The organism is Microbacterium neimengense, from assembly GCF_054782995.1.
Genome location: NZ_BAAGRK010000015.1, coordinates 167401 through 223950 on the forward strand (window position 1 = coordinate 167401; position 56550 = coordinate 223950).

Consider the following 56550-nt stretch of genomic DNA (forward strand, 5'->3'; position numbering starts at 1 on the left):
CGATCGTCACGATGTTCACGGTCAAGCGCGAATTGGCCACCCCGGTCGCGAGTCTCGGCACACCGACGGGCGACGGCAGCCTCGCTCTCACCTGGCAGGCCGTTGACGGGGCGACCGAGTACCTGGTCGTCGCGTCGAAGGCTCAGGTGACCGGACCGCGGAGCTACACGCTGCTCGGGTCGACATCCGACACGACGTGGACCAGCGAATCGGTCGTGAAAGAGAGCGGCCTACAGAACGAGCCTTGGCCCGAGCGTCAGAACGACGCGCTGAAGGCCTACGAGGGCTCGAGCGCGGACGAAGAGGGCGCCGGATATCTGCCCGGACCGAACTACGGCACGTCGGGGTGGGATTTCGGTGTCATCGCCACGGACGGGCAGCGCTTCTCGCCGTACCAGAGCTTCGACACGATCGGTCAGGGCGTCGGCGCGCTGCCCTACCAGATCGCGACCGCCACGCTGCGGGGCGAGATCGGCACGTCGGTGGCGAGCATCTCGGCTCTGCCCAAGACGGTTCCCTTCACGTCGCTCGACGGCGCGACGCGCGCCGCGATCACGTACGTGGACGCCTCCCAGGCACGCCCCTACCGCGAGTGGTACATGGTGCCGATGTTCGCGCGGGGCACACAGTTGGGTACGTGGACCTACGTACCGCAGGCGGCCGTGACGGATCTGCAGGCGGAGGCGGACGCCTTCAACGCGGCTGCGCTGGCGGCTGCTCCGCCGACCGGCGCGGCGGGCTTCCAACTGGTCTCGGCACCGGTCGATCCCAACATCGAGACGGTAGACACCTACCCCGATGTGGCGTATCCGGTGTTCGGCAGCACGGAGTTGACGCGCTTCATCGCCGCGCACCTGATCGCCGGGTCGAAGGCAGTGGACATCTCCGCGTTGAGCTCCGCGCCGGGAGCCCCTCAGGGCGACGACGCGTTGGATGAGGCTCTGAACCAGAATCCGTATGCGCTCGGTGTGAAGGGGGCGGCTGTCTACGACAACAAGACGCTGTATGTCACTTACGACGAGGACCACTCCGCGATCGAGGCGCAACAGGCCGAGATCAAGACGGCGGTGGATGCGGCCGTCGCCGCGGTCACGACGCCGGAGATGTCCGCTCAAGACAAGGCGGTCGCGCTCAACGACTGGCTGACCGCTCACGCCGAGTACGACTATGCGGCGCTCGAGGCGAAGAACGCGACGGGGGTCGAGGCCATCCCCGACGGCTACGAGGATGCGTGGACGGCGGCGGGCGTGCTGCTCAAGCAGACCGGTGTGTGCGCGAGCTACGCCGACGCGTATCACCTGCTCATGCAGGCGGCGGATGTGGACTCCGTGGTCGTCACCGGAACGGTGTACTCCGGCGGGCGTCACGCATGGAACAAGGTGAACATCGATGGCGCGTGGCTGGCCGTCGACTCCACGTGGAACGACTCGCCGGACGCGAACCGTTTCCTCCTCATCCCCGACTCGGGCTTCCAGGGCAGCGCGGCGCGCTCCGAGGATGAGAGCTGGATGGTGGATTCGCTCATCAGCTCGTACGCGACCACGCCGCAGTGATCAGATCCTAGAAAGGTGGCGGATCGGACCCGTCGTCCTCGGGGCCATCGGAGGACTCGGTGAACTGCACGGGTGGCGGCGGGTCATCGATGTAGGTGGCGCCGAGCGGGGATGTCCACGCGATGACGCCGCCGGGCAGCTGTCGTACCCGCCACGCCGTGAACTGCTTCACGGAGTGGTGTCGCTGGCACAGACACTGCAGGTTGTCGAGGTGGGTCGGCCCCCCGCGCGCCCAGTCGTGCACGTGGTCGATCTCACACCTGATGGCGGGCACGCGGCATCCGGGGAATCGGCAGTGCCGATCGCGAGCGTGGACGGTACGACGCAGCGCCGGAGGGACGTTGCGTCTGTCGACGGCGACGACCTGGCCGGAGGCCGGTTCCGTGAGGATGCGGTCCCAGCCCGTGCACGAGCCGCCGGCGAGCACCCGGGCGGTCTGGGCATCGAGCGGGCCGCTGCCGACGAGCTCGCTCACTTCGGCGTCGCCGCCGGTGAGGGCGTGGACGGGGACCACGACCTGCACGTGGGCGCGTATGGCCCCGAGGGTGCCGGGCCCGTCATCGTCGCGTGTCGGATCGGCGCCAGGCTGCGTCGTGAGCAGCATGTCAGCGAGGAGGTCGGCGCGGATCTGGTCGCTCGTGCGCGTGTCGCCCGAGAGCAGGAGATCGCCGGCATCCGGTTCGTCTCCGGCTCGGCGGGCGGCGTTCGCCCGCTCGGCAGCCTGCTGGCGGAGCTCGATGAGGGCACGCTCCTGTCGCGTCAGGCGGTCGTAGATGGCATCGGCGATGATCGCCGGCTGGACGGAGACGATCTCGCTCATCCCGTGGGGGAGCGGGGTCGTGAACACGCGTCGGCCCTCGCGCGCGGTGGCGTGGCGCGCGGTGAGCGTGGTCGGATGCTGCCGCTCGGCGAGGATCTCGACCCGCGCGCGAGCGCGACCGACGCTCTCGGTCTCGCAAATAGCGAGAGCGCCGCGCTCGAAGGCCGCGCGCCGATCTTGAGGGAGGTTGGCGCCCGCGTCGACGATCACCCGCGCATGGCTCAGCTGGATGCGGCCTGCACCGAGCGCCGCATGCGTCTGCGGGTAGTCGTCGACGATCCGCGCCGCGGCGCTCATCTGACGCTGCACGGTCCTGTCGGCGAGGTGGGTCGCCGCCCCGATCTCGGCAGCGACCGCGCGCTGGGCCATGTCGTGCACGCGGACGTTCGCGCGCGAGTGCGAGGCGAGCCGCCGCGCGAGGTGCTCGGCGTCTGCAAGCGCCTTCATTCGGCGAGCCTGCGCCGCGGCGATGTCGGCGTCGGCCTTGCGCACCGTCTCGACGGCCTCGGCCAACGCCGCGGCATCCGCGTCGCTGAAGCCGATGATTCCGTCGTCTCGCATGTGCCCACATTTCGTCGAGGCGCGCTCTCGCGCGACCTGTTTCGCCGGGGCACTCGGCTGATGATTCAGATCGGATTCAGGGTGCTTCCGACCTGACATCAGTCTGGCACTGACCTCGGACATCGCCGGAGGCGTTTCGTCTGCTCGCTGCGCGCGTCGCTCAACGAACGGGCGTGGGCGATCGGTCGTTGAGCGAGCCGGAGGCGAGTCGAAACGTGCGTTTCATGCGGGGGATGACGGTGCGCGCCATCATGATGACGTTGCGTCGCGGTCGCCGCTGCGAGCAGGCGGGAGCGGATCTCGAGTTGGTGCGCGCTCGCGACGGCATCCAGCGGCAGATCGACGCCGGTCGCGCCGGTCACCGGATGTCGCGAGGGACGCCAGGGAACGGGTCGCTTCGTTTCGTCTCCTCGCTGCGCTCGTCGCTCAACGAACGAGGGTGGGCGGTCGGTCGTTGAGCGAGCCGGGGGCGAGTCGAAACGTGCATGTCGTGTGCCGGGGGATGACGGTCCCCACCGCCCCTCCACCCGCGGCTGCGCCGCGCGCGGAGCCTCTGGCGGCGTGGGCCCAATCGAAGACGCAGGCTTCGCCTGCTTTCGATTCCCGGCAGTGCCCAGAAAACGAACGAGGCGACCCGGATAAACCGGGCCGCCTCGTTCGTTTGGAGGGGATGACGGGAATCGAACCCGCGTAATCAGTTTGGAAGACTGAGGCTCTACCATTGAGCTACATCCCCGGAGCGGCAACGGCCGCAACCTCAGCAAGCATAGCTGAGTTCTCAACGTCGATTCGACGCGCGGGCAGCGTCGGCTAGACTTCTCGGGGCCGAATCCGGTGCACGTTCGCGTGCCCGCCCGCCCGGGGCGTAGCTCAGCTTGGTAGAGCGCCCGCTTTGGGAGCGGGAGGCCGCAGGTTCAAATCCTGTCGCCCCGACACGGCCCCCAAGACCCCAGACCTTCAGCCACCGTGCGTTGGCGCGGAACAGAGGAGAACAACAGGCATGGTCACTAGCACCGTCGAGAAGCTCACCCCCACCCGGGTGAAGCTCGAGATCTCGGTCTCGCCCGAGGAGCTCAAGCCCTCGATCGCTCACGCGTACGAGCACATCGCTCAGGACGTCCAGATCCCCGGCTTCCGCAAGGGCAAGGTCCCGGCTCCGATCATCGACCAGCGCATCGGACGTGGCGCCGTGCTCGAGCACGCCGTCAACGAGGGCCTCGACGGGTTCTACCGCGAAGCGGTCGCCGAGCAGGGCCTGCGGGTCGTGGGCCGTCCGGAGGCCGACATCGTCGCCCTCCCCGAGGTCAGCGACTTCTCCGGCGACCTGAAGGTCACCGTCGAGGTGGACGTGCGTCCCGACTTCGACCTCCCGGCCTACGAGGGCCTCGAGATCACCGTCGACGCCGTCGCTACGGACGAGGCGGCTATCGACGCCGAGCTCGACAACCTCCGTGCGCGCTTCGGCACGCTCGTCACCGTCGAGCGTCCCGCCGCGACGGGCGACTTCGTCGAGCTCGACCTCGTCGCGACCATCGACGGCAACGAGATCGACCGCGCCGAGGGCGTCTCGTACGAGGTCGGCTCCGGCGAGCTGCTCGAGGGCATCGACGAGGCGATCGAGTCGCTCACCGCCGGTGAGGACACCACGTTCCGCTCGAAGCTGGTCGGCGGCGACCACGCCGGCGAAGAGGCCGAGGTCTCGGTCAGGGTCAAGGCCGTCAAGGAGCGCGAGCTGCCCGACGCCGACGACGACTTCGCCCAGATGGCGAGCGAGTTCGACACGATCGACGAGCTGCGTGCAAGCCTCTCCGAGCGGGTCGCCCAGCAGTCGAACTTCACGCAGGGCGCCGCCGCGCGCGACAAGCTCGTCGAGGTCCTGCTCGAGAAGGTCGACATCCCCGTGCCGCCGAAGCTGGTCGAGGACGAGGTCCACGCCCACCTCGAGGGCGAGGGTCGCCTCGAGGACGACGAGCACCGCGCCGAGGTCACCGAGGCGAGCGAGAAGCAGTTCCGCACGCAGGTGCTGCTCGACAAGATCGCCGAAGAGGCCAACGTGCAGGTCTCGCAGGACGAACTGACCCAGTACCTGATCCAGTCGGCCGCTCAGTACGGCATGGCTCCGCAGGACTTCGTGAACGCGCTGCAGCAGGGCAACCAGCTGCCGGCGCTGATCGGTGAGGTGGCCCGCAACAAGGCCCTCGCGATCGCGCTCGGCCGCGTGAGCGTCGTCGACACCGACGGCAAGCCCGTCGACCTCACCGGCTTCATCGCCGTCGAGGACGAGCCGGCTGCTGAGGCCGACGTCGTCGAGGAGGCCGAAGAGATCGCCGACGCCGCCGCGGACGCCGAGGACGAGGCCGCCGCCGAGGAGGCCAAGCCCGCCAAGAAAGCTGCGGCCAAGAAGCCCGCCGCGAAGAAGGCCACGGCCAAGAAGGCCGACGCCGAGTAAGACACGCCAGTACGAAGGGCGGATGCGGAAGCATCCGCCCTTCGTCGTCCCGGAGGAGAAGAATCATGACCGACTGGCAGACACGCGTCGACGCTGTATGGCACGACGAGTCGCTCAGCGACGAGGCCCGCATCGACGAGATCGAGCGTCTGGCGAGCGAGTGCGAGGCCGGGGACGCCGTCGCCCTGTTCGAGCGGGCCGGAGCCTATGACTCCGCGGGCCGCGAGCAGGAGGCCGAGCCCCTGTACCGGGCGGCGCTCGAGGCGGGACTCGACCCTGAGCGACGCACCCGGGCCGTCATCCAGCTCGCGAGCACCATCCGCAACCTCGGCAAGTTCGACGAGAGCCTGTCGCTGCTCGAGGCGGAGTACCGCACGGTACGCCCGGGCGGGATGAAGGATGCGGCAGCGGCCTTCTACGCGCTCGCGCTGGCGTCCTCCCATCGGGAGCGCGAGGGCCTCGCCATCGTGCTCGATGCGCTGGCCCCGCACCTCCCGCGCTACCGGAGATCGGTGCGCGGATACGCCGCCGAACTCGTTCATGCGCCGGAGCGTATGCCGACGGCGAACACGGGCGAGGGGTCCGAAGCGCGCCGGTAGATTCGTTCTCACGATCACCGAACAGGAGTGAACATGGCCGACCCCCTTGTCGCGACAAGCGTCTTCGACAGGCTGCTGAAGGACCGCATCATCTGGCTCGGATCCGAGGTGCGGGATGAGAACGCCAACGAGATCTGCGCGAAGATCCTGCTGCTCGCCGCCGAGGACTCGCAGAAGGACATCTACCTCTACATCAACTCGCCCGGTGGCTCGATCACGGCCGGTATGGCCATCTACGACACCATGCAGTTCGTGCCCAACGACATCGTCACCGTCGGCATCGGCATGGCGGCCTCGATGGGTCAGCTTCTGCTGACCGCGGGAACCAAGGGCAAGCGCTACATCACGCCGAACGCCCGCGTGCTGCTCCACCAGCCGCACGGCGGATTCGGCGGTACCGCCAGCGACATCCAGACCCAGGCTCAGCTCATCGTGTCGATGAAGAACCGCCTGGCGGAGATCACTGCGGCGCAGACGGGCAAGTCCGTCGAGCAGATCAACGAAGACGGCGACCGTGACCGCTGGTTCACGGCCGACGAAGCGCTCGAGTACGGTTTCGTCGACCACATCCGCGAGTCCGCGACCGACGTCGTCGGCGGCGGCGGCACGGCGAACTGACGAGCGACGGCGAGAAGAGAGAACCCGAATGAACATTCCCACTTTCGGCGCCGCGGCCCACACGCCGCAGGGACTGCAGATGCCGTCGAGCCGCTACGTGCTGCCTCAGTTCGAGGAGCGCACGGCATACGGCTACAAGCGCCAGGACCCGTACAACAAGCTGTTCGAGGATCGCGTCATCTTCCTGGGCGTCCAGGTGGACGACGCCTCTGCGGATGACGTGATGGCACAGCTGCTCGTGCTCGAGTCCCAGGACCCCGACCGCGACATCATCATGTACATCAACTCGCCCGGCGGCTCGTTCACGGCCATGACCGCGATCTACGACACCATGCAGTACGTGTCGCCGCAGATCCAGACGGTCGTGCTCGGTCAGGCTGCATCGGCCGCGGCCGTGCTGCTGGCCGCGGGCGCACCCGGCAAGCGCCTGGCGCTGCCGAACGCACGCATCCTCATCCACCAGCCCGCGATGGGAGAGGCCGGTCACGGGCAGGCCTCCGACATCGAGATCCAGGCGGCGGAGATCCTCCGCATGCGCACCTGGCTCGAGGAGACCCTCGCGAAGCACTCGCACCGCACCAAGGAGGAGGTCAACCGCGACATCGACCGCGACAAGATCCTCTCCGCCGAGACCGCCGTCGAGTACGGCCTCGTCGACCAGGTGCTGACCACGCGCAAGCGCACGCCAGCCGCTCTCACGAGCTGAGATCGTGCCAGAAGCGACGCCCCGGTCCGAGCGAGGATCGGGGCGTCGTCCTGTGTGCACACATCCTGACGCGCAATACGACCGTTGTCCCCGACTCCGGTTAGGCTCGATGTACCGCGCAGCTATCCGGGGGGAAGAGAGGCATCATGGCACGAATCGGTGAGAGCGCCGACCTGTTCAAGTGCTCCTTCTGCGGCAAGAGCCAGAAGCAGGTGCAGCAGCTCATCGCAGGCCCTGGTGTGTACATCTGCGACGAATGCGTCGAGCTGTGCAACGAGATCATCGAAGAGCGCATGGCCGAGCAGACATCCGGCGAGGTCGCCGAGTTCGATCTGCCCAAGCCGCGCGAGATCTTCTCCTTCCTGGAGGACTACGTCGTCGGACAGGAGCAGGCCAAGCGCGCGCTGTCCGTCGCGGTCTACAACCACTACAAGCGCGTGCGCGCGCAGAGCACGATCATCTCCGCCGATCAGCGTGCCGACGAGGTCGACATCGCCAAGAGCAACATCCTCATGCTCGGCCCGACCGGATGCGGCAAGACCTATCTCGCCCAGACGCTCGCCAAGCGTCTCAACGTGCCCTTCGCCGTCGCCGATGCCACCGCGCTGACGGAGGCGGGCTACGTCGGCGAAGACGTCGAGAACATCCTGCTCAAGCTTCTGCAGGCCGCCGACTTCGACACGAAGCGCGCCGAGACGGGGATCATCTACATCGACGAGGTCGACAAGATCGCCCGCAAGGCCGAGAACCCCTCGATCACGCGTGACGTGTCGGGCGAAGGCGTTCAGCAGGCGCTCCTGAAGATCCTGGAGGGCACGGTAGCCTCGGTGCCGCCGCAGGGCGGCCGCAAGCACCCGCATCAGGAGTTCATCCAGATCGACACGACGAATGTGCTGTTCATCGTGGCCGGTGCCTTCGCGGGTCTTGAAGAGATCATCTCCGCGCGCGTGGGCAAGCACGGCGTCGGCTTCGGCGCTCCGCTGCAGCGCAAAGACGACGCGCCCGACCTCTTCAGCGAGGTGCTGCCCGAAGACCTGCACAAGTTCGGGCTCATCCCCGAGTTCATCGGTCGGCTTCCCGTCGTGGCTGCAGTCTCGCCGCTCGACCGCGAGGCGCTCATGGAGATCCTCACGGAGCCGAAGAACGCCCTCGTGAAGCAGTACCAGCGAATGTTCGAGCTCGACGATGTGGAGCTCGACTTCGAGCGAGACGCGCTCGAGGCGATCGCGGAGCTGGCCGTCTCGCGGAAGACCGGTGCGCGCGGACTCCGCGCGATCCTCGAAGACGTGCTCGGTCCGATCATGTTCGAGATCCCCTCCAGCGAGGACGTCGCGAAGGTCGTCGTCACCCGCGCGGCCGTCGAAGAAGGCGCCGCGCCCACGTTGGTGCTGCGCCAGAAGCGCAAGACCGCCTGACCCGCGACCTGCTCGGCTGGCGATGAGCGGCTTATCAGGCTATGGTCGGGAGGCTCGTGTCGGCCCGCTGCGGTGGAACGGACTGCCCGGCCGCGCCGCGCGGTTCCTGATCGCCGCGGAGGCGTCGTGGGGGCTGGATGTCGCCGTCCACGAGTTGGTCAAGCGCGGCTTCGCGACCGGCGATGGCGGATTCGGGACGCGGGTGCAGGCCTCGGGCACCGAGTGGATCGCGCACGACCTGTACCTCGGGGACGTCCAGGTCTCTCGCAAGCGTGGCGTGATCACCTGGCTCCTGGAAGACACCGGACTCGAGATGCTTCGTCCTTTTCGACGCCCCGCGACACCGACGCTGATCGTGGCGTGTGCCCGGCCGATGCAAGGGGGTGCGGAGCTCGTCATCGCCTCGCACGTATCCGTGCGGGGCGCCTCCGACAGCAACGACGCTGCACCCCTGCTCCGTTCTGCGTGGGATGGGATCGAGGAACGTTTCCGCGCAGACGGTGTCTTCGGGTCGCGCGAGAAGCTCTGGCCGATCGAGAACGACGGGTCGCCCGCATCCCAGAAGGTCGTACGCGCGCTGCTCGGCTGGCGCTGACGCCTCAGGAAGCCAGGCCGCGGCGTCGCAGCAGCGGGTCGATCGCAGCGTCGCGGCCGCGGAAGTCGCGGTACGCCTCGAGCGGGTCTTTCGCGCCGCCCACGCCGAGCAGTCGGCGGCGGAACCGCTCGCCTGCGCCCCGATCCAGGCCGCCGTTCTCCTCGAACCACTCGACGGTGTCGGCGTCGAGGACCTCGCTCCAGATGTAGGAGTAGTAGCCCGCGCTGTAGCCGCCCGAGAAGATGTGGGCGAAGTAGGTCGTGGAGTACCGCGGAGGCACGGCGGGCTCGGCGAGTCCGATGTCTTCCAGGGCACGTCGTTCGAAGTCGGCGACGTCGATCTCCGCCAGGGCGTCATCGACGCTCAACGAGTGCCAGGCGAGGTCGAGCCAGGCGGCTGCGAGATACTCGCTCGTCGCGAAGCCCTGGTCGAACGTTCCGGATGCGGTCAGCCGCTCGATCACCTCCGCGGGCAGCGGTTCGTCGGTCTCGATGTGGCGGGCGTAGTTCTCGACGACGCCGGGGGCGAGCATCCACATCTCGTTGACCTGGCTCGGGAACTCGACGAAGTCACGGAAGACGGCCGTTCCGGCGAAATGCGGGTAGCGCGTACGGGCGAACAGCCCGTGGAGCGCGTGTCCGAACTCGTGGAACAGAGTGGTGACCTCGTCGAGGGTCAGCAGAGTCGGCTGTCCCTCACCGGGGTCCGAGACGTTGAGGTTGTTCACCACGACCGGCGCGGATCGGCGCAGCTCGGACGGCGTCACGATGGAGTTCATCCACGCGCCGCCGCGCTTCGTGTCGCGCGTGTAGAGATCGAGGACGTAGAGCCCGAGACCCGTGCCGTCCTCTTCGAACACCTCGAAGACGCGGGCGCCGGGATGGTACGCCACGAGGTCGGGCCGCTCCGTGAAGGTGATGCCGTAGAGCGCGGTGGCGGCCGCGAACACGCCGTCGCGCAGCACGCGCTCGGCCTCGAACCAGGGGCGCAGCCCGGCCGTGTCGATATCCAGCTGCGTCGCGCGCACCTGCTCGGTGGCGTACGCCCAATCGTGCGCCGCGAGGTCGTGGATACCGGAGACCTCGGTGCGTTCCGCCTTCTCCGCGGCGGCGTTGCGGGATGCGGGCTCCGCCAGACGGCGCAACAATCCGGCGACGGCCTCGGGAGAACCGGCGGTCTGATCGGCGGTAACGGCGGCCGCGTGCGTCGGGAAGCCGAGAAGCGCCGCCCGCTCCGCCCGCAGGCGCACGATCTCGCGCACCGTCGCACTGTTGTCGTTGTCGCCGCCGCGTCCGCCCCGGGCGCGCGAGGCGTTCATGATGCGCTCGCGCAAGGGGCGGTCGGCGAGCGATGCCAGCCATGGGTGTCCCGTGAACAGCGGGAGCGTGATCAGCCAGCCGTCCAGCCCGCGCTGCTCCGCCGCTCTGGCTGCGGCGGACCGTTCGCTTGCGGCGAGCCCCTCCAGCTCCCGCTCGTCGCTCACCTGCATCGCGAGCTCATTCGTGTCGGCGAGCAGGTGCTTCTCGAACGTCGTGGTCAGTGTCGACAGTCGCGTGTTGATCTCGACGAGGCGCCGCTTGTCGTCGGAGGAGAGGCCGGCGCCCGCCAGGGTGAGTTCGCGGTGGGTACGCGTGAGCAGCCGGAGCGACTCCGCATCCAGATCCAGTGTGTCGCGCACGTCGTGGAGCGCGCTCACCCGGGCGTAGAGCCGCTCGTCGAGTCGGATGGCGTCGCTGTGAGCGGACAGGAGGGGCGCGAGCTCCTCCTCGATCGCCTGGATGGCGGGAGTGGCGTCCGCCGACGAGACGGTGAAGAACGTCCGACTCACCCGGTCGAGCGTCTCGCCCGCGCGCTCGAGGGCGACGAGCGTGTTCTCGAACGTCGGAGGTGCCGTCTGGGACGCGATCCTGTCGACTTCCGCACGATGCTGACGAAACGCCTCGTCGAACGCGGGCAGGTAGTGCTCGGGCTCGATCGCGGCGTAGTCGGGAAGCGCGTAGGGAAGAGCGGGTGGGGAGAGCAGCGGATTGACGGACGCCATCCGCTCAGACTATCGGCGCTCGCGATGAGGGCCGAGAGGCGGGCTCAGGCGAACTCGTCGTCGACGTCGTGGCGCACGACCGCGGTACCGTCGGCATCGAGCGACACGATGACGCCCGTGTCGAGCTCCGCGACGGGCCGTCCTTCGAGCCACGTCAGCGTCCATCGTGGGGTCGGCTGCGACGACCACTGCGACTCGGTGATGGCCGACTCGACGGCGGCGATCTGCTCACGGAGCGAGGCGGGAACCGAGGCGGGCGGCTCCGTCCGGGCGCTCCAACGCGTGCCGAGCTTCATGTCAGACCTCCTGCGGGGCGAACTCGATGTCGACGACCTGAACGGTCTCGGCGTCGACGATAGCGAGATCGGCGACGCGGCCCACGGCCTTGAGATCACCCTCGGCGCTCGCGAGGGCGGCGGCGATCGCCGACGGCGCCCCGAGCGCCAGACGCGCGATCGGCGTCTTCTGCGAAGCCTTCGCCTCGGTCTTGGCCCGTCGGATGGCGATGAGCGCGGAGCTCGCCGCGGTGAGGACGGCGGGGTCGCCGGCCTCGGCGTCCCCGTGGTTGGCGGTGAGCGACTCGGGCCACGGGGCGGTGTGCACGGAGCCCTCCTCGAACCACGACCATGCTTCCTCCGTCGCGAAGGCGAGCACCGGGGCGAGCAGGCGCAGCAGCGTCGAGAGTGCCGTGCGCAGGGCCAGCGCGGCCGACGCCTGTCCCACGTGGCCCTGATCGTAGGCGCGCTCCTTCACGAGTTCGAGGTAGTCGTCGCAGAACGTCCAGAAGAACGACTCGGTGATCTCCAGGGCGCGCGCGTGGTCGTACGCCTCGAAGGCCGCCGTCGCGTCGCGTACGACGCGGTCGAGCGTGGCGAGCATCGCCGCATCCAGCGCATGGGTGACCTGGGCGCCCTGGGGCACGGGGAAGGACAGCACGAACTTCGCCGCGTTGAGCACCTTGATCGCCAGCCGTCGGCCGATCTTCACCTGGGTGGGGTTCTGCGGGTCGAACGCGGCGTCGGCGCCGAGCCGACTCGACGCCGCCCAGTAGCGCACCGCGTCGGTGCCGTGCTGGTCGAGGATGTCGGCAGGCGTGACGACGTTGCCCTTCGACTTCGACATCTTCTTGCGGTCGGGGTCGACGATGAAGCCGCTGATGGCCGCATCCGTCCACGGCGCACGGTCGTCCTCGAGGGCGGAGCGCACCATCGTGGAGAACAGCCAGGTGCGGATGATGTCCTGACCCTGCGGGCGCAGATCGAACGGTGCGACGAGGTCCCACAGCTCCTCGTCACGCTGCCAACCACCGGCCAGCTGCGGCGTGAGGGACGATGTCGCCCACGTGTCGAAGATGTCCTTCTCGCCCTCGAAGCCCCCAGGGACCCCGCGCTGCGACTCGTCGTAGCCGGGTGCGGTGTCGGTCGTCGGGTCGACGGGAAGCGCGGCGATGTCGGCCGTGATGACGCCGCCCTCGACCCGCTCGCCGTTCTCGTCCAGGGGGTACCAGACCGGGATCGGAACGCCGAAGAAGCGCTGGCGGCTGATGAGCCAGTCGCCGGTGAGTCCGTTGGTCCAGTTCTCGTAGCGCACGCGCATGAAGTCGGGGTGCCACCGCATCCCTGCTCCGAGGGCGAGGAGCTTCTCGCGGAAGGCTTCGTCGCGGGCGCCGTTGCGCAGGTACCACTGGCGCGTGGAGACGATCTCGAGGGCGCGATCACCCTTCTCGTAGAACTTCACCGGGTGGTTGAAGGGCTTGGACACCTCGAGGAGTTCGCCGGAGGCCTCCAACAGCTCGACCATCTTCTTCTTCGCGCTGAACACCGTGAGCCCCGCCAACTCCGCGTAGGCAGCCTTCGCCGCATCCGTCTCGAGGGCGGCCGGCGCATCGGGGAGGATGCGGCCGTCCTTGCCGAGGACCGTGCGGTTCGGCAGATCCAGCTCACGCCACCAGATGATGTCGGTGACGTCGCCGAAGGTGCAGACCATCGCGATGCCCGAGCCCTTGTCCTGCTGAGCCAGCGGGTGTGCGAGCACGGGCACCTCGACGCCGAACACGGGCGTGCGCACGGTCTGGCCGAAGTACGGCTGGTACCGCTCGTCGTTGGGATTGGCGACGAGCGCGACGCAGGCCGCGAGCAGCTCGGGGCGGGTGGTCTCGATGTGGATGTCGCCCGAGCCGTCGGTCTTGTGGAAGGCGAGGCGATGATACGACGCCTGCTGTTCACGGTCCTCCAGCTCGGCCTGGGCGATGGCGGAACGGAAATCGATGTCCCACAGCGTGGGTGCGAGCGCCTGGTACGCCTCGCCGCGCTCCAGGTTGTGGAGGAACGCCAGCTGGCTCGTGCGGATCGTGTCGTTCGAGATCGTGCGGTAGGTCTGCGTCCAGTCGACCGACAGCCCGAGCTGGCGGAAGACGGCCTCGAACGCCTGCTCATCCTCGAGCGTCAGCTCTTCGCAGAGGTCGATGAAGTTGCGACGGCTGATGGGCACCTGATCGGCCGGCTTGAGGCTCTTCGCGTCGCCGCGGAACGGGGGAGTGAAGTCGGGGTCGTATGCCAGGGAGGTGTCGCAGCGCACGCCGTAGTAGTTCTGCACGCGCCGCTCGGTCGGCAGCCCGTTGTCGTCCCATCCCATGGGGTAGAAGACGGTCTTGCCGCGCATCCGCTCGAAGCGCACCTTCACGTCGGTGTGCGTGTAGCTGAACACGTGACCGATGTGCAAGGAGCCGGATGCGGTCGGGGGAGGAGTGTCGACCGAGAACACGCCGCCGCGGCCGGAGGTCTTCGCGGCCTCCCGATCGAAGAGATAGGTGCCCTCGGCGGACCAGGTCTGGTCCCACTTGGCTTCGAGGCCCTCGAGTGCGGGCTTGTCGGGAATGGCCATGGGTGTCTCCTCGATATGTGCGGCACCGTGTGAGCGTGCCTGAGTGTGGGGTGCGGCAAGTCTACCGGGACGCCGGCGTGCCGCATCCGAGAGGGGATGCGGCACGCCGGCACAGGAATCAGACGTGATCGTGGAGGGTGATCCGGTATCCGTCGGGGTCGGCGAAGGTGAAGGTGAGCCCGAACGGGCCTTCGACGGGCGCCGAGACGATGGTGTGTCCTGCGGCGACCAGACCGTCGTGGATCTCCTGGACCCCGCTCGCGTGAAGCCAGATGGCCGTGCCGATGCCCGGCTGATCGACGCCGGAGAGGTCGGTTTCGGGAAGAAGGTCTCGCAGCGCGAACGCGATGGGTGTCGTCGTGAACACCACAGCATGCGGGGGACCGGCGGGCGAGCGCACGAGTCCGAGGTGGGTTTCGTAGAAGGCCTGCGACGCATCGAGATCGCGTACCTGGAGGGAGATGAAGTCGGGACCGGTGACGGGCATGGGAGCTCCTCGCTTGATGTCAGATAACTGACACGCAATCTATGTCAGAATACTGACATGAGTCAACCCGGTGCGCAGATCCATCTCGACACGTCGCTCGGCTACCTCGTCAAGCAGGCAGCGAGCGCGCTGCGTGCCGCGATGGAGGATGTGCTCCGGCCGCTCGGCATGACGATCACCCACTACTCATGCTTGGAACTGCTCGCGCAGCGGCCCGGCTCGACCAACTCCGACCTCGCCCGGGGCACGTTCGTGACACGCCAGTCGATGAACGTGCTGCTGCAGGCGCTCGAGCGCGACGGCGAGGTCGTCCGCCCCGCCGATGCCGCCGTCGGCAAGGCGCTTCCCACGCGGCTGACCCCGTTGGGGCGGCGACGCCTCGACGAGGCGAGCACGGCGGTGCGTTCGGTCGAGGCTCGGATGCTGTCGGGGCTGACCGACACCGAGCAGTCCGCCGCGTTCGCCGCTCTGACGAGCATGGTGCGCTCTCTGCAGGCAGCGCCCGAGACGTCTGCCTAGGCGGTGCGTCGCGCCTGGGTGCGATCGATCGAAAAGCCCAAGTGCGGCATGTCCACCCCGCGGTAGTGCGTGGTGAAGGCGCGGCGCACCCGCATCCCGAGACGGATGGCGACGTTCATGGACGCGATGTTCGTGCTCCGCACCTTCGCCCAGACGGCGTCGACCCCGAGCTCGTCGAACGCCCAGTCGCGGCAGGCGGATGCGGCTTCCACAGCGAATCCGCGATGCCACTGGTCGCGGCGGAAGAGGTGGCCCACCTCGTGCACCTCGTCGGCCTCGATCCGCTGTCGGGTGATGCCCGCCTGGCCGATCATGTCGCCGGCGTGCGTGACCGCCCAGAGACCGAAGCCGTCTTCCGCATAGCGGCGCAACTGCCCGGCGAGCCACCCGCGGATCTCGTCCTCGTCGAAGGCGCCCTCGTAGGCCGTCATCGTGATCTCGTCCCCGAGGATCGCCCGCAGCGCCGGGAGATCGTCCTCGGTCATCGGGCGCAGCGTCAGGCGGTCGGTCGTGATCTGCATGCATCCCATCTTCGGCGACCTGGATCCGCCCCACGGCGCGCTAGAATCGCAGGTACAAGCACGGATCCGGCCATCACCGGGGAGCTCTCGGAAGAACGGCGTTCGCGCCCAGTAGAACCGAGCGGGGCAGGCCCGTCATCGCCGCAGTGAAAGTGGTCGGAGGCGTTTCTCCGGCAAGCAGGGTGGTACCGCGGCTACGGCCGTCCCGGCAGGAAGAGTTCTTCGACCCCTGCGAGATGACGATGACCTACCCCCGTTCCTCGGCCTTCGGACCCGCTGCCGACGTCACGCCGAGCCCGCGCTTTCCCGAGATCGAGCGCGAAGTGCTCGACTTCTGGTCCGCCGACGACACCTTCCGCGCATCCATCGCTCAGCGCGACGGTGCCGACGAGTGGGTCTTCTACGACGGCCCCCCGTTCGCCAACGGTCTGCCGCACTACGGTCACCTGCTCACCGGGTACGCCAAGGACCTGTTCCCGCGCTTCCAGACCATGCGGGGCAAGAAGGTCGACCGCGTCTTCGGGTGGGACACCCACGGACTCCCCGCCGAGCTGGAGGCGATGAAGCAGCTCGGTATCACCGAGAAGGACGAGATCGAGCGCATGGGAGTCGCGACCTTCAACGCGAAGGCCCGTGAGTCCGTCCTGGCTTACACGCACGAGTGGGAGGACTACGTCACCCGCCAGGCCCGATGGGTGGACTTCGAGCGCGGGTACAAGACCCTCGACACCGGGTACATGGAGTCGGTCCTGTGGGCGTTCAAGAACCTGTGGGACAAGGGGCTCGCCTACGAGGGCTACCGCGTGCTGCCGTACTGCTGGCGCGACGAGACGCCGCTGTCGAGCCATGAGCTGCGTATGGACGACGACGTCTACAAGATGCGCCAGGATCCCTCCGTCACGGTCACGTTCCCGCTCGTCGGCGCGAAGGCCGAGGCGCTCGGGCTCACCGGGGTGCGCGCGCTCGCGTGGACGACGACGCCGTGGACGCTTCCCACCAACCTCGCGCTCGCGGTCGGTCCCGCCATCGAGTACGCCGTGCTGCCGGCCGGTCCCGCGGGCGCTGCCGACGTCCACCGTGCGCCCGACGGAACGCCGGACGATGCCCTCGAGACCAGCGCGCACCGCTATCTGCTCGCCGCCGATCTCGTCGGCGCTCACGCGAAGGATCTCGGCTACGACTCGGCGGATGCGGCGCGTGACGCCGTGGAGCGCCGGATCGCCGGCGCGGAGCTGGCGGGCGTGTCCTACGACCGCCTGTTCGACTACTACGCGGACGCCGAGACCTGGGGTACCGAGGACGCCTGGCGCATCCTCGTCGACGACTACGTCACGACCACCGACGGCACCGGCATCGTCCACCAGGCCCCGGCGTACGGTGAGGACGACAAGCGTCTCGCGGATGCGGCGGGTCTGCCGACGATCGTCAGCGTCGATGACGGGGGTCGGTTCCTGCCGCAGGTCGCCGACGTCGCCGGCGAGCTGTGGCTCGACGCCAACCGCCCCCTCATCCGTCTGCTCCGCCAGGAGGGGCGTCTGCTGCGCGAAGCCAGCTACGAGCACTCGTACCCGCACTGCTGGCGCTGCCGGAACCCCCTGATCTACAAGGCCGTCTCGAGCTGGTTCGTGCGCGTCACCGACATCAAGGAGCGCCTGGTCGAGCTCAACGAGCAGATCACCTGGGCTCCCGAGAACGTCAAGCACGGACAGTTCGGCAAGTGGGTCGAGGGAGCGCGCGACTGGTCGATCAGTCGCAACCGTTACTGGGGTTCGCCCATCCCGGTGTGGAAGAGCGACGATCCCGCCTATCCGCGCATCGACGTGTACGGCTCGTTCGAGGAGATCGAGCGCGACTTCGGCCGCCTGCCGCGCGACCCCGAGGGCAACGTCGACCTGCATCGTCCCTACATCGACGAGCTGACCAGGCCCAACCCGGATGACCCCACGGGCACCTCCACCATGCGGCGCATCGAGGACGTCTTCGATGTCTGGTTCGACTCGGGCTCGATGCCCTACGCCCAGGTGCACTACCCGTTCGAGAACCGCGAATGGTTCGACACCCACGCACCCGCCGACTTCATCGTCGAATACATCGGACAGACGCGCGGCTGGTTCTATGTCATGCACGTGCTGTCGGGCGCGCTCTTCGACCGGCCGGCGTTCACGGGTGTCTCCTGCCACGGCATCGTCCTCGGCAGCGACGGACAGAAGATGTCGAAGTCGCTGCGCAACTACCCGGACGTCAGCGAGGTCTTCGACCGCGACGGCTCCGACGCCATGCGATGGTTCCTCATGTCGAGCTCGGTCCTGCGCGGCGGCAACCTCGTGGTCACAGAGGAGGGCATCCGCGCGGGTGTCCGCGAGTTCCTGTTGCCGCTGTGGAACACGTGGTACTTCTTCTCCACCTACGCCAACGCCGCCGGCGGACCCGACGGGTCCGGGTACGAGGCGACGTGGCGCACCGACTCGACCGATGTCCTCGACCGCTACATCCTCGCCCTCACCGGCGATCTCGTGCGCGACGTGGCCGCCGATCTCGAGGTGCTCGACTCGACGACGGCCGCCGCACGCCTGCGAGACTTCGCCGAGGTGCTGACGAACTGGTACATCCGTCGCTCGCGCGACCGCTTCTGGGTCGGGGTCGGAGACGACGCCCGCTCGAGGGAGGCCTTCGACACGCTCTACACGGTGCTGGAGACGCTCACGCGGGTTGCGGCACCGCTCATTCCACTGGTCGCCGAACGCGTCTGGCAGGGGCTCACGGGCGGTCGCAGTGTGCACCTGACCGACTGGCCCGACGCATCTGCTTTCGCCGACGCCGCCGACATCCGTGAGGCGATGGATGCGGTGCGCGAGGTCTCCTCGGTCGCCAACGCGCTGCGCAAGCGCGAGGGCAAGCGCGTGCGGCTGCCGCTGCCGTTGCTGACCGTCGTCGTGCCTCACGCCGGCGCGCTCGGACAGTTCGACGACATCCTGCGCGACGAACTCAACGTGAAGGCGATCGAGCTGGTCGATCTCGGCCAGCACACTGCGACGGAGTACGGCATCACGCACCGCCTCACCGTGAACGCGCGCGCCGCGGGCCCGCGCCTCGGCAAACTCGTGCAGCAGGTCATCCGCGCCGCGAAGGACGGGGACTGGTTCGAGCGCGACGGCGTCGTGACGGCGGGCGGGATCGCCCTCGAGCCCGCGGAGTACGACCTCGTCTTCGAGACCAGCGGGCGCCCGGACGGGGAAGCCCTGGCTGTCCTGGGCGGCGGCGGCTTCGTGCTGCTAGCGACTGCGACGACGCCCGCCCTCGAGGCCGAAGGTCTCGCGCGCGACGTCGTCCGCGCCGTGCAGGACACGCGCAAGGCCGCGGGCTTCGAGGTGAGCGACCGCATCCGGCTCGTTCTGACGTTCGCGGATGCCGCCGATGCGGACGCCGTGGCGTCGGCCTTCGACGCGGCGGACGTCGCGGGCGAGACCCTGGCCCTCCAGGTGCTGGTGACGGGCACCGATGGCACCGAGCGCGTGCGACGCGCCGTCGACAGCCACGATGTCGAGTACACGGGGGAGTTCGCCGCGGGAGCGTACGCGAACGCGGGATCGTTCACCGTGGGCGTCGCACGAGTGGAGGTCGCACGATGAGCGGAACCGAGAACGAGCGCAACCGCGCGGATGCGGTGTACGCGGCGCTGCTGGAGCGGCAGGGCGAGCAGTGGGTGCAGCCGCGCATCGAGCGCACCCGCCGCGTGCTCGAGCTGCTGGACGACCCGCAGCGCACCTATCGCGTCGTTCACGTGACGGGCACGAACGGGAAGACGTCCACGAGTCGGTTGATCGAGAGCCTGCTGCGCACCATGGGGCTGCGCACCGGGCTGTTCACGAGCCCGCATCTGGAGCGTTTCACCGAGCGCATCATGGTCGACGGCGAACCGATCGCGGATGCCGCGGTCGTCGAGGCCTGGGAGGAGATCGTCCCGTTCATCGAGCTGGTGGATGCGGAGCTGATCGCCGAAGGCGGTGCCCGACTCACCTTCTTCGAGGTGCTGACGGTGCTGGCGTTCGTGGCGTTCTCGGACGCTCCCGTCGACGTGGCCGTCATCGAGGTCGGCATGGGCGGCGAGTGGGACTCGACGAACACCGCCGACGGCGACGTTGCGGTCATCGCCCCGGTCGGGATGGACCACGCCGACCGTCTCGGTGACACGATCGAGAAGATCGCCCGCGTGAAGGCGGGAATCATCAAGCAGGACGCTGCGGTCGTCTCCGCAGCGCAGGAGCCGGAGGTCGATCGCGTGCTGCGCGAGGCGGCAGCCGCTCGGGGTGCCACGATCGCGGTCGAGGGCACCGACTTCGCGCTGCGGTCCTACCGCCTCGCGGTCGGGGGACAGCTCCTGGACGTGCAGGGGCTGGCCGGTGAATACGCCGAGCTGTACCTTCCGCTGTACGGCGAGCACCAGGGTCGCAACGCCGCCCTGGCGATCGCGGCCGTCGAGTCCCTCATCGGCGCGGGCTCGCAGACGCTCGCTCCCGATGTCGTCACGGACGGTCTCGGCCAGGCGACTTCGCCGGGGCGCCTCCAGCTTGTGGGGGCGCATCCGACGGTCGTCGTCGATGCGGCACACAATCCGCACGGAGCCACGGCTCTCGTGGAGGCATTGCGCGGATCGTTCGACTTCGACGAGTGGGGCGTCGTGCTCGGCGTCCTCGGCGACAAGGATGCGGAGGGGATCGTCGCGACGCTCGCCCCCGTTGCAGCCCATGTGTTCGCCACCGCTCCCGGCTCCGAGCGGGCGAACGACGCCGACACGATTGCCGACCTGGCCGAGGCGCACGACCTGCGCGTGACCGTCCACGCCGATCTCGCGGATGCGGCCGAGGCCGCCCGCGAGTGGGCCGCCGCATCCGATCGGCGCGCCGTGGTCATCGCCGGTTCCGTCGTGCTGGCGGGAGAGGCGCTCGCCCTCGCAGAGGCCGAGGCATGGAAGGACGGGTGGTCGGCGTGAGCGGCAAGCGTGCGCCGCGGGCGCGGCGTCAGCGCGGCGCGCAGGAGTCGCTCGCGCAGGTCGTGCTCGGTTTCGAGACGATCGTCGTCTTTCTCGCGTGGCTCGTGATCTACGGGCTGAAGTCCACTCCCGACGGTGTCGAGCCGTGGTGGGCGATCGTCGTGGGGTCCGTCTTCGCCGTCGTGATGATCGCCGCCAGCGGCGTCGTGCGCTGGCGATGGGGGATCGCGCTGGGATGGGCGCTGCAGGTGCTCCTTGCCGCCTCGGCGATCCTCGAGCCCGCCATTCTGCTGGTCGCGTTCATTTTCGGTGGCATGTGGGCGTATGCGACGATCAAGGGAGCATCGCTGGACCGCCGCAACGCGCGTCTGGCCGCCGCATCCGCGACTGCGAACGGAGACTGACCCACCATGGCCATCGAAGAAACCCTCGTCCTCGTCAAGCCGGACGGTGTGGCCCGCGGGCTCACCGGCGCCATCCTCGCCCGCATCGAGGCGAAGGGCTACGCGCTCGTCGACCTCCGCCTGGTCGAGCCCGATCGGGGACGCCTCGAACAGCACTACGCCGAGCACGAGGGCAAGCCGTTCTACGAGCCCCTCGTCGAGTTCATGATGTCGGGTCCGTCGGTCGCGATCCGTCTCGCCGGCGACCGCGTCATCGAGGGCTTCCGGTCTCTCGCCGGAACGACTGACCCGACCACCGCCGCGCCCGGCACGATCCGCGGCGACTTCGGTCGCGACTGGGGTCTGAAGGTGCAGCAGAACCTCGTGCACGGCAGCGACAGCCCCGAATCCGCGGCTCGCGAGCTCGGCATCTGGTTCGGCTGACATCCGCTCTCACGACGAAGCCCGCCCCTGCAGGGGCGGGCTTCGTCGTCACTACGGTCAGTCGGTCATTCGGCCGCGGCTCGCTCCAGGTCGTCCCACGATATGGTGCGCCCGTATCCGCGCACGTCCGTGACGCCGAGTTCATTGAACAGGGGCTCGAGTTCCACCCGATCCCCCGAGGGGAGCTCGACTGCGAAGCTGGCTTTCGATGCGCCGATGGTGTTGTTGGCCGCGACGATGCGCAGCACCTCACGCAATTGGGCCGACGTGAACTCCTCGTCTTCGACGGTGAGGCCGACAGAGAGGTACGTCACGAAGCCGTCGACGCCCTTCTCCGCCCATGCGTCCGTCACTGCGAAAGACGCTTCGCGCAGGGCCGCGGGGATCTTCTGTTCGAACGAGTCGTCCGCGAACGGCAGCTGGGCGCAGCCGGTCAGCGCGGCCAGAAGGGCGAAGATGCCGACCAGGAACGCCGGCCGAGACCGTGGGCGGCGTCGGTGCTTGCTCATCGACCCTCCGCAGCCGTGAAGACGCTGTGGTCCACGACCTCGCCGGTGAACAACTCCACCCCGGGCGGTGGGCCGCCGTTTATCTGCTGGTATCGCTGCTCCCACTCCCGCACGGACGCCGTGTAGGCGTCGTTGTCGTGAGCGGCGATGGGATTCGGCGCCCAGGTTCCCTGGGGCGGGAGAACCACGCGGTGCACATTGGACGGAGTCGGGTCGAACGCATTTCCGTCGAGCATCGGAACCGCGTCGTCGAAGTGCTGGAACGCGTACACCGGGATGTTCGAGGGGACGTTGAACGTGTCGACCGGTGACCCGTTGGTAACCACACCGATCGTGTTGTAAGGGAAGGTGGGATCGGAGGCCAGGTTCGCGGCCATGATGCCGCCCTGGCTGAATCCTGTGAGCACGACATCGTCCCCCGGCGATATGCCGGCGTCCTGCATCGCCTCGAGTACCGCACGTTCGTAGACCGTCTTAAACAAGGGATTGTCGAGCATCAGGGCCACGTTCGAATCGCGATCGTTGAGCGCTCCTGTGTCGGGGCCGAACTGCCAATCCTGCGTCGATGGCAGCGAGACGACCCAGTGCTCGGTGCCGTCCGGACCGACCACGCGTTTGATGTCGATCACCGATGCGTCGGCGCCGCCCATCTTGTCTGTGGTGCCGTTGACGCCGACCAGATCGGCGAGCGAGTTCAGCTCGGTGACACCCTGCGAGTCCTCCCACGCCTGCCGCGCGTCGCCACTCAGTGTCGAGGGATCGAGCTCCTCGACGTCGGCGTTCTTCTGGAGGAAGTTCTCCGCCGCACCACCCAGGATCATCCCCACCAGACCGCCGTTGAGCAGGCCGATCATGGGCATCATCTGCGCGATGATCTCCTGGAGACCGGCGAGAGCCTCGGCGATCAGCGGCATCAGGCGCTGGATCAGGGATGCGAGTGCGAACAGCGCCTCCAGCAGGTCGTTGACGAGGCGACTCCCCGCCTGGACGAGCTCGTAGGCCGACTCCGCGAAGTTCTTGATCCGGTCGGCAGCCTCGAACGGGTTGAGCGTGAACGAGAACAGCTCGTCGGCGAAACGCGAGAGGCGCACCAGCAGGTCGCACACGAACGAGCGCGTTGCATCGACGATGCGGGCTGCGAGCCGCAGCGCGCCCGCAGTGGCGGAGGTCCATTCCGCCGCGTCGGTGGCGACGACCGACAGGTCCTCGTACCGCTCGCGCAGGGCCCGCACGGTTCGGCCGTCGAGTTCCGCGAGCGCATTGCGGGCGCTCGTGAACTGCGGCGCGAGCGGCGCGAGCTCGTTGGCGGAGTCCTCCCACGTCGCGGCGAAGCCCGCGACCTCGGCCGAGTTGCCCAGGAGCTGGTCGAACAGCTCGCGCAGCGGCTGGACGTATTGCAGAAGGAGTCCGGCGAAGCCCGGGATCTGGGCGCAGGCGTCACCGCCGGGACCTGAGGCGGGAAGACCACCCGCCCATCCGCCGCTGCGGAGTTCGCCCGCGATGGCTGCGGCGCCGCTCACGACTCGTCTCCCTTGTTGAAGGCGTCCGTGGCGTCCTGCTCGAGTTCAGAGAAGCCCTTCAGCGCTGTTTCGGTGCCGTCGGCCATCTTGTCGGTGAGCTCTCGGGCGCTGGTGAGCAACTCGCGCGAACGCCCGGCGAGGGCCTGGACCGCGGGAACGAGGATGCCCTGGCTCAGCAGGCCGAATGCATCGCCGGATAGTGGCGCGTCGATCTTCCCGGACACGGCGGAGAAGGTCCGAGACGCGTCGCGAAGCGTGCGCACCTGAGCGTTCATTACCTCGCCGTCGAGGATGATCCGTTGGTTCGCCGCCTCGGTCATGATGCCGCCCCCAGGGCACGAGCGCTCTCGAGATCCAAGCGCGAGTATCCGTCCGCGAGCTTTTCCAGTGCCGTGCAGATCGAGCGGACTGTCTCGGCTCGGGTCTCCATAGAGTCCGAGAAGCGGAGCCGCGAGGCGTCGAACGCGATCTGCGCCTCACCCGACCATTCGGCCCGAAGGGTCTTGGCGTCTTCGTCGAGCTGCTCGAGGATGGCATCGATCGCGTCGGCGGCGGCCTTGATGTTGGTGGCCGCCGTTGCGAGGCGCATGGGGGTGACGGTCAGTCGATCCAGCATCGTGTCACCGCAGTTCGGTGCCGGCGCCGAACTGGGCCTGCACCTGCTCGCGTGTCTGTGCGACGACGGGGGAGTCGGCGCCGAGCGACTCGGCCATGCGGTTCAATGCGACCTCCGCCGCGGCGCGCTGCGCCTCACGAACGGTGTCGGTCACGAGACGCGACAGCGTTCTGGCATCCAGGTCGAATGCATCGGCCGCGATGTCGACCTGTTCGATCGCACCGCCGGCGCGGGCTGTGACGGTGACCTCACGGCCGACCGAGTTGATGCTGGCCCGCGCGTCGCGGACGTCGTCGGCCATACGTGCCGCGTCGTGGGCCGCGGTGCGCGCCCGTTCGGTCTGTGCGATGACGCGCATCCGTGCCGCTTCGAGCGCGGCCAGGCTGTCTGCTTCCAGTGACATCGAGTTCCCTCCCCTGACTCGCCATCACCATAGCGAGCCGGAGGAGTTCGTCGGGAACCCTTGTGGACAGCGCCCCGATCAGACAAGCGTGGCGAGCACGTGGAGGCGCGTCTCGGCCAGCACCGCGATGACCGCGTACGCGGCGACCGCCATGAGCGGTACCCAAGCGGCGAGGGAGCCCGCGATCTGCCGGATCCGGTCGCTGACCGGCACGGCACCATTGCGCAGCACGTGCAGGGTCACGGCGAAGAACGAGGGGATCGTCACCGACCACGTGACCATGCACCAGGGGCAGAGGGTGCCGAGCGCGAAGATGCTCTGCCCGATGAGCCAGCACACGAAGGCGAAGGCGAAGGCCATGCCCGCCCAGAAGGTCAACCAGAACCAGCGATTGAAGCGAGCGCCCGCGAGGAGTGCCGCACCGACGACGACGGGTGCGGCCCAGCCGGTGAGGCCCAGGATCGGGTTCGGGAATCCGAACACGCTGCCCTGCCACGACTGCAGGTTGGCGGTGCACTGGACGAGCACGCTGAAGTCGCAGGATGCGGTGGCATTCGGGTCGGCGAGGAGATGGAAGCGCTCGATCGTGAGCGAGAATGCCGCGATCCAGCCGACGACTCCGGCGAGGATGAGCCAGATGGCCAGAGCGATCGGGCGTGCGGGAGCCTGGGACTCGGACATGTTCGGATTATGACACCGCCTTCTCATGCGCGCGCTGAGGGTGACGACGGGTCGGGCATCGCGCCTGACACGGATCGGCGCCGGAAGTGCGATAATGGACGACGATGCCCTGCGTGGCCGCGCTGTTCGGGACATCGACGCAGACTTCGGGCAATGACCGCCCGCGCAGCCCGTGCCGTGTGCCGGCTGCAGACCGAATGAGCCGACGGCACCGCTGGTGCGGCGCCGCACGAGATTTTGCCGGGCGACGCGCGGTGTCGCCCCGGTGAGGAGTACGCCGGTGAAGGCCGATGACGCAAACCAGTCCGATGATCGCAATGAGCAGATCGATGAGCAGCTGACGTTCCCCGTGGACGAGGCTGCTGCTGCGGCGGAAGAGCCGCCCGGTGAGGTCTCGCAGGCTGCGGACGCAGCCGGCGCGCCCGAAGCGGCCGTGGCAGTGAGCGACGCCGATGGGGATGCGGTTGCCGAGCAGCCCGCTGACGCAGCGGAGGCTTCCGCCGACGCAGCCCCGTCAGCTGACGCCGCGCCCGCCGACTCGACGATGGATGAGTCGACCACGGTTGCGGCGGAGCCCGCATCCGACGAGTCGGTCGCCGCCGTCGAGGAGTCCGTCGCTGCTGCTGAGGAGCCGGCCGCGGTCGTCGACGAGAAGCCGGAGGAGCCCGAGGAGAAATCGGGTCCCGTCACGGCCGTCTCGCTCGGACTGCTGCCCGAGGTCTTCGTGTCGGCCGTCTCCACCCAGCTGCACTTCTACGCCCCCGAAGTCGTGCCGCTCCCGGCCCTCCCGGAGCCGGAGGACGAGGACACGCCGTCGTCGTCGAGCCGCCGCCGCGGTCGGCGGCGCGGGTCGGAGCGCGATGACGCTGACAGCGGCCAGTCCGCTCGCCCGCCGCGTCAGCGGGCCGTCGAGGTCATCACGGAGCCGCAGCGCATCAAGGGCTCGACTCGGCTCGAGGCCAAGAAGCAGCGCCGTCGCGACGGTCGTGACGCCGGACGGCGCCGCCCGGTCGTGACGGAGGCGGAGTTCCTCGCGCGCCGCGAGGCCGTCGACCGGGTGATGGTCGTGCGCTCGAAGAACGGCCGCATCCAGATCGCCGTGCTCGAGGACAACGTCCTCGTCGAGCACTACGTGGCGCGCAATCAGGACGCGTCGCTCATCGGCAACGTGTACCTCGGTCGCGTGCAGAACGTGCTGCCCAGCATGGAGGCGGCCTTCGTTGACATCGGTCGTGGCCGCAACGCCGTCCTCTACTCAGGTGAGGTCGACTGGGATGCGGTGGAGACCGGCAACCAGCCGCGACGTATCGAGCTCGCGCTCAAGAGCGGCGACAAGGTGCTGGTGCAGGTCACAAAGGATCCCGTGGGGCACAAGGGCGCGCGTCTCACCAGCCAGATCTCGCTGCCCGGTCGGTACCTCGTATACGTGCCCGGTGGCGCGATGAACGGCATCTCCCGCAAGCTCCCCGACACCGAGCGCGCGCGCCTCAAGCGCATCCTCAAGGAGGTGCTCCCCGAGTCCGCCGGCGTCATCGTGCGTACCGCGGCCGAGGGTGCGACCGAGGAACAGCTGACGCGCGATGTGCAGCGACTCACCGCGCAGTGGGAGCACATCAGCCGCCAGAACGAGTCCGTCCAGGCGCCGGCTCTGCTGCACTCCGAGCCCGACCTGCTCGTGAAGATCGTGCGCGACGTCTTCAACGAGGACTTCACGAAGATGCTCATCCAGGGCGAGGAGGCGCAGCACACCATCGAGGGTTACCTCGAGGCAGTGGCGCCCGACCTGCTGGAGCGCGTCGAGCGTTACGACGGCGGGGGAGACCCGTTCGACGACTTCCGCGTCACCGAGCAGATCGAGAAGGCGCTCGACCGGAAGGTCTGGCTGCCCTCCGGCGGTTCGCTCGTCATCGACCGCACCGAGGCGATGACGGTCGTCGACGTCAACACCGGGAAGTTCGTCGGCTCCGGCGGCAACCTCGAGGAGACGGTCACCAAGAACAACCTCGAGGCGGCGGAGGAGATCGTCCGACAGCTGCGGCTGCGCGACATCGGCGGCATCATCGTCGTCGACTTCATCGACATGGTGCTCGAGTCCAACCGCGACCTCGTGTTGCGCCGACTCATCGAGTGCCTGAGCCGCGACCGCACGAAGCACCAGGTCGCCGAGGTCACCTCGCTCGGCCTCGTGCAGATGACCCGCAAGAAGCTGGGCCTCGGCCTGCTCGAGACCTTCAGTGAGGCCTGCGAGGTCTGCGCCGGTCGCGGGGTCATCGTGCACCACGACCCGGTCGTCAAGCACCGCGGCGGTACCGGCAACGGCAACGGCAGCGGCAACGGCGGCAACAACAACGGCAACGGGCGTCGCTCGCGGCAGAACACGCCGCCGCAGGCCCCGGCGGGTCAGGCGCACGTCATCACCGCAGGGGTGAAGTCGGCTCTGGCTCAGATCGCCGCATCCACGATCCACCCCGGTTCCGAGGAGGCGATGGTCTCCGACGTCGAGGTCTCGGTCGCGTCGGTCGAGGTCGTCGAGCAGGTGGAGGAGCGCCCTCGCGCGAAGCGCAAGAAGCCGCGCCACGAGGCCAAGCCCAAGTCTGAGAAGGAGCTGCTGCTCGACTCCGTCCTGGACGCGCTACCCGAGCCGAAGGCTCCGGGGCAAGGACGTGGACGTCGCCGCGTGACGACCGCCGCGCTTACCGGCACTCCGGTCGTCCACGTTCCCGACGGCGAGTGAGCCCGGCGTCACCGTCCGCGGCGTTCGCGGGCGGTGACGCGCAGTCCTGAGCCGATCAAGGCTCGAACGAGCGTGTGACCGTCGACCGCGTGCGCCCCGGCGGACACGAGGCGCTCGTGCGCGTCATCCGGGACGTCGTAATGATCGAGATCGAAGCCGCGCCGGGGGATCCCGTTGGCGGCAGCGAAGGCGTGGAGTTCATCGAGATCGCTGTCGCTGATGAGGTGCGACCACAGACGGCCATGAGCGGGCCAGCGCGGGTCGTCGATGAGGATCGCCATCCGACGATCGTAGGGCGCTGTCCAGGGCGTCCGGGCTCGCGCGACACGCGCTCCGTCTCCTTTTGCCACCTCGGCCCTCGATCGGGTAAACTCTTCCTTTGGTGCGTCGCCCTATCGCTGGGCACCCGGCTTGACGATGTGCGAGTCGATGCATCACCGGACTTCTCCGCCCCTGGCGGAGTCCCTCCAGACAATCGGAGCCGAGCGCTCCCAAGACGAAACAGGTGTGAAGTGGTTTACGCAGTTGTGCGCGCCGGCGGCCGGCAGGAAAAGGTCGAGGTCGGCACGATCGTCGTTCTCGACCGCCAGCAGGCGAAGATCGGCGAGACCCTCGAGCTGCCGGCCGTCCTGCTCGTCGACGGCGACGCGGTCACGACCGACGCGGCGAAGCTCGCCAAGGTGACGGTCACCGCCGAGGTCCTCGGTGAGGAGCGCGGCCCGAAGATCGTGATCCAGAAGTTCAAGAACAAGACCGGTTACAAGAAGCGCCAGGGGCACCGTCAGGACCTCACGCGCGTCAAGGTCACCGGCATCAAGTAAGTCCAGGAAGAGGCGAAGAAATGGCACACAAAAAGGGCGCGAGCTCGACTCGTAACGGTCGTGACTCGAACGCACAGCGCCTCGGCGTGAAGCGCTTCGGCGGCCAGGTCGTCAACGCGGGCGAGATCATCGTCCGTCAGCGCGGCACGCACTTCCACCCGGGCGCGAATGTCGGCCGCGGTGGCGACGACACGCTGTTCGCGCTGTCGGCCGGTGCCGTGCAGTTCGGCACCAAGGGCGGCCGCAAGGTCGTCAACATCGTGGGCGCCGCGGAGTAATCCGCCGTCACACGCAGACGTCGGCGAGGGGCGGGCTTCGGCCCGCCCCTCGCTTCATATCCAGGAGGGCGCCCACATGGTCACGTTCGTCGATCGAGTGACGCTTCACCTGCGCGCGGGCAAGGGCGGCAATGGCTGCGTGTCGGTGCGCCGTGAGAAGTTCAAGCCGCTCGCAGGCCCCGATGGTGGCAACGGAGGTAACGGCGGAGACATCATCCTCGTCGCCGACCCCCAGGTGACCACGCTCCTGTCGTACCATCACTCGCCGCATCGCACCGCCGAGAACGGCGGCTTCGGGATGGGCGACAACCGCTCCGGTGCGATGGGGGAGCCGGTCGAGCTGCCCGTTCCGGTCGGCACGGTCGTGAAGGACGAGGACGGCACGGTCCTCGCCGACATGGTGGAGCCCGGCATCCGTTTCGTCGTCGCACCCGGCGGACGTGGCGGACTCGGCAACGCGGCGCTCGCCACGACCAAGCGCAAGGCCCCCGGCTTTGCGCTCCTGGGCACCCCCGGCTGGGAAGGCGATGTCCGACTCGAGCTGAAGACGGTCGCCGACGTCGCACTGGTGGGCTACCCCTCCGCAGGCAAGTCGAGTCTCATCGCCGCGGTTTCGGCGGCGCGCCCGAAGATCGCCGACTACCCTTTCACTACGCTGCACCCGAACCTCGGTGTCGTACAGGCCGGCGACGTGCGCTTCACGGTCGCCGACGTGCCCGGGCTCATCGAGGGTGCCAGCGACGGCCGCGGACTCGGACTCGAGTTCCTGCGTCACGTCGAACGGTGCACCGCGCTGGTCCACGTGCTCGACTGCGCCACACTGGAGCCCGGTCGCGATCCGTTGTCCGATCTCGACGTGATCCTCGCCGAGCTCGCCGCTTACGAGGTGCCCGAGGGCCAGGTTCCGCTCCTGGAACGCCCGCAGGTCGTCGCGCTGAACAAGGTCGACGTGCCCGAGGCGCGCGACCTCGCGGACCTCGTGCGTCCCGATCTCGAGGAGCGCGGCTATCGCGTGTTCGAGATCTCGACGGTGAGTCGCGCGGGTCTGCGAGAGCTCACCTTCGCGCTCGGCGAGATCGTCGAGAAGCACCGTGCCGAGGTCGCCGCGGCGCCCGCGCCCGAGCGCATCATCATCCGGCCCAAGGGCTCGGAGAAGGAGTTCTCGGTCCGGGTCGAGGGGGGCACCTACGGCCCGGTGTACCGCGTTCTCGGTGAGAAGCCGGTGCGGTGGGTGCAGCAGACGGACTTCCAGAACGAAGAGGCCGTCGGCTTCCTCGCCGACCGCCTCGACAAGCTCGGCGTCGAGGACGAATTGTTCCGCGCCGGAGCCACTCCGGGGGCGACCGTCGTCATCGGTGAGGGTGACAGCGTGGTGTTCGACTGGCATCCGTCGCTATCGTCCGCCGCGGAGCTCATGACGGCGCCGCGTGGCACCGACCCGCGCTTCAACCTCGACGGGCGCCGAACGACCAACCAGCGACGCGAGCGCTATCACGAGCGGATGGACGCGAAAGCCGCTGCACGCGCCGAGCTGGAGGCGGAGCGCATCCGCGAGGGCGACGAGTGAGCGTGAGCTCACGCGCCGACCTGCCCGCGGCCAGGCGTCTCGTCGTCAAGGTGGGCTCGTCGTCGATCAGCGGCGACAACGCGGCGAACATCCAGCCCCTCGTGGAGGCTCTCGCCGCCGCTCACGGCCGTGGTACTGAGGTCGTCCTGGTGTCGTCGGGGGCGATCGCGACCGGGATGCCTTTCCTGGCGCTCGATGCCCGGCCCTCCGACCTCGCGACGCAGCAGGCAGCCGCAGCGGTGGGCCAGAACATCCTCGTCTACCGCTACCAGGAGGCGCTGCGTCCCTTCGCGGTGGTCGCGGGACAGGTGCTGCTGACCGCGGGCGACCTCGAGAACCCGACCCACCGCTCGAATGCCCGCCGGGCCATGGAGCGTCTCCTCGGGCTGCGCATCCTGCCGATCGTCAACGAGAACGACACGGTCGCCACGCACGAGATCCGCTTCGGCGACAATGACCGTCTCGCGGCGCTCGTCGCCCAGCTGATCAGCGCCGACGCACTCGTGCTGCTCAGCGACATCGCCTGTCTCTACACGCGGCCCCCGGACGAGCCCGGCGCCCGACCGATCGCCGAGGTGCCCTACGGAGACGATCTGTCGGGCTACGAGTTCGGCTCCGTCGTCGTGAACAGCGTCGGCACCGGGGGAGCGGCGACGAAGGTCTCGGCCGCGCGGCTCGCAGCGGCCGCCGGCGTCGCGGTCCTGGTGACGAGCATCGACCTGGTCGAGTCCGCGCTCGGCGGCGGCGAGGTCGGCACGTGGTTCGCTCCGAACCCGCATCCCGTCGAGCATCCGTTGACCGGACCGGTCCTGACGCGTCGCTAAACTGAGCGGATGAGTCTGACGACCGTCACCGCAGGCGAGCGGATGCTGCTCGCGAAGACCGCCTCGCGCGAGATCGCACGGCTCTCGGACCGGCAGAAGAGCAGCCTTCTCCATCGCATCGCCGATGCGCTGGAGGCTGCGACGGACGAGATCGTCGCCGCCAACGGTGAGGACCTCGATCGCGGGCGCGAGCAGGGGCTCTCCGCCGCGCTGCTGGACCGCCTGGCTCTCGACGCCGCGCGCGTGCACGCTCTCGCCCAGGCCGTGCGGGAGGTCGCCCTGCTGCCGGACCCGGTCGGCCGACTTCTCGAGGAGAAGACTCTCGAGAACGGCCTGAACCTCCAGAAGATCTCCGTCCCCTTCGGTGTGGTCGGCTCGATCTACGAAGCACGGCCGAACGTGACCGTCGATATCGCGGCTCTCGCGCTGCGCTCCGGCAACGCTGTCGTGCTGCGCGGCGGGACCGCCGCCGAGCTCAGCAACGCGGCTCTCGTGAGCGCCATGCGCCGCGCGCTGACGTACGAGGGCGTCGACCCAGAGGCTATCCAGACGCTCGACGCCTTCGGCCGTGCCGGCGCCACCGAGCTTATGCATGCCCGTGGCATCGTCGACGTGCTCGTTCCCCGGGGCAGCGCGCAGCTGATCGAGACCGTTGTGACCGAATCGACCGTGCCGGTCATCGAGACCGGCGCGGGCGTCGTGCACGTCTACCTCGACGAGAGCGCACCGCTCGAGCGGGCCGAAGCCATCGTGGTGAACGCCAAGGCGCAGCGTCCCAGCGTCTGCAACGCGGCCGAGACGGTCCTCGTTCACCGCGCGGCCGCGCCTCGTGTCGTCGGTCCTGTCGTGGCGGCGCTGCAGCAGGCCGGCGTGACCGTGCACGGCGACGAGACGGTGGCGCAGTTCGCGTCCGACATCGTCCCCGCCGACGAGCAGGACTGGGAGGCGGAGTACCTGAGCCTCGATATCGCGATGCGCGTCGTCGACGATCTGGATGCGGCGCTCGATCACATCCGGCGCTACTCGACGCACCACACCGAGTCGATCATCACCGACGACGAGGGCAGCGCTGAACGCTTCCTGGCCGAGGTCGATTCCGCGGTCGTCATGGCGAACGCCTCCACGCGCTTCACCGACGGCGGCGAGTTCGGGTTCGGCGCCGAGGTGGGCATCTCCACCCAGAAGCTGCACGCCCGAGGTCCCATGGGTCTGCGTGAGCTCACGAGCTCCAAGTGGGTCGTCCGTGGCTCCGGGCAGGTACGCGGCTGACAGACTAAGCTGGGAGCGCCCGTGCGCCCCACCGATCGATCGGAGAACCGATGAGCCTCGCCCCCTTCCTCACCCTTGTCGCCGAGGAGGCCGAGCACCACGGTAACGTCGCCGCGGAGACCGTCGGATACGGGATCATCGCGCTCATCGTCTTCACCGCTCTCGCGCTCGTGACTCTCTCGTACCGCAACGTCGCCAACCGTCACGCGCACAAGGCGGAGGCGTACGCCAAGAAGCACGCAGCCGATCTCGAGCCGCGCGGACACGGCCACTGACTCTCGGGCAGATGAGCGCAGGTCGAGCGCCGCGCATCGGGGTGATGGGCGGCACCTTCGACCCGGTTCATCACGGTCACCTCGTCGCGGCGAGCGAAGTCGCCGCATCCTTCGACCTCGACGAGGTCATCTTCGTGCCCACTGGCGAGCCGTGGCAGAAGTCTCAGGTCACTGAGAGTGAGCATCGCTACTTGATGACAGTGATCGCCACCGCCTCGAACCCCGACTTCAGCGTGAGCAGGGTCGACATCGACCGCTCCGGGCCGACGTACACGATCGACACCCTCCGTGACCTCCAAGCCCAGCGTCCGGATGCTGAGCTCTTCTTCATCACGGGAGCCGATGCCGTGGCGCAGATTCTCAGCTGGAGGGACCATGATGAATTGTGGGACCTCGCCCATTTCGTGGCGGTCTCCCGGCCCGGGCACCCGCTATCGGCGGCCGGACTACCGAGCAAGAACGTGAGTCTGCTCGAGATCCCTGCCCTGGCCATCTCTTCGACGGACTGTCGGAACCGCGTGCACAACGGACAACCGGTGTGGTACCTCGTTCCGGATGGAGTCGTCCAGTACATTGCGAAGCACCACCTCTACCGGAGTAAGGCATGAGCGACCCTGACCAGCCCAGCACTCCGCCGCTGACCCGGCGCCAGATGCGCGACCTGCGCAACACCGGATCGACCCCGATCCAGAACCCGCAGGACGCTCCCGCCAGCGCGCCAGAGCCCAAGCCCGAGCCTGCCGCCCCGCTTCCGCGCGCCGCCGCGCCCGCCATCGTCCCGCCCGCCCCGCGAGCGGATGCCAGCGTCGACCTGGGCGTCTCGCCACTCACCCGCCGTCAGGCGCGCGAGCAGGAACGCATCCGCACAGCGTCGGTGCCGGTGATCACGACCGACACCGCCGCCGAGGCGCAGGCGTCGACGGTGAAGCCGGCCGACGAGGACTCATCGGCTCCGGACACCGGTGGGATGACGGCGCTGTTCACCCCGAACGCGGATGAGCGACCGGCAGATGAAACGCCGCTGGCCGCGGCCGAGGCGGCTCTGGCCGATCAGCCCGCGCCCGTGGTTTCTCCGCAGCTCGGCTCCGCGTTGCTCGAGACCGGCGTGCCCGAGGTCGCGCTCCCGCCATCCTTCGACCACCTGCTCACGCGGGAGGGCTCGACGGGCAGCATTGCCACGCCGAACGCTCTGATCCTCTCGCAGACGCCGTCGGCGGATGCGTTCACGTCTCCCATCGCGGCGACCGGGGAGGTGCTCATCACCGGCACCTTCGCGCTGCCCGAGGGGCTCGGCTCGCGCGGCCACGCGCCCGGCACCACCGACGGCAAGGAAGCCGACGCGGTTCTCGTGGACGGCGAGTTGCCGCCCGCATCCTCTCCCACTCCCATCGCGGCCAGCGCCGCGATCAGCACCATCAAGAGCGCGGACGAGATCATTCGTCCGCCGGCGCCCGAAAAGGGCAGTCGCCTCATGCTCGTGCTCGCCATCACCGCCGGTGCGCTCGCACTCGCGCTGGTCGGCGTGCTGGTGTTCGCCGTTTCGACAGGACTCTTCTCATGACCCTCACCGACGCATCCGTCGAGGTGCTGCAGATCGCCGCGCGCGCGGCCGACGCGAAGGGCGGCGAGGATCTCGTGGCCCTCGACGTCTCGGAGCCGCTGCCCCTTGTCGACATCTTCCTGCTCGTGACGGGGCGCAACGAGCGCAACGTGGCCGCGATCGCCGACGAGATCGAGGAACAGCTGCTCGAGCACGGCGTCAAGCGTCTGCGCCGTGAGGGCCGCGAGGAGTCGCGCTGGATCCTGCTCGACTTCGGCGACCTCGTCGTGCACGTCTTCCACGAGCAGGAGCGCGTCTTCTACGGACTCGAGCGCCTATGGAAGGACTGCCCGATCGTCCCCATCGACCTGCCGGTGCCGACGCGCCCGGAGTGACCGGGCTGATTTCGCTCACGACTCATCCGTGTTGTAAGCTGAATGAGTTGCCCGGACGGGTGACTGAGGGCCTGTGGCGCAGCTGGTAGCGCACCTGCATGGCATGCAGGGGGTCAGGGGTTCGAGTCCCCTCAGGTCCACCCTCACGATATGAAGGCCTCCGCGAAGCGGGGGCCTTCAGCCGTTTCCCGGCTTTGACCGACGGCGTCCCCGGGCCAGGAACGCGCAGTTCATGCGCCGAAAGCGACAGGTTGTGCGTGGGCGCGAAACGGGCTGTGCCGAGCGCGTGAAATAGGACCCGGCACCGGTGCGCTGACGCCCGGGCCGTCCTCCGATGACGGAGGTCTGCACACAGAGGAGAACACAGTGAGTTCAACGACGGCTCGGAAGCCGATGTCGAACAAGAGGTTCCTGGCGATCTGGATCCCGATCGTCGCCGTGGTGGCAATCATCGCCATCGGCGCGAACATCGCGATCGGGATGTATCGAGGAGCCATCGAGTCGTACATGGGCGCGGGAACCTACGCGATCAGCAACACGGCGGACGGCGACAAGCTCGACACCGAGTACTACACGGCCGATTACGCGACCAACGAAGAGGCCAAGAGCGCGTCGTCCGAACTCGTGGAGGAGATCGCGGGCGAGGGCATGACGCTCGTCAAGAACAACGGGACTCTCCCGTTGGCGGCCGGCGCCGTCACGCTGCTGGGCCGTGGCGCAGCCGACCCCGTCTACGGCGGCTCCGGCTCCGGAACGGCGGACACCCGTACCGCGGTGAACATCAAGGCCGGCATCGAGAACGGCGGCTTCACGGTCAACGGGACGGTCTACGACCAGCTCGCGGCATTCGCCGAGGCGAACCCGGCGGCGGAGGGTGGCCGGACGAACATCGTCATGGACAAGCCCGAGGAGTCGAACTACAACATCGGCGAGATGCCTGTCGCCGACTACTCGCAGGCCTCGCTCGACAGCTTCGCCGAGTTCGCCGACGCCGCGATTGTCGTCATCGGTCGCGCCGGCGGCGAAGGTGGAGACCTCGCCACCAATATGGAGAAGTGGGACGAGCGCGCAGAGCCCGGTCAGCACCAGCTCGAGCTGAACGCCGATGAGAAGGACCTGCTCGAACTCGCAAAGAGCCAGTTCCAGAACGTCATCGTGGTCGTCAACGCGTCGACCTCCATGGAGCTCGGCCCTCTCCAGGACGATGAGGGCATCGACGGCATCATTCTGGCAGGCTCTCCCGGCGTCAACGGATTCAACGCACTGGGACCGATCCTGAGCGGAGACATCAACCCCTCGGGGCGCACGGTCGACGTGTTCTCGCGCGACTTCACCGCTGACCCGACCTTCGTCAACTTCGGCGACTTCGCCTACACGAACGTCGATGACGCCTACTTCGTCGACTATGAAGAGGGGATCTACGTCGGCTACCGCTACTACGAGACGGCGGCGGTCGAAGGATTCATCGACTACGACCAGGCCGTCGTCTATCCGTTCGGCTACGGGCTCAGCTACACGAGCTTCGACAAGGCGATCACCGGACAGCGTCTCGGCGACGTGGACGGGGACATCTCCGTCGACGTGAGCGTCACGAACACCGGCGCGGTCGCCGGCAAGGATGTCGTGCAGCTCTACTACACGGCGCCCTACACGCCCGGTGGTGTCGAGAAGTCCTCCGTCGTGCTCGGAGCGTTCGCGAAGACGAGCCTGCTCGAGCCCGGCGCGTCGGAGACGGTGACGCTCACCGTTCCCGTCGAGGAGATGGCGTCCTACGACAGCACCGGCGACGGTGCCTACGTGCTCGACGCCGGCGTCTACGAGCTCAAAGTCCAGAACGACTCTCACACGATCGCGGCGGGCACCGCTCCGATCACGTACACGGTCGACGAGAAGATCACCTACACGGACGGGCGCGCGAGCGACGAGACGGCGGCGACCAACCACTTCGAGGATGTCTCCGCGGCCTTCTCCGAGGGCAAGGTGACTGCGCTGTCTCGTGCGGACTTCGCCGGGACGTTCCCGAAGGCGCCCGAAGGTGCCGACTTTGAGGCGAGTGAGGCGACGATCGCCGACTTCGCTCCGTACGATGCCGCCGCGGCCTCGGCGGCTGCCACGGATTCCGAGACGCCCGTTTGGGGCGCGGACGGCAACGTCTCACTCGTCGACATGCGCGGACTCGCGTACGACAACCCGAAGTGGGACGCCCTGCTGGACCAGCTCACGCTGGAGGAGGTCGTCGACATGCTCACCTCGGGTGCATACAACACGGCCGGCCTCCCGGGAATCGGCAAGATCCGCACCAACGACCTCGACGGTCCTGCCGGGTTCAGCTCGTTCATCAACCCTGATCTGTGGACCGGAACGGCCTTCCCGTCCGAGTACCTGCTCGGACAGACATGGAACGTCGAACTCGCCAACGCGATGGGTGTCGCGATCGGCAACGAAGCGCTGACGATGGGGGCCAACGGCTGGTACGCACCTGCCGCGAACCTGCATCGCTCTCCGTTCGCCGGGCGCAACTTCGAGTATTACTCGGAGGACCCGGTGCTGTCCGGGGCTCTCGCCACGGCTGCTGTGGACGGCGCGCTCACGAAGGGCGTCTACTCGTTCACGAAGCACTTTGCGATGAATGACCAGGAGACGAACCGCGTCAACGGCAATGGCATCGCGACGTGGGCGACCGAGCAGACGATCCGTGAGATCTATCTGAAGCCTTTCGAGATGATCGTCAAGAACGCCAGCGGTGAGCTGTCGTACTACGACGCCGACGGCACGAAGCAGACCGCCGAGATCGGTGCCACCGCCATGATGAGCTCGTTCAACCGCATCGGCGGCACGTGGGCCGGTGGCTCCGCGGCGCTCATGCACGACGTGCTGCGCGGCGAGTGGGGCTTCACGGGCTTCGTGATCACTGACTTCAACCTCTACCCCTACATGTATGTCGATCAGGCGTGGGCCGCTCGCGGCACGGATCACATGCTGACCTTTGCAGGGATGAAGACGGTCGAAGACACCGAGAGTGCCTTCGCACAGTCCAACATCCGCTACGCCGCGCACAACCTGCTGTATACCGTTGCGAACTCCAACGCGGTGAACGGGATGGCTCCGGGAGCGACGCTGGCGTACCAGCCCGCACCGTGGGAGATCTGGATCACGGTCGGCACCGTCGTGCTGGCGCTGCTGGTGGCCGCCGGAGTGGTGTGGATCATCGTCCGCGTCCGCCGTCACCGCAATCGCCCGGTGACGGTCAGTGACGAGCTCGCTTCGTCCTGACATGGCACGTTCGGGGCCGGGCCGCTGCGCCCGGCCCCGAACGGCCACTCACCCCTTCCGCGCTCGACGCGCGACGAGAACGACCAAGAAAGATCCATTGTGAAAGACACCCCCTCGCTTGTAGCGAGTCTCTCGCTGCTCGAGAAAGCGGCCCTGCTGAGCGGCGCCAACACGTGGCAGACCCGAGCGATCGAACGCATCGCGCTGCCTCCGGTGTGGCTGGCTGACGGCCCTCACGGTGTACGCAAACAGGTCGGATCGGCCGACCACCTCGGCATCAACGGCTCGGAACCGGCGACCTGCTTCCCGACCGCCGCCACGATCGCCGGCAGCTGGGACGACGAGCTGGCAGAGCAGATCGGCGCGGCCCTCGGCCGCGAGGCCTCCTCGCAGGGCGTCGGCGTCCTTCTCGGGCCCGGCCTCAACATCAAACGCAGCCCCCTCGGCGGCCGTAGCTTCGAGTACTTCTCCGAAGACCCCGAACTCGCAGGCCGCCTGGCCGCCGCCTACGTCCGCGGCATCCAGTCCGAGGGCGTCGCGGCGACCCCCAAGCACTTCGCGGTCAACAGCCAGGAGCTGCGCCGCATGGTGAGCGACTCCGTCGTCGACGAGCGCACCCTCCGCGAGATCTACCTGACCGCTTTCGAGATCGTCGTCCGCGAGGCTGCGCCCTGGGCGATCATGTCCTCCTACAACCTCGTCAACGGCGTCTACGCGCACGAGAACGCGCACCTGCTGACCGAGATCCTGCGCGACGAGTGGGGCTTCGACGGCGCAGTCATCTCCGACTGGGGCGGATCCAACGACGCGGTTGCCGCCGTCACCGCCGGCGCTGCGCTCGAGATGCCCTCGCCGGGCTTCGACTCCGCCCGCGAGATCGTCGCTGCGGTCGAGTCCGGCCGGCTCGCCATCGCCGATCTGGATGCTCGCGTCGCCGAGCTCATCGACCTGGTGCGCCGCGTGACCGAGCGTGCCGCCGCGATCGTCGACCTTCCCGCGCATCACGCGCTCGCTCGCCGCGCCGCCGCCGAGTCCGCGGTGCTGCTGCGCAATGAAGACGATCTGCTGCCGCTCGCGGCAGGTACTCGAGTGGCACTCGTCGGCGCCTTCGCCACGGAGCCCCGCTATCAGGGCGCCGGATCTTCCCTCGTGAACCCCACGACGCTGCCGACCCTCGCCGACGTGCTGCCGAGCTCATCCCTCGAGGTCGTCGGAGTTGCGGAGGGATTCCGCCGCGATGGCCGTCCCGACGACGCGTTGCGCGCGGAGGCACTGACACTCGCGGGTCGCGCGGAGGTCGTGGTGCTGAGTCTTGGACTTCCCGAGATCGCCGAGTCGGAGGGAATGGACCGCACGACCCTCGACCTCCCTGCAGAACAGGTACGCCTGCTGCGCGACGTGCACCGAGTGAACCCGCGAACGGTTGTGCTGATCAGCGCCGGAGGGGTGGTATCGACGCCGTGGGCGACGGATGCGGCCGCACTGCTGCACGCGTACCTCGGTGGCCAGGCCGGAGCCGAGGCCATCGTGGATGTGCTCACCGGGACGGTCGATCCGGGTGGGCGACTGGCGGAAACGATGCCCCGCACTCTCGCCGACACGCCCACGGCCAAGAGCTTCCCGAGCGCCGCGCGCACCGCGGAGTACCGCGAAGGGCTCTTCGTCGGGTACCGGCACTACGACACGTCCGGCGTCCCGGTCGCCTTCCCGTTCGGATACGGCCTGAGCTACACGCGATTCGCCTACTCGGATCTCGAGGTGGATGCCGACGGCGCCGAGGTCACGGTCACGAACACCGGCTCACGGGCCGGCAGCGACGTGGTCCAGATGTATGTCGGACGCGTCGGAGACAGTGCGCTGGCGCGTCCGCGTCGCGAGCTGAAGGGTTACGCGAAGGTGCGTCTGGAGCCGGGGGAGTCGCGCCGCATCTCCCTTTCGTTCGGCGACCGCACGTTCCGCGTCTTCGACGCCGCCGCGGATGCATGGGTCGTCGAACGGGGCGCGTACGAGATCGCCGTCGGTGCGCACGTCGGTGCCCTGCACCTGACGGCGACCATCGAGCGCGACGGTGTGGAGATCGCGCCCTCGACTCGTCCCGGCGTCGCTCCGACGGATGCGGAGTTCGCGGCGCTTCTGGGGCGTGAGATCCCCGACCCGCGCTGGCCCGCCGGCCCGCTCGGCGAGAACGACCCGATGGATCGTCTGGCCGAGTCGCGCAGCCCGCTCGGGCGGCTCGGTTTCCGCATCCTCGACGGGCGCCGACGCAAGGCGGATGCGGCCGGGACTCCCGACCTCAATGTGCTGTTCCTACTGAACGGCCCGTTCCGGGTCATCTCGAAGATGAGCGGCGGGCTCGCCACCCGTCGGCTCACCGGTGCCGTGCTGACGCTCGTGAACGGGCAGACGCTGCGCGGACTCGGACGTGTGATCGCGGCCTACCTCGGTGGTCGACGCGATGAGAAGGCGACGAAGAAGGCGTTCGACGCCGCCGCAGGGAACAGGAGTGCACGATGATCACCGCTATCACGAAATGGTGGGGTCGATTCCAGACCTCACGTCCGGAACTGTCGAAATTCCTCATGTTCCTGCTGCTGTCCAACGGCGTCACGGTGCTCCAGTTGGCACTCATGCCGATCTTCCGTTGGGGCTTCGCGAGCTTCACAGGACTCACGGACGTCGGGTTCCAGGTGCTGCCCGTCGGCTCGAACGTCGACGGCAGCCAGTACTACATGTTCGACTACGCCGCAGGCGCGCTTCCCGCGGGCGGCGGCGGGCTGGCGTACTTCCTGGCGGTGCAGATCACACTGCTCATCGCGCAGGTCATCAACTTCTTCCTGCAGCGCAACATCACGTTCAAGTCCAACACCTCAGTGTGGGTCGCCGCCGGCTGGTACACCGTGGCTTACGTGGCGATCACCTTCATCGCCGCCGCGGCACAGGGCTTCTACAAGGCGCCGATCTACGACTTCTTCATGGTGACGCTCGGATGGGGATCGAGCGGATCCGTCGTGGCGGACGTTCTGACGATGATCATCAACGCGGCGATCTCGTTCTGGGTGTTCTACCCGATCTTCAAGGTGATCTTCCGTCAGGTGCCGACCGAGGTCGAGGTGGTGGCGGAGCCGGGCGACAAGGTCGAGCGTTGACGAACCGCCCGCGGGTCGCGCCTGCGCTGTCCATCGTCGTTCCGGCGTTCAACGCCGAGGACTATCTGGGGCGCGCGCTGTCGGAGCTCGACGCGGTCGCCGGCGTCGAGGTGATCGTCGTCGACGACGGCTCGACGGATACCACCGGGGCGCTCGCGGACGACTGGGCCGCTCGGCGTCCCGCATCCCGGCGGGTGATCCACCAGCCCAACCGCGGGCACGGCGGCGCCATCACCACGGGGCTGGCCGCCGCGCGCGGCACGTTCGTGAAGATCCTGGATGCGGACGACTGGCTCGACATCGCCTCGCTCGCCTTCCTGGTGCGCGAGCTCGTCGCTCTCGACGGTGCGGACGTGGATGCGGTGTTCACGGACTTCGTCCACGAACGGGTCGGCAAGTCGGCGCGGCCGGCTCGTTTCGACACGGTGTTCCCCTCCGACGGGGTGTTCGAGTGGGCGGACACGGAACGGTTCGGGCGCCGTCAGGTGCTGATGATGCACGCGATCGTGTACCGGACGGAGCTCGTGCGCTCGAGCGGGCTGCGCCTGCCCGAGCACACCTTCTACGTCGACAACCTCTACGTCGTGACGCCGCTGGCGCGGGTGCGCCGGATGCGGTATCTCCCGATCCCGCTCTACCGCTACCACGTGGGCAGGCCCGGACAGTCGGTGGCGCCGGAGGTCATGGTGCGGCGGGTGGAGCAGCAGCTGCGGGTGAACCGGCTCGCTCTCGCCGCGCTTCCCTCTCCGCACGCGGTCGCCCGCGGCGAGGTTCCGGCGCAGCTGTACCGTGCGCTTCTGCACCACGTGGAGGGGGTGTGCGCGGTCACGAGCGCGACGTTGGCCCGCGCCGGGACCGCGGGTCACCTCATGGAGCGCGACCGGTTCTGGCGAGAAGTGCGTGCGGAGAACCCCTGGCTGTACACGCGCATGCGTCGCAGCCTCCTCGGGGCGGTGAGCAACCTCCCGGGTCAGGCGGGCCGCCGCGCGACGAGCCTGGCCTACGACTGGGCTCGTCGCGTCGTCGGATTCAGCTGAGACGAGCCGGGGCTTCCTCACGTGAACGACGTCCCGTCTACGATCGATGGGGAGACCGGTCGAACCCGCGGCCGGCTCGCCATCATCGCCGTACGCGAGGCTCCTTGCCTCTGCGCGCGGCGCCGGACGGAGGGTGCCCAGGTGTCATCGCCCCTGCTGACGGTGGCCGTGCCCGCCTACAACTGTGCAGAGTTCCTCGGCCGAGCTCTCGCCGGCCTCTGCGCCGGCGACGCCCGCGTCGAGGTCGTCGTCGTCGATGACGGCTCGACGGACGCGACCGGCATGCTCGCCGAGTCGTATGCGCATACCTACCCCGATCGCATTCGCGTCGTGCACCAGGCCAACGGTGGACACGGAGCCGCGATCAACACCGGTGTCACGCACGCCCGCGGACGATACGTCAAGGTGCTCGACGCCGACGACTGGCTGTCGTCCCCGGCCCTTGCGCAGGTGCTCGATACGCTCGAGCGGCTAGAGGAGGCCGGGGGAGTCGACGCGCTGTTCACGGATTTCGTGCACGACCGCGTGGGTAAGCCGGCGCGCTCGACGCGCTTCGACACGGTCTTCCCGGCCGATCGGATCTTCGGGTGGGAGCAGACGCAGCGCTTCGGGCGCCGACAGTACCTCATGATGCACGCGGTCATCTACCGCACGGCGCTGCTGCGTGAGGTGGGTCTGAACCTGCCGCGGCACACGTTCTACGTCGACAGCCTCTACGTGCTGCGCCCACTCACGTGCGTGCGTCGCATGTACTACCTGCCCGTCGCGCTCTACCACTACTACATCGGCCGTGCCGGCCAGTCTGTCGCGCCGGAGATCATGCTGGCACGGGTCGACCAGCAGCTGCGTGTGAACCGGCTCGCTCTGGAGACTCTGCCGAGCATCGAGGATGTGCGGGCCGGACGTGTTCCCTCACGGCTCTACGACGCGCAACTGCACTACGTCCGGGCGCTCTGCGCGACCGTGAGTGCGACGCTCGCGCTGGGCGGCACGGCCCAGCACCTGGCGGTGCGCCGCGCGTTCTGGCGCGAGGTCAAGCGTGACAGCCCCCGCATCCACGGTCGTCTGCGACGGAGCCTCGTCGGCGCAGGAAGCAACCTGCCGGGCTACGCGGGGCGGCGCGTCACCCGGGCCGCCTATCACCTCGCCCGACGCTACGTCGGCTTCAGTTGAGAACAGACCGGGAAGGAGACAGCGCATGATCCGCATCGGCGTGGTCGAAGACGATCCGGTCAGCATCGACCGCCTGCTGTCGCACCTGGACCGTTTCCAGCGCGAGCACGGCGAGCGCTTCCATATCGGGGCGTTCCGCGACGGGCGCGACATCATCGAGGACTACCGTCCCGATTGGGACATCCTGCTGCTCGACATCCAGATGGCGCGTGTGGACGGGATGACGGCCGCCCGACGCATCCGTGAGGTCGACAGCGAAGTGCTCATCGTCTTCGTGACCGCGTCGCCGCAGTATGCGGTGAGCGGTTACGAGGTGGATGCGCTGAGCTATCTGCTCAAGCCCGTCTCGTACCCGGTCTTCGCGCAGGAGCTCGGGCGCTGCCTCGTTCGCCTGCGCCGACGCGAGCGCCGGCACATGCTCTTCACCGCGGCGGACGGGGATCGTCATCGCCTCGACATCGCCGATGTCCTGTATCTCGAGAGCGCCAAGCACAATGTCCTGATTCACACGCTGGACAGCGATTACACGGTGGCCACATCGCTGAAGGCGATGGAGGCAGAGCTGGAGGGTGAGGACTTCTTCCGCTGCAACAGCGGTTACCTCGTGAACCTCCGCCACGTGACGGGCGTGGAGGGCAACGACTGCCGCATCCGCGGAGGGGTGCGGCTGCAGATCAGCCGGCCGCGCAAGAAGGACTTCCTCGCCGCCCTGGCCGCGTACATCGGCACACGCGGGATCACGGCATGAACGAGCTGTACGTCGCCGACATCCCCCGCAGCTTCACCGCCATCGCGGAATGGGGGGCCTGCTTCGTCTTCGTGCTCATCGTCGCCCGACGAGCGAGCTGGTGGGTCACGGCCGCCGTATCCGCTGCGGGACTTCTGGCGCTGCTCGCGGTGCAGGAGGCCGCCGGCCGTCTCTCTCTCGCCCTGTGGATCCCCGGGATGCTGGCCGCCGTGCTGGTGATGTTCGCCATGCTCTACGCGACGCTGCGCGTTTCGCCGGTGACGGCGGGCTACCTCACCGCGCGGGCGTTCGTGCTGGCCGAGCTCACCGCGTCCATCCACTGGCAGCTCGACCGGTTCTACCTCGATGCGCCGGCCGAGGTGAAGACCATGATGATGGTCCTCACCTACGGCGGGATGCTGGGACTCGCCTGGCTCGCCGAGCGGCGTCACCTGGTGCGGGGGGAGGTCTTCGAGGTGGGTTACGCCGATCTCGTCGCTGCGCTCTCGATCGCGACCGCGACGTTCATCATCTCCAACCTCAGCTTCGTGACGACCGCCACACCGTTCAGCGGCCGCATCGGGCACGAGATCCTGTACATCAGAACGCTCGTCGATCTGTGCGGATACATCGCGCTCTACGTGCAGCACGAGGTGCGCCGCGGCTTCCAGGCCCGCCGTGAAGCCGACGCGATGGCGAGGCTGCTGACCAGCCAGCACCAGCAGTACGAGATGTCGCGGCGCACGATCGACGAGGTCAACCGCAAGTACCACGACATGAAGCACCACCTCGATGCGATCCGCGCCGAGCAGGATCCGCAGTCGCGCCTGCGCATCCTCGACGACCTGGAGACGTCGATCCGCGACTACGCGACGCAGGTGCGCACCGGCAACGACGTGCTCGACGCCGTACTCACAGCCAAGCTCATGTACGCCAGGGAGCAGAGCATCCACGTCGCGACCGTCGCGGACGGGCGGCTGCTGGCCGGGTTGCGCCCGCTCGACATCACCGCGATCGCGGGCAACGCGCTCGACAACGCGTTCGAAGCGACGGCACGTCTTCCCGAGTCGCAGCGGATGGTGAAGTTCTCCCTCTTCGCGCACGACGACTTCGTGATGCTGCGGGTGGAGAACACCTTCGACGGGCACCTCCGTCGGCGAGACGGTCGCATCCTCACGCGTAAGGTCGGCGACGGGCACGGATACGGGCTGCGCAACATCGAGGCGGCGGTGGAGACCTACGGGGGATCCGTGTCGGTCGACGCCGGCACCGAGTGGTTCTCCCTGCGGGTGCTGCTTCCCCGAGACGTCGCTGCTGCGGCGCCCTGAATCGATCGTCCGGTCAGGCGGCCAACGCCCCGCGGACGTGCCCGATCAGCTGCTCGCGAAGCGGCTCCGCCCGCCGGGTGAACGCCCGCTGTTCGGCGACGTAGACGGCCTTGCCTTCCGTCGTCTCCACGGCGACGGGCTCGTAGCCCCAGGCGCGCAGGTCGTACGGCGAGGCGCGCATGTCGAGCGAGCGGATGTCGCGGGCGAGCTCGAATGCGTCCAACAGCGTGTCGCCGGGCACGAGCGGGCCGAGTTTGACCGCCCATTTGTAGAGGTCCATGCCTGCGTGCAGGCAGCCCGGCTGCTCGTTCGCGGCCTGGGTGGCGCGTTCGAGCGGCGCACGGTTGCGCGGTGCCGCATCCGCGGTGAAGAAGCGGAAGGCGTCGAAGTGCGTGCACCGCAGCTCGTGCGACTCGACCACCGCGTCGGTGCCCGCCGACCCCAGCCGCAGCGGCACGTCATGGCGGGCCGTCGGCGAACGGTAGAGCATCGCCCACTCGTGCATGCCGAAGCACCCGAACTGTGCGCTTCGTCCGCGGGCACCCTCGAGGATCGCGGCGACACCGGTCAGCAAGAGCCGCTTCTCGGTGGCGAAGGCACGCACATCGACGCTGAGGGAGTCGTTCTCGTCGCGGACGTACCAGCGCCAGTCGGCACGATCCTCGTGCGCCGCATCCGCCAGCGCATACGCCGCGCCCGGGTGCCAGCGACGCAGCAGCGCCGGCTTGTAGCCGTAATAGGTGAACAAGAAGTCCTCGACGGGATGCGTCCGGCCCCGCGCGACGCGGGCACGACGTCCGGCGGTGAGCGCATCGGCCCGCGCGGCGTGACGCTGCTCACGACCCTGCCAGTCGTCGCGCTCGAGCGTGATCGCGCGCACGTCCAGGGGTGCCGACGAGCTCGCACGGGATCGAGCAGCGTCGGCGGGCTTCCCGGCGCCGCGCGTGTCGATGACGAGCGGAAACGGATCTCCAGCGGACATCTGCCCTCTCCTCCTTGCTGCGCCATCGTCCATTGTGGCGCCCCGACACACTCGGCTCAGCGCCGCACGCGCCGGAAGATGACGATGGCGGTCGTCGCCGCGACGATCAGAATGCCGAGGCACCAGGCGAGAGCCGTCCAGATCTGGCCACCGACGGGCTGCTGCGCGAGAAGCGCGCGGACGGTGTCGACGATCGCGGTCACCGGCTGGTTCTCGGCGAACCACCGCACAGGCCCCGGCATCGTTTCCGTGGGGACGAAGGCGGAGCTGACGAACGGCAGGAAGATGAGCGGGTAGCTGAAGGCGCTCGCGCCATCGATCGTCTTCGCCGCCAGGCCGGCGATCACCGCGATCCAGGTGAGTGCGAGCGTGAACAGCGTCAGGATGCCCGCGATGCTCAGCCATGCGCCCAGCGAGGCCGTCGATCGGAACCCCAGCAGCAGAGCGATGCCCACGACGAGCACGAGCGACACCGCGTTGGCGACAAGCGAGGTGAGCACGTGCCCCCACAGGACACTCGTGGAGGCGATCGGCATCGACCGGAACCGGTCGATGATTCCGCCCTTCATATCGAGGAACAAGCGGTAGGCGGTGTAGGCGACTCCGGACGCCACGGTGATGAGCAGGATGCCGGGCAGGAGATAGTCGACGTACGCCGTTCCCCCGGTGTCGATCGCGCCGCCGAACACGAAGACGAACAGCAGCATCATCGCGATCGGCATGACGGCCGTCGTGACGATCGTGTCGGGGCTGCGCAGGATGTGCCTAAGCGAACGCCCGGTGAGCACGGCGGTCTCGGTGAGGACGTGAGTGGTCATGATGTCTCCGTTGCGGTGGCGCCGGCCGATCCGACGATGGCGAGGAAGATCTCTTCGAGGCTGGGCTGTCGCTCGACGTACTCCCGGGTAGGCGGGGGGAACAGGGCGCGCAGATCGGCAAGAGTTCCCTCGGTGATGACGCGTCCGTCGTGGAGGATCGCGATGCGGTCGGCGAGGTTCTCGGCCTCCTCGAGATACTGCGTGGTCAGCAGGATCGTGGTTCCGGAGGCGGCGAGCTCTCGAACGGCCTCCCATACGTCGATGCGTGCTTGCGGGTCGAGCCCCGTGGTGGGCTCGTCGAGGAAGATGACCGCCGGGTCGCCGACGAGACTCATGGCGATGTCGAGCCGACGACGCATGCCGCCCGAGTAGGTGGATGCCGCCCGGTCGCCGGACCCTGTGAGTGAGAAGCGGGTCAGCAGCTCGTCGGCGACGCCGCGCGGCTCGGGGATGTGGCGGAGTCGAGCGATGAGAACGAGATTCTCTCGACCCGTGAGCGCTTCGTCTACGGCGGCGAACTGTCCCGTCACACTGATCGAACGTCGTACGCGCACACTGTTGGTCGCGACGTCGATCCCAGCGACCTCGGCAGTCCCGCCGGTGGCGGTGAGCAGCGTCGACAGGATGCGGACGACGGTCGTCTTCCCGGCTCCGTTGGAGCCGAGCAGGGCGACGATCGTTCCGGGGGCGACATCGAGGTCGACGCCTTTCAGGACGTGGACGTCGCCGTATGACTTCGAGAGCCCCCGCACGCGGATGGCGGGGGCGGCGTCGATGACCGACATGGGGTGTTCCTTTCGATTCGACCGGTCGAAGGGCGCACGAGACCATCGCCTCCGGCCGACCGGGGGTCGGAGGGCGTGCGTGAGTCGGCAGTCAGTCCTGGGTGCGCGAAGCCTCATCGACGGCCTGCGCGAGTCGGGCGCGTTCGCGTCCGATCCAGCTGTCGTCCCCGTAGTTGGCCATGAACTCCTCCGCGAAGCCCGCGGGGTCCTCGCCGACGAGGTCGCGTACGGGGGTCCGATCCGCAGCTCCCTGTTCGAGCAGGTCGACGAGATCGGTCACCATGCGCATCAGACTCTCGGTGTTGTTCGTGGGCCCGAGGTTCAGCAGATATCGCTCGAGCGCGGCGGCCGTGCGGCGGTAGGGCTCGGGCAGGGCCTCCAGACGGCGACGATACTCACGCCACTGCTTCTTCGCGCTCAGGTCGCCGATGATCTTCTCGTACCAGGCCATGTCATTTCGCTTTCTCATGGAGGGCTTCGAGCCGAGAGGCGAGAAGGTCCCAGGTCGTCCAGAATTCGGCGAGCTGCGCTCGACCCTGTTCGTTGAGCGTGAAGACTTTGCGGGGCGGCCCCTTCTCCGAGGCCACTCTCGCCACGTCCACGAGACCTCGCTGCTCGATGCGCACGAGGATCGCGTACACGGTGCCCTCGGAGAGATCGACGAACCCACGATCACGCAGATCGGCTGTGATCTCGTAGCCGTAGGCGGGGCGCGACGAGAGCACGGCGAGAACGACGCCCTCGAGAACGCCCTTGAGCATCTCTGTGTCTTGTTTGCCCACGCGCTACTCCTTAGTGCTGACTACCGCTACAAAGTAACACTGAGTACCGGTACTTAGCAACACTGACAAGTGATTCGACGGCGTCTGCTGCGACCGTTGTCCCCCATCGCGGAGCACCGTGGACGACCGCGGGCCTGTGCCCGAACCTCGGGTGGAGGTTTCTGCTAGCGCGGCGTCGCGGTGCTCACGCGGGGTCGACCAGCGCGGGGGAGTCGTTGCGCACGTTGCCGACGGCGGGGGAGACGACCCGTGTCTCGAGGGTCTCGGCGAGGTCGGGAGCCGCGTCGATGGCGGCATCGAGGATGTCGCCGACGTTCTCCGTGTCGGTGTCGAGCCACGCATCGGCGAAGTCGGCGTCGAGGAACAGGGGCATCCGGTCGTGAATCGAACCGAGCGCGCCGATCGCGTCGCGCGTCAGGATGGTGAAGCTCAGCAGCCAGCGGTCGGGATCGTCGTCGGCCTTGCTCGGGTCCTTCCACCACTCGTACAGCCCCGCGAGGAACAGCGGCGAACCGTCGGCCGGGCGGATGAAATGCGGCTCCTTGCCGTCGGCGAGCTGCTTCCACTCGTAATAGCCGGTCGTCGGGACGACGGCGCGGCGCTTGATGAGAGCACCGCGGAACATGGGCTTGTCCTCGAGCTCCTCCGCGCGGGCGTTGAAGGCCCGGGCACCGATCTTCGGGTCTTTCGCCCACGCCGGCACCAGCCCCCATCTCGCGGGCTCGAGCCGCCGCGTGGGCGGCTCGGTCTTGGCCGAGTCCAGCACGATCGCCGCCGTGCTCATCGGCGCGACGTTGTACGACGGCGCGGGAAGCGAGGGGTTGATCGTGTCGACGCGGAGCACTCCCACGAGCTCCGACGCGACATTGGCGACGACGAACCGACCACACATGCCGGTCAGCCTACGCCGGGGCGCACGACACCAGCCTCTTCGAGCCGGTCGAGCAGTTCGGCTCCGTCATCGCCGCTGACCCACGGCACGCTGGCGGCCGAATGATCGTTGACAGCGGTGCGTCCGCCGGCCAGGACAGCCTCAGCGGATGTCAGACGGCGGATGGCGACGGCGGCGACGTTGGTGGGGTGCGCCCCGGCGAACTCCGTGTAGATCGCGTCGTCGGCCTGTCCGTCGTCCCCGATGAGCAGCCAGCGGATGTCGGGGAACTCCTGCGCCAGCCGGTTGAGGTTGGTCGACTTGTGAGCGGGACCGCTGCGGAACCACCGGTCGTGTGTCGGCCCCCAGTCGGTCAGCAGCATGGCGCCGGAGGGGAACAGGTGTCGGCGTAGGAAACGGGTGAGCGTCGGCGCGACGTTCCAGGATCCCGTGGACAGGTAGACGAGGGGTGCACCGGGATTCTCGCGTGTCACTCGTTCGAGCAGCACCGACATCCCGGGTACGGGCTGCCGGGCGTGCTCGTTGAGGACGAAGGAGTTCCATGCGGCGAGCATCGGACGGGGGATGGCGGTGACCATGACGGTGTCGTCGATGTCGCTCACGACACCGAACGTGGCACCGTCGGAGACGATGAACACCCGCAGCGTGGTGGTCTGACCGCCCTCGACCTGCGCCGTGAGCGTCTGCCAGCCGGGCTCCAGGCTCACGGGGAGCACCACGTCCACGACACCGCCGCGGTCGGCGACTACGTCGTGCGTCTCGCCGCCCACCGTGACCCGCACCTGGCCGTACGCGACCGGGATCGCGGCGAAACTGCGCCAACCGCGGATGCCGGCGTACTCGCCCTTGTCCCGTCCGACCGGGGGGATCACCACGCGCGCGAGCACCCGCACCCAGCGCTGCGAACCGTAGCCGGGAAAGGCCGCCACCGACGGTGTGCGCCCACGACGACGGGCGCCCCGTTCACGCCACGCGTGAAATCGGCGCTCGAGTCGGGCGATCCAGAGGATCTTGTCGGAACGGGTCGGACGACGGGATTCGGCCACGTCCTCAGTCTTCCACGTCCGTCGCCCGGGGCTCCGGGGTGGACGCGGGCTCGACCATGTGCCGACGCTCGACCCGCTCGATGATCTTCTTACCGAGGAAGACGAGAATGACGAACACCACGATGATGGCCACGAAGATGTAGCCCGCGTAGTGGATGCGCTCCGACAGTTCGCGGTACGTGCCCGCAGCGGCGGCCGCGACACCGATGTAGAGGCTCGCCCAGATGATGCATGCGGGCGCCGTCCAGGCGAGGAACCGGCGGTAGGGGAAGCGCGCCATGCCCACCGTCAACGGCACGAGCGAGTGGAGCACGGGTAGGAAGCGCGACAGGAAGATGGCGGGCCCGCCGCGACGCTCGAGGTAGCGCTCCGATCTGGCCCAGTTCTCCTCGCCGATGCGGCGCCCGAGACGAGACCGGCGCAGCCAGGGCCCGAGATAGCGGCCGAGGACATATCCGAGCGTCTCACCTGCCAGTGAACCCATGACGACGGCTGCGCCCAGGACGATGCCCTCCAGGGGCGTGGCGACGGCGGTTCCCGCGACGATCACGATCGTGTCACCCGGAACGATCAGTCCGACCAGGACGCTGGTCTCCAGCATGATCGCGACGCCGGCGAGAATGACGCGCAGCACCGGATCGACCTCGCGCACGCCGTCGAGAATCGCGGTGAGCAGATCGTTCACGCCGTCGAGCCTAGAGGCTCACAGTGTCGCTAGCCTGGGAGCGTGCCCGCTGCTCCCATCCGCGTGCACGGCGCGAACGATCCCGCCGCCGTCCACGCACTCTTCGCCGAGCGCGACCACACGTTCTGGCTCGATGCTGGGCCCGGTGCCGACGTCGGCTACAGCTGGATCGGATACGGCATCCCCGTCGACGGCGACGAGGTCCGTGCGGTGCAGGTCGCCGCGGGCGAGGCCGCACCGCATCCCGCCGGACCGTTCCGGAGCGGCTGGGTGGGATGGCTCTCGTATGAAAGCGGCGCGGATGCGGCGGGCGCCCCGATCGCTGCCGACGACATGCCGCGCGAGAGCTGGATGAGGGTGCGCACGCTCGTGACCTTCGATCACGCCGCCGGCGCGACCTGGGTCGCCGGCGAGGACGCCGAGGCGTGGGCGGAGCGCATCGCGTCGGCGCCTCCGTTCGCTCCTGCCGTGGTGCCCGAGAGGGGGGCGGCGATCGCGCGGGTCGACGCGCTCCGCTACGCCGACGACATCCGGACCGCCATCGCGGCCATCGGTCGGGGGGACGCGTACCTGCTGTGTCTCACGACGCGCTTCGATGTGGCCGGCGAGGTAGACGCGCTCGACGCCTACGCGGCGCTGCGTGCCGACACGCCTTCGCATCACGGGCTCCTGCTGCGAAGCGGCGGCATCGCGCTGGCGGGAGCGAGTCCGGAGCGCTTCCTGGTCGGTCGCGACGGACGCGTCAGCACGCATCCGATCAAGGGGACGCGCCCGCGCGGCTCCACCCCCGAGGCGGACGCCGACCTTGCCGCGGACCTCGCGGCCGACCCGAAGGAGCGCGCCGAGAACGTCATGATCGTCGACCTCATGCGCAACGATCTGGCGCGGGTGTGCGACCCGGCGACGGTGAGCGTCGACCGTCTTCTGGAGGTCGAGACGTATCCGCGCGTGCATCAGCTCGTGAGCTCGGTCAGCGGGGTGCCGCATCCGGGCGTGACGCTGGGGGAGATGCTGGCGGCGGTCTTTCCCGCGGGCAGCATGACCGGGGCGCCCAAACTGTCGGCGATGACACTGCTGCACGACATCGAGAAGGCGCCCCGGGGTGCCTTCTCCGGCTGTGCCGGTTGGGTGGGTGACGACGGTGCGTTCGATCTGGCGATGACGATCCGCACCCTCGTCGTGCACCCCGGCGGTGCGTACGTGGGTGCAGGAGGCGGGATCACCTGGTCCTCGAACGTCGCCGCCGAGGTCGCGGAGGTGGCGCTGAAGGCCACGGCGCCGCTGCGGGCGGCGGGGGCGAGGCTCCCGGCCGACTGGGGTGGTTAGGGGTCGGGTATCCTGAAATTTGCGCCTTGCGCACCTTCCCGACACTCCACGATTGGTCCCTCTGTGTCTACGACCTCGACCGACACCGCAGGCGCGTCCGCCGACGGCGGCTTCGACGCCCACGCCATCCAGGACAAGTGGCAGCAGCGCTGGGCGGAAAGCGACCCGTTCCGCGCCGGCGGCGAGAACGACACCCGCCCGCGCAAGTATGTGCTCGCGATGTTCCCGTACCCGTCCGGCGACCTGCACATGGGCCACGCCGAGAACTACCTCTACTCGGACATCGTCGCCCGGTTCTGGCGTCACCGCGGCTACAACGTGCTGCATCCGATCGGATGGGACTCCTTCGGGCTTCCGGCCGAGAACGCGGCGATCAAGCGCGGCGCGAACCCGGTCACCTGGACGTACGACAACATCGCCCAGCAGAAGGAGAGCCTCAAGGCCTACGGCGTCTCCTTCGACTGGAGCCGTGTCCTGCACACGAGCGACCCGGAGTACTACCGCTGGAACCAGTGGCTGTTCCAGAAGCTCTACGAGCGTGGCCTGGCGTACCGCAAGGAGAGCCCGGTCAACTGGTGCACGCACGATCAGACGGTGCTCGCCAACGAGCAGGTCATCGACGGGCACTGCGAGCGCTGCGGCGCCCTGGTCGTCAAGAAGAAGCTGACGCAGTGGTACTTCCGGATCACGGACTACGCCGACCGGTTGCTCGACGACCTGAACCAGCTCGAGGGCTTCTGGCCGCACAAGGTCATCCAGATGCAGCGCAACTGGATCGGCCGCTCGGTCGGTGCCGACATCGACTTCGAGATCGAAGGCCGCGCCGAGAAGGTCACGGTGTTCTCCACACGTCCGGACACCCTGCACGGTGCCACCTTCATGGTCGTCGCGCCCGACTCCGACCTGGCGGCCGAGCTCGCCGCCGGTGCCGGTCCGGAGGCACGTGAACGTTTCCAGAGGTATCTGTCGCAGGTGCAGCAGACGACGGACGTCGAGCGTCAGAACACCGACCGTCCGAAGACCGGCGTGTTCCTCGACCGCTACGCGATCAATCCCATCAACGGGGAGCGCCTGCCGATCTGGGCGGCCGACTACGTCCTGGCCGACTACGGTCACGGTGCGGTCATGGCCGTGCCCGCGCACGATCAGCGCGACCTCGACTTCGCGCGCGCGTTCGATCTGCCGGTGAAGATCGTCGTGGACACGACGGCGCCGATCACGGGCGCCGTGCCGGTCATCGAGCTCGACGCCGACGGCAACCCGATCGACCCGTTCGATGGCACCGACACCCTCGACGACATCGACCCGGTACGCACCGGTGTCGCGCTGAGCGGAGACGGCCGCCTCATCAACTCGGGCAGCCTCAACGGCCTCAGCAAGCGCAACGCGATCGCACGCGCGATCGAGGAGCTGACGGCGGCGGGGACGGGCCGCGCGGCCAAGACCTATCGCCTGCGCGACTGGCTGATCTCGCGCCAGCGATTCTGGGGCACCCCCATCCCGATGCTGCACGGCGAGGACGGCCGCATCGTTCCGGTGCCCGACGACCAGCTGCCGGTGCGCCTTCCCGACCCCGAAGGGCTCAACCTGCTGCCGCAGGGCACCTCGCCGCTGGGCGGCGCGACCGAATGGGTGCAGGCGAGCGACCCGGAGACCGGCGAGCCGATGCGTCGCGACCCCGACACGATGGACACCTTCGTCGACAGCTCCTGGTACTACCTGCGCTTCCTGTCGCCGGGCGACCCCGACGCCGCGTTCTCGGGTCGCGAGGCCTCGAAGTGGGCGCCGGTGGACTTCTACATCGGCGGCGTCGAGCACGCGATCCTGCACCTTCTGTACGCCCGGTTCATCGTCAAAGCGCTCTACGACATGGGCTACGTCGACTTCACCGAGCCCTTCTCCAGCCTGATCAACCAGGGCATGGTCATCCTCGACGGCGCGAAGATGTCCAAGAGCAAGGGCAACCTCGTGCTGTTCCAGGACGAACTCGACGCCCACGGTGCCGATGCGCTGCGCGTCGGGCTCGCCTTCGCCGGCCCCGTGGAAGACGACAAGGACTGGAAGGACGTGTCGACGACGGGCGCGACGAAGTTCCTCGCGCGCGCTCTGCGCATCGCGGGCGAGGTCTCCAGCCCCACGGATGCGGTCTGGGCCGAGGGTGACACGGCGCTGCGTCGCGTCACGCACCGGCTGTGGGCCGATGCGCCCTCGCTCATCGAGCAGACGAAGTTCAACGTCGTCGTCGCGCGCCTCATGGAGCTCGTCAACGCCACACGCAAGACGATCGACTCCGGCGCGGGCGCTTCGGACCCCGCCGTGCGCGAGGCCGCCGAAGCCACGGCGATGATCCTCGATCTGTTCGCGCCGCACACGGCGGAGGAGATGTGGTCACAGCTGGGCTATGAGCCGTCCGTCGGTCTCGCGTCCTGGCGTCAGCCCGACGGAACGCTGCTGGTGGAGGACACCATCACCGCCGTCGTCCAGATCGACGGCAAGGTGCGCGCGACGTTGGACGTGTCGGCCAAGATCGGCGGCGAGGAGCTCGAGCGCGTGGCGCGCGAGGACGTGCGCGTCCAGCGCGCTCTCGGCGAGCGCGAGATCGTGCGGGCGATCGTTCGTCCGCCGAAGGTCGTGAGCTTCAGCACGCGCTGAGCGAGCTGCTCTCCCCATCGGAGGAACCCCCGCGGTGCATGCACACCGCGGGGGTTCTCCCGTTCGGGCCAGGAGGCGGGTTCCTAGCGTGGGCGTGTGAAGCCCGCATCCGATGCCTCAGAACGTGTGCGCCTGGGGGTCGGCGCCGTCATCGTGCTGGCATTGCTCGTGTTGGCCGTGACGGTGGTGGTGGGGGTGCTTCGGAGTGCGGCGGTCCCCCCGCCGGCGCCGGTGCCGACTCCTACCGCAGCCGCCGAGGTCGCGGAGGTCTACGTGCACGTCTCGGGCGCGGTGGCTGCGCCCGGGCTCTATGTCCTGGCGGCCGGGTCGCGGGTCGCCGACGCGATCTCGGCGGCCGGCGGATTCGGTGAGAACGCCGACACGGCGGCGGTGAACCTCGCCCGACCGCTCAGCGACGGCGAGCAGCTCGTTGTGCTCGAGGTCGGTCAGTCGCCCCCCGCAGGCGCGGCAGGGGGCGAAAGTTCGGACGGCGGCCCGATCAACCTGAACACGGCCGGGGTGGAACAGCTCGACGAACTGCCACGCGTCGGACCGGCCATCGCGCAGCGGATCGTGGACTGGCGGGAGCAGAACGGCCGGTTCACGAGTGTGGACGATCTACTGGGCGTGCCCGGCATCGGCGAGAAGATGCTCGCGGGCCTCCGCGACCTCGTGACGGTGTGATGGACCCGCGCGCCTGGCGGCTCGTGCCCGCTGCTGTTCTCTCTTGGATGGTCGCCGGTTTCGCGATCGGGCAGCCGGAGGCGGCGGCGGTTCTGGCTTTGCTCTGCGGTGGCGGTGCGGTGGTGACCGCGCTGACGGCGACGCTGATCGGGTTACCGGGCCGGAAGCGGATGTGGACTCTCGTGACGCTCGCCCTTC

General features: G+C 68.5%; 55 protein-coding genes and 3 tRNA genes (2 of these 58 cut by a window edge). 36 read left to right on the forward strand and 22 right to left on the reverse strand.

The features are described from left to right. A protein-coding gene (locus tag ACYVJS_RS11340) for a DUF2510 domain-containing protein (RefSeq protein ID WP_460740046.1) crosses the window boundary here: on the forward strand, positions 1–1553 show its 3' portion. The gene continues 751 nt to the left of window position 1, outside the view; the window shows 1553 of its 2304 coding nt (coding positions 752–2304); its start codon lies beyond the left edge, outside the window; the stop codon is at positions 1551–1553. Positions 1554–1560: 7 nt separating this feature from the next. Here the strand turns inward: ACYVJS_RS11340 and ACYVJS_RS11345 are convergent, their stop codons facing one another. After that, the gene (locus ACYVJS_RS11345; RefSeq protein WP_460740047.1) at positions 1561–2934 is read right to left on the reverse strand and encodes an HNH endonuclease signature motif containing protein; all 1374 of its coding nucleotides are present in this window, start codon (positions 2932–2934) and stop codon (positions 1561–1563) included. A gap of 173 nt (positions 2935–3107) precedes the next feature. Between ACYVJS_RS11345 and ACYVJS_RS11350 the strand changes: the two genes are divergently transcribed. After that, the gene (locus tag ACYVJS_RS11350; protein ID WP_460740048.1) at positions 3108–3392 is read left to right on the forward strand and encodes a hypothetical protein; all 285 of its coding nucleotides are present in this window, start codon (positions 3108–3110) and stop codon (positions 3390–3392) included. A gap of 204 nt (positions 3393–3596) precedes the next feature. Here ACYVJS_RS11350 and ACYVJS_RS11355 read toward each other — a convergent pair. Continuing rightward, positions 3597–3670, reverse strand: a tRNA-Gly gene (locus ACYVJS_RS11355). Positions 3671–3793: 123 nt separating this feature from the next. On the opposite strand from ACYVJS_RS11355, the gene ACYVJS_RS11360 reads away from it, so the two are divergent. From ACYVJS_RS11360 to ACYVJS_RS11390, 7 genes are all read left to right on the forward strand, one after another. Next, positions 3794–3867 (forward strand) — tRNA-Pro (locus ACYVJS_RS11360). Positions 3868–3934: 67 nt separating this feature from the next. Beyond that, positions 3935–5383 carry a trigger factor gene (gene tig, locus ACYVJS_RS11365; RefSeq protein ID WP_460740049.1) on the forward strand — a complete coding sequence of 483 codons (1449 nt, stop codon included), beginning with the start codon at positions 3935–3937 and terminating at the stop codon, positions 5381–5383. Positions 5384–5448: 65 nt separating this feature from the next. Next, positions 5449–5982, forward strand: a complete 534-nt coding sequence (locus tag ACYVJS_RS11370; RefSeq protein WP_460740050.1) for a tetratricopeptide repeat protein — start codon at positions 5449–5451, stop codon at positions 5980–5982. Between the two features lie 33 nt (positions 5983–6015). After that, on the forward strand, positions 6016–6600 hold the full coding sequence (locus ACYVJS_RS11375; RefSeq protein WP_137416779.1) for an ATP-dependent Clp protease proteolytic subunit: 585 nt from the start codon (positions 6016–6018) through the stop codon (positions 6598–6600). 28 nt (positions 6601–6628) lie between these two features. Continuing rightward, positions 6629–7306 (forward strand): ATP-dependent Clp protease proteolytic subunit, encoded by a 678-nt coding sequence (locus ACYVJS_RS11380; protein WP_137416780.1) that lies wholly within the window; start codon positions 6629–6631, stop codon positions 7304–7306. A gap of 146 nt (positions 7307–7452) precedes the next feature. Next, the gene (clpX, locus tag ACYVJS_RS11385; RefSeq protein WP_137416781.1) at positions 7453–8721 is read left to right on the forward strand and encodes an ATP-dependent Clp protease ATP-binding subunit ClpX; all 1269 of its coding nucleotides are present in this window, start codon (positions 7453–7455) and stop codon (positions 8719–8721) included. 22 nt (positions 8722–8743) lie between these two features. Continuing rightward, positions 8744–9316, forward strand: coding sequence for a hypothetical protein (locus tag ACYVJS_RS11390; RefSeq protein ID WP_460740051.1), 573 nt, complete (start codon positions 8744–8746; stop codon positions 9314–9316). Between the two features lie 4 nt (positions 9317–9320). Here ACYVJS_RS11390 and ACYVJS_RS11395 read toward each other — a convergent pair whose 3' ends face one another. The 4 genes from ACYVJS_RS11395 to ACYVJS_RS11410 form a co-directional block, all read right to left on the reverse strand. After that, positions 9321–11357 (reverse strand): M3 family metallopeptidase, encoded by a 2037-nt coding sequence (locus ACYVJS_RS11395; RefSeq protein WP_460740052.1) that lies wholly within the window; start codon positions 11355–11357, stop codon positions 9321–9323. A 44-nt stretch (positions 11358–11401) separates the two neighbouring features. Further along, on the reverse strand, positions 11402–11653 hold the full coding sequence (locus ACYVJS_RS11400) for a hypothetical protein (protein WP_460740053.1): 252 nt from the start codon (positions 11651–11653) through the stop codon (positions 11402–11404). A gap of 1 nt (position 11654) precedes the next feature. Next, positions 11655–14240 carry a valine--tRNA ligase gene (gene valS / locus ACYVJS_RS11405; RefSeq protein WP_460740055.1) on the reverse strand — a complete coding sequence of 862 codons (2586 nt, stop codon included), beginning with the start codon at positions 14238–14240 and terminating at the stop codon, positions 11655–11657. A gap of 118 nt (positions 14241–14358) precedes the next feature. Then, positions 14359–14727 carry a VOC family protein gene (locus ACYVJS_RS11410; protein WP_460740056.1) on the reverse strand — a complete coding sequence of 123 codons (369 nt, stop codon included), beginning with the start codon at positions 14725–14727 and terminating at the stop codon, positions 14359–14361. 57 nt (positions 14728–14784) lie between these two features. Here ACYVJS_RS11410 and ACYVJS_RS11415 point away from each other — a divergent pair, with 57 nt between their 5' ends. Next, a complete protein-coding gene (locus ACYVJS_RS11415) occupies positions 14785–15246 on the forward strand; it encodes a MarR family winged helix-turn-helix transcriptional regulator (protein WP_274287974.1) in 462 nt (153 codons plus the stop codon). Here the strand turns inward: ACYVJS_RS11415 and ACYVJS_RS11420 are convergent. After that, a complete protein-coding gene (locus tag ACYVJS_RS11420; protein ID WP_460740057.1) occupies positions 15243–15767 on the reverse strand; it encodes a GNAT family N-acetyltransferase in 525 nt (174 codons plus the stop codon). The genes ACYVJS_RS11415 and ACYVJS_RS11420 overlap by 4 nt on opposite strands. 242 nt (positions 15768–16009) lie before the next feature. Between ACYVJS_RS11420 and ileS the strand changes: the two genes are divergently transcribed. Genes ileS through ndk form a run of 4 tightly spaced genes read left to right on the forward strand, consistent with a single transcriptional unit; the run spans position 16010 to position 21584 of the window. Next, the gene (ileS, locus tag ACYVJS_RS11425) at positions 16010–19396 is read left to right on the forward strand and encodes an isoleucine--tRNA ligase (protein WP_460740058.1); all 3387 of its coding nucleotides are present in this window, start codon (positions 16010–16012) and stop codon (positions 19394–19396) included. After that, on the forward strand, positions 19393–20757 hold the full coding sequence (locus ACYVJS_RS11430; RefSeq protein WP_460740059.1) for a bifunctional folylpolyglutamate synthase/dihydrofolate synthase: 1365 nt from the start codon (positions 19393–19395) through the stop codon (positions 20755–20757). The genes ileS and ACYVJS_RS11430 overlap by 4 nt, the downstream gene beginning before the upstream one ends. Next, positions 20733–21161: a DUF4233 domain-containing protein gene (locus ACYVJS_RS11435; RefSeq protein WP_460740060.1), complete on the forward strand. Its 429-nt coding sequence runs from the start codon at positions 20733–20735 to the stop codon at positions 21159–21161. Before ACYVJS_RS11430 ends, ACYVJS_RS11435 begins: the two co-directional genes overlap by 25 nt. A gap of 6 nt (positions 21162–21167) precedes the next feature. Then, on the forward strand, positions 21168–21584 hold the full coding sequence (gene ndk, locus ACYVJS_RS11440) for a nucleoside-diphosphate kinase (RefSeq protein WP_243228034.1): 417 nt from the start codon (positions 21168–21170) through the stop codon (positions 21582–21584). A gap of 65 nt (positions 21585–21649) precedes the next feature. Here ndk and ACYVJS_RS11445 read toward each other — a convergent pair whose 3' ends face one another. The 6 genes from ACYVJS_RS11445 to ACYVJS_RS11470 all read right to left on the reverse strand — a co-directional run bounded on the left by ACYVJS_RS11445 (position 21650) and on the right by ACYVJS_RS11470 (position 25313). Beyond that, a complete protein-coding gene (locus tag ACYVJS_RS11445) occupies positions 21650–22093 on the reverse strand; it encodes a hypothetical protein (RefSeq protein WP_460740061.1) in 444 nt (147 codons plus the stop codon). Beyond that, the gene (locus ACYVJS_RS11450) at positions 22090–23613 is read right to left on the reverse strand and encodes a hypothetical protein (protein WP_460740062.1); all 1524 of its coding nucleotides are present in this window, start codon (positions 23611–23613) and stop codon (positions 22090–22092) included. The genes ACYVJS_RS11445 and ACYVJS_RS11450 overlap by 4 nt, the downstream gene beginning before the upstream one ends. Then, positions 23610–23933 (reverse strand): hypothetical protein, encoded by a 324-nt coding sequence (locus tag ACYVJS_RS11455; RefSeq protein ID WP_460740063.1) that lies wholly within the window; start codon positions 23931–23933, stop codon positions 23610–23612. Before ACYVJS_RS11455 ends, ACYVJS_RS11450 begins: the two co-directional genes overlap by 4 nt. Continuing rightward, on the reverse strand, positions 23930–24229 hold the full coding sequence (locus ACYVJS_RS11460; RefSeq protein ID WP_460740064.1) for a WXG100 family type VII secretion target: 300 nt from the start codon (positions 24227–24229) through the stop codon (positions 23930–23932). The genes ACYVJS_RS11455 and ACYVJS_RS11460 overlap by 4 nt, the downstream gene beginning before the upstream one ends. Before the next feature lie 4 nt (positions 24230–24233). Further along, positions 24234–24632 carry a YbaB/EbfC family nucleoid-associated protein gene (locus ACYVJS_RS11465; protein ID WP_460740065.1) on the reverse strand — a complete coding sequence of 133 codons (399 nt, stop codon included), beginning with the start codon at positions 24630–24632 and terminating at the stop codon, positions 24234–24236. A 78-nt stretch (positions 24633–24710) separates the two neighbouring features. Then, positions 24711–25313 carry a vitamin K epoxide reductase family protein gene (locus ACYVJS_RS11470; protein ID WP_460740066.1) on the reverse strand — a complete coding sequence of 201 codons (603 nt, stop codon included), beginning with the start codon at positions 25311–25313 and terminating at the stop codon, positions 24711–24713. Positions 25314–25593: 280 nt separating this feature from the next. Here ACYVJS_RS11470 and ACYVJS_RS11475 point away from each other — a divergent pair, with 280 nt between their 5' ends. Next, positions 25594–28047 carry an Rne/Rng family ribonuclease gene (locus tag ACYVJS_RS11475; protein ID WP_460740067.1) on the forward strand — a complete coding sequence of 818 codons (2454 nt, stop codon included), beginning with the start codon at positions 25594–25596 and terminating at the stop codon, positions 28045–28047. An 8-nt stretch (positions 28048–28055) separates the two neighbouring features. On the opposite strand, the gene ACYVJS_RS11480 is transcribed toward ACYVJS_RS11475, so the two are convergent. Beyond that, a complete protein-coding gene (locus tag ACYVJS_RS11480) occupies positions 28056–28328 on the reverse strand; it encodes a DUF4031 domain-containing protein (protein WP_460740068.1) in 273 nt (90 codons plus the stop codon). A gap of 231 nt (positions 28329–28559) precedes the next feature. Here ACYVJS_RS11480 and rplU point away from each other — a divergent pair, with 231 nt between their 5' ends. The 17 genes from rplU (at position 28560) to ACYVJS_RS11565 (ending at position 45700) form a co-directional block, all read left to right on the forward strand. Continuing rightward, positions 28560–28868, forward strand: a complete 309-nt coding sequence (rplU, locus tag ACYVJS_RS11485) for a 50S ribosomal protein L21 (RefSeq protein WP_137416799.1) — start codon at positions 28560–28562, stop codon at positions 28866–28868. 20 nt (positions 28869–28888) lie between these two features. After that, entirely contained in the window at positions 28889–29146 is a 258-nt protein-coding gene (gene rpmA, locus ACYVJS_RS11490) for a 50S ribosomal protein L27 (protein ID WP_137416800.1), read from the forward strand. Between the two features lie 76 nt (positions 29147–29222). Then, positions 29223–30713: a GTPase ObgE gene (obgE, locus tag ACYVJS_RS11495; protein WP_460740069.1), complete on the forward strand. Its 1491-nt coding sequence runs from the start codon at positions 29223–29225 to the stop codon at positions 30711–30713. Continuing rightward, positions 30710–31537, forward strand: a complete 828-nt coding sequence (gene proB / locus ACYVJS_RS11500) for a glutamate 5-kinase (RefSeq protein ID WP_460740070.1) — start codon at positions 30710–30712, stop codon at positions 31535–31537. The genes obgE and proB overlap by 4 nt, the downstream gene beginning before the upstream one ends. Before the next feature lie 9 nt (positions 31538–31546). Beyond that, the gene (locus ACYVJS_RS11505; protein ID WP_460740071.1) at positions 31547–32806 is read left to right on the forward strand and encodes a glutamate-5-semialdehyde dehydrogenase; all 1260 of its coding nucleotides are present in this window, start codon (positions 31547–31549) and stop codon (positions 32804–32806) included. A gap of 50 nt (positions 32807–32856) precedes the next feature. Continuing rightward, positions 32857–33081, forward strand: a complete 225-nt coding sequence (locus ACYVJS_RS11510) for a hypothetical protein (protein ID WP_243228023.1) — start codon at positions 32857–32859, stop codon at positions 33079–33081. An 11-nt stretch (positions 33082–33092) separates the two neighbouring features. Then, positions 33093–33689, forward strand: a complete 597-nt coding sequence (nadD, locus tag ACYVJS_RS11515; RefSeq protein WP_234073027.1) for a nicotinate-nucleotide adenylyltransferase — start codon at positions 33093–33095, stop codon at positions 33687–33689. Then, a complete protein-coding gene (locus tag ACYVJS_RS11520) occupies positions 33686–34642 on the forward strand; it encodes a RodZ family helix-turn-helix domain-containing protein (RefSeq protein ID WP_460740073.1) in 957 nt (318 codons plus the stop codon). Before nadD ends, ACYVJS_RS11520 begins: the two co-directional genes overlap by 4 nt. After that, complete coding sequence (gene rsfS / locus ACYVJS_RS11525) at positions 34639–35016, forward strand: ribosome silencing factor (protein ID WP_344227874.1); 378 nt, start codon at positions 34639–34641, stop codon at positions 35014–35016. Before ACYVJS_RS11520 ends, rsfS begins: the two co-directional genes overlap by 4 nt. A gap of 67 nt (positions 35017–35083) precedes the next feature. Beyond that, a tRNA-Ala gene (locus ACYVJS_RS11530) sits at positions 35084–35156 on the forward strand. 226 nt (positions 35157–35382) lie between these two features. Beyond that, positions 35383–38289 carry a glycoside hydrolase family 3 protein gene (locus ACYVJS_RS11535; RefSeq protein ID WP_460740074.1) on the forward strand — a complete coding sequence of 969 codons (2907 nt, stop codon included), beginning with the start codon at positions 35383–35385 and terminating at the stop codon, positions 38287–38289. A 99-nt stretch (positions 38290–38388) separates the two neighbouring features. Beyond that, positions 38389–40803 (forward strand): glycoside hydrolase family 3 C-terminal domain-containing protein, encoded by a 2415-nt coding sequence (locus ACYVJS_RS11540; protein WP_460740075.1) that lies wholly within the window; start codon positions 38389–38391, stop codon positions 40801–40803. Beyond that, positions 40800–41435 (forward strand): hypothetical protein, encoded by a 636-nt coding sequence (locus tag ACYVJS_RS11545; RefSeq protein WP_460740076.1) that lies wholly within the window; start codon positions 40800–40802, stop codon positions 41433–41435. Before ACYVJS_RS11540 ends, ACYVJS_RS11545 begins: the two co-directional genes overlap by 4 nt. Further along, a complete protein-coding gene (locus tag ACYVJS_RS11550) occupies positions 41432–42472 on the forward strand; it encodes a glycosyltransferase family 2 protein (protein ID WP_460740077.1) in 1041 nt (346 codons plus the stop codon). The genes ACYVJS_RS11545 and ACYVJS_RS11550 overlap by 4 nt, the downstream gene beginning before the upstream one ends. A 141-nt stretch (positions 42473–42613) precedes the next feature. Then, positions 42614–43645, forward strand: coding sequence for a glycosyltransferase family 2 protein (locus tag ACYVJS_RS11555; protein ID WP_460740078.1), 1032 nt, complete (start codon positions 42614–42616; stop codon positions 43643–43645). Positions 43646–43670: 25 nt separating this feature from the next. Continuing rightward, a complete protein-coding gene (locus ACYVJS_RS11560) occupies positions 43671–44393 on the forward strand; it encodes a LytR/AlgR family response regulator transcription factor (protein WP_460740079.1) in 723 nt (240 codons plus the stop codon). Next, a complete protein-coding gene (locus tag ACYVJS_RS11565) occupies positions 44390–45700 on the forward strand; it encodes an ATP-binding protein (protein ID WP_460740080.1) in 1311 nt (436 codons plus the stop codon). The genes ACYVJS_RS11560 and ACYVJS_RS11565 overlap by 4 nt, the downstream gene beginning before the upstream one ends. Before the next feature lie 13 nt (positions 45701–45713). On the opposite strand, the gene ACYVJS_RS11570 is transcribed toward ACYVJS_RS11565, so the two are convergent. The 8 genes from ACYVJS_RS11570 to ACYVJS_RS11605 form a co-directional block, all read right to left on the reverse strand. After that, positions 45714–46682 carry a 3-methyladenine DNA glycosylase gene (locus ACYVJS_RS11570; protein WP_460740081.1) on the reverse strand — a complete coding sequence of 323 codons (969 nt, stop codon included), beginning with the start codon at positions 46680–46682 and terminating at the stop codon, positions 45714–45716. A gap of 56 nt (positions 46683–46738) precedes the next feature. Beyond that, positions 46739–47500: an ABC transporter permease gene (locus ACYVJS_RS11575; RefSeq protein WP_460740082.1), complete on the reverse strand. Its 762-nt coding sequence runs from the start codon at positions 47498–47500 to the stop codon at positions 46739–46741. Continuing rightward, entirely contained in the window at positions 47497–48285 is a 789-nt protein-coding gene (locus ACYVJS_RS11580) for an ABC transporter ATP-binding protein (RefSeq protein WP_460740083.1), read from the reverse strand. The genes ACYVJS_RS11575 and ACYVJS_RS11580 overlap by 4 nt, the downstream gene beginning before the upstream one ends. Before the next feature lie 91 nt (positions 48286–48376). After that, positions 48377–48754: a DUF1048 domain-containing protein gene (locus ACYVJS_RS11585; protein ID WP_460740084.1), complete on the reverse strand. Its 378-nt coding sequence runs from the start codon at positions 48752–48754 to the stop codon at positions 48377–48379. Next, a complete protein-coding gene (locus tag ACYVJS_RS11590; protein ID WP_460740085.1) occupies positions 48738–49067 on the reverse strand; it encodes a PadR family transcriptional regulator in 330 nt (109 codons plus the stop codon). The genes ACYVJS_RS11585 and ACYVJS_RS11590 overlap by 17 nt, the downstream gene beginning before the upstream one ends. Positions 49068–49251: 184 nt before the next feature. Then, complete coding sequence (locus ACYVJS_RS11595; protein ID WP_460740086.1) at positions 49252–49959, reverse strand: SOS response-associated peptidase; 708 nt, start codon at positions 49957–49959, stop codon at positions 49252–49254. Between the two features lie 5 nt (positions 49960–49964). Next, the gene (locus ACYVJS_RS11600; protein WP_460740087.1) at positions 49965–51005 is read right to left on the reverse strand and encodes an App1 family protein; all 1041 of its coding nucleotides are present in this window, start codon (positions 51003–51005) and stop codon (positions 49965–49967) included. Between the two features lie 4 nt (positions 51006–51009). After that, positions 51010–51690 carry a DedA family protein gene (locus tag ACYVJS_RS11605; protein WP_460740088.1) on the reverse strand — a complete coding sequence of 227 codons (681 nt, stop codon included), beginning with the start codon at positions 51688–51690 and terminating at the stop codon, positions 51010–51012. A 42-nt stretch (positions 51691–51732) separates the two neighbouring features. Between ACYVJS_RS11605 and ACYVJS_RS11610 the strand changes: the two genes are divergently transcribed. The 4 genes from ACYVJS_RS11610 to ACYVJS_RS11625 form a co-directional block, all read left to right on the forward strand. Next, positions 51733–53016, forward strand: a complete 1284-nt coding sequence (locus tag ACYVJS_RS11610; protein WP_460740089.1) for an anthranilate synthase component I family protein — start codon at positions 51733–51735, stop codon at positions 53014–53016. A gap of 63 nt (positions 53017–53079) precedes the next feature. After that, the gene (leuS, locus tag ACYVJS_RS11615) at positions 53080–55668 is read left to right on the forward strand and encodes a leucine--tRNA ligase (protein WP_460740090.1); all 2589 of its coding nucleotides are present in this window, start codon (positions 53080–53082) and stop codon (positions 55666–55668) included. A gap of 96 nt (positions 55669–55764) precedes the next feature. Continuing rightward, on the forward strand, positions 55765–56352 hold the full coding sequence (locus ACYVJS_RS11620) for a helix-hairpin-helix domain-containing protein (protein WP_460740091.1): 588 nt from the start codon (positions 55765–55767) through the stop codon (positions 56350–56352). Beyond that, positions 56352–56550, forward strand: the 5' end (the start) of a protein-coding gene (locus ACYVJS_RS11625; protein ID WP_460740092.1) for a ComEC/Rec2 family competence protein. The gene runs 2204 nt beyond the window's last position; only the first 199 of its 2403 coding nucleotides appear in the window; its start codon is at positions 56352–56354; its stop codon lies beyond the right edge, outside the window. Before ACYVJS_RS11620 ends, ACYVJS_RS11625 begins: the two co-directional genes overlap by 1 nt.

Excerpts from the sequence above, each read along its gene's own strand:
- ACYVJS_RS11345 (WP_460740047.1), bottom strand. The coding sequence starts at position 2,934 with ATGCGAGACGACGGAATCATCGGCTTCAGCGACGCGGATGCCGCGGCG.
- tig (WP_460740049.1), top strand. The coding sequence starts at position 3,935 with ATGGTCACTAGCACCGTCGAGAAGCTCACCCCCACCCGGGTGAAGCTC.
- ACYVJS_RS11370 (WP_460740050.1), top strand. The coding sequence starts at position 5,449 with ATGACCGACTGGCAGACACGCGTCGACGCTGTATGGCACGACGAGTCG.
- ACYVJS_RS11375 (WP_137416779.1), top strand. The coding sequence starts at position 6,016 with ATGGCCGACCCCCTTGTCGCGACAAGCGTCTTCGACAGGCTGCTGAAG.
- ACYVJS_RS11380 (WP_137416780.1), top strand. The coding sequence starts at position 6,629 with ATGAACATTCCCACTTTCGGCGCCGCGGCCCACACGCCGCAGGGACTG.
- clpX (WP_137416781.1), top strand. The coding sequence starts at position 7,453 with ATGGCACGAATCGGTGAGAGCGCCGACCTGTTCAAGTGCTCCTTCTGC.
- ACYVJS_RS11390 (WP_460740051.1), top strand. The coding sequence starts at position 8,744 with ATGAGCGGCTTATCAGGCTATGGTCGGGAGGCTCGTGTCGGCCCGCTG.
- ACYVJS_RS11395 (WP_460740052.1), bottom strand. The coding sequence starts at position 11,357 with ATGGCGTCCGTCAATCCGCTGCTCTCCCCACCCGCTCTTCCCTACGCG.
- ACYVJS_RS11400 (WP_460740053.1), bottom strand. The coding sequence starts at position 11,653 with ATGAAGCTCGGCACGCGTTGGAGCGCCCGGACGGAGCCGCCCGCCTCG.
- valS (WP_460740055.1), bottom strand. The coding sequence starts at position 14,240 with ATGGCCATTCCCGACAAGCCCGCACTCGAGGGCCTCGAAGCCAAGTGG.
- ACYVJS_RS11410 (WP_460740056.1), bottom strand. The coding sequence starts at position 14,727 with ATGCCCGTCACCGGTCCCGACTTCATCTCCCTCCAGGTACGCGATCTC.
- ACYVJS_RS11415 (WP_274287974.1), top strand. The coding sequence starts at position 14,785 with ATGAGTCAACCCGGTGCGCAGATCCATCTCGACACGTCGCTCGGCTAC.
- ACYVJS_RS11420 (WP_460740057.1), bottom strand. The coding sequence starts at position 15,767 with ATGCAGATCACGACCGACCGCCTGACGCTGCGCCCGATGACCGAGGAC.
- ileS (WP_460740058.1), top strand. The coding sequence starts at position 16,010 with ATGACCTACCCCCGTTCCTCGGCCTTCGGACCCGCTGCCGACGTCACG.
- ACYVJS_RS11430 (WP_460740059.1), top strand. The coding sequence starts at position 19,393 with ATGAGCGGAACCGAGAACGAGCGCAACCGCGCGGATGCGGTGTACGCG.
- ACYVJS_RS11435 (WP_460740060.1), top strand. The coding sequence starts at position 20,733 with ATGGAAGGACGGGTGGTCGGCGTGAGCGGCAAGCGTGCGCCGCGGGCG.
- ndk (WP_243228034.1), top strand. The coding sequence starts at position 21,168 with ATGGCCATCGAAGAAACCCTCGTCCTCGTCAAGCCGGACGGTGTGGCC.
- ACYVJS_RS11445 (WP_460740061.1), bottom strand. The coding sequence starts at position 22,093 with ATGAGCAAGCACCGACGCCGCCCACGGTCTCGGCCGGCGTTCCTGGTC.
- ACYVJS_RS11455 (WP_460740063.1), bottom strand. The coding sequence starts at position 23,933 with ATGACCGAGGCGGCGAACCAACGGATCATCCTCGACGGCGAGGTAATG.
- ACYVJS_RS11460 (WP_460740064.1), bottom strand. The coding sequence starts at position 24,229 with ATGCTGGATCGACTGACCGTCACCCCCATGCGCCTCGCAACGGCGGCC.
- ACYVJS_RS11465 (WP_460740065.1), bottom strand. The coding sequence starts at position 24,632 with ATGTCACTGGAAGCAGACAGCCTGGCCGCGCTCGAAGCGGCACGGATG.
- ACYVJS_RS11470 (WP_460740066.1), bottom strand. The coding sequence starts at position 25,313 with ATGTCCGAGTCCCAGGCTCCCGCACGCCCGATCGCTCTGGCCATCTGG.
- ACYVJS_RS11480 (WP_460740068.1), bottom strand. The coding sequence starts at position 28,328 with ATGGCGATCCTCATCGACGACCCGCGCTGGCCCGCTCATGGCCGTCTG.
- rpmA (WP_137416800.1), top strand. The coding sequence starts at position 28,889 with ATGGCACACAAAAAGGGCGCGAGCTCGACTCGTAACGGTCGTGACTCG.
- obgE (WP_460740069.1), top strand. The coding sequence starts at position 29,223 with ATGGTCACGTTCGTCGATCGAGTGACGCTTCACCTGCGCGCGGGCAAG.
- ACYVJS_RS11505 (WP_460740071.1), top strand. The coding sequence starts at position 31,547 with ATGAGTCTGACGACCGTCACCGCAGGCGAGCGGATGCTGCTCGCGAAG.
- ACYVJS_RS11510 (WP_243228023.1), top strand. The coding sequence starts at position 32,857 with ATGAGCCTCGCCCCCTTCCTCACCCTTGTCGCCGAGGAGGCCGAGCAC.
- nadD (WP_234073027.1), top strand. The coding sequence starts at position 33,093 with ATGAGCGCAGGTCGAGCGCCGCGCATCGGGGTGATGGGCGGCACCTTC.
- ACYVJS_RS11520 (WP_460740073.1), top strand. The coding sequence starts at position 33,686 with ATGAGCGACCCTGACCAGCCCAGCACTCCGCCGCTGACCCGGCGCCAG.
- rsfS (WP_344227874.1), top strand. The coding sequence starts at position 34,639 with ATGACCCTCACCGACGCATCCGTCGAGGTGCTGCAGATCGCCGCGCGC.
- ACYVJS_RS11545 (WP_460740076.1), top strand. The coding sequence starts at position 40,800 with ATGATCACCGCTATCACGAAATGGTGGGGTCGATTCCAGACCTCACGT.
- ACYVJS_RS11560 (WP_460740079.1), top strand. The coding sequence starts at position 43,671 with ATGATCCGCATCGGCGTGGTCGAAGACGATCCGGTCAGCATCGACCGC.
- ACYVJS_RS11565 (WP_460740080.1), top strand. The coding sequence starts at position 44,390 with ATGAACGAGCTGTACGTCGCCGACATCCCCCGCAGCTTCACCGCCATC.
- ACYVJS_RS11570 (WP_460740081.1), bottom strand. The coding sequence starts at position 46,682 with ATGTCCGCTGGAGATCCGTTTCCGCTCGTCATCGACACGCGCGGCGCC.
- ACYVJS_RS11575 (WP_460740082.1), bottom strand. The coding sequence starts at position 47,500 with ATGACCACTCACGTCCTCACCGAGACCGCCGTGCTCACCGGGCGTTCG.
- ACYVJS_RS11580 (WP_460740083.1), bottom strand. The coding sequence starts at position 48,285 with ATGTCGGTCATCGACGCCGCCCCCGCCATCCGCGTGCGGGGGCTCTCG.
- ACYVJS_RS11585 (WP_460740084.1), bottom strand. The coding sequence starts at position 48,754 with ATGAGAAAGCGAAATGACATGGCCTGGTACGAGAAGATCATCGGCGAC.
- ACYVJS_RS11595 (WP_460740086.1), bottom strand. The coding sequence starts at position 49,959 with ATGTGTGGTCGGTTCGTCGTCGCCAATGTCGCGTCGGAGCTCGTGGGA.